Consider the following 55,569-nt stretch of genomic DNA (forward strand, 5'->3'; position numbering starts at 1 on the left):
CCCCATCACCCCCGTCGGCGGTCGCCCGGGGGTGATTTTGTCGTTTTATGGACGTCATCAATGACGAATATTATATGTCTCTGGCGCTCGATCTCGCTTCGCGGGCTCAAGGGCAAACCGGCATCAACCCGGTTGTCGGCTGCGTCATCGTCAAGGACGGACGGATCGTCGGCATCGGCACGCATTTGAAGCGCGGAACCGCTCATGCGGAAGTGCATGCGCTGGCGATGGCGGGCGATGAAGCGCGGGGCGCGACCGTCTATGTGACGCTCGAGCCGTGCAGCCATTACGGCAAGACGCCGCCGTGCTGCGACGCGCTCATCGCGGCCGGCGCGGCGCGCGTCGTCGTCGCCTGCGAGGACCCGAACCCGCGCGTTGCCGGCCGGGGGATTGCCAAGCTGCGGGAAGCCGGCATCCCGGTAGAGACGGGAACGCTTGGCGAGCGGGCGAAGCGGCTGAACGAAGCGTTCAACAAATATATCACGACCGGCCTTCCGTTCGTCACCTGCAAGGTTGCGAGCACGCTGGACGGACGAATCGCCGCCCGCACCGGGGACAGCCGCTGGGTAAGCGGCCCCGAGGCGCGCGAAGCGGTCCACACGCTCCGTCACCGGCATGACGGCATTATGGTCGGCGTCGGCACGCTGCTGGCCGACAACCCGTCGCTGACGACCCGCTTGTCGGTGCCGGCGCTTCATCCGGTGCGCATCGTCGTCGATTCCGCGCTGCGGACGCCTCCTGATGCGCGGGTGCTGCAGCAGGAAGCCGAAGCGGGAAGAACCGTTATCCTGACGACGGAAGGCGCCGACGCGAGCCGCCGCGCAGCGCTGGAGCGCACCGGGGCCGAAATCGTGCCGTGCGGAGCCGGCCCCAAGGTCGACTTGGCGGAAGCGATGCGCCGGCTCGGCGAACGGGAAATCGGCTCGGTGCTGCTCGAAGGCGGCGGCATCCTGAACGGCGCCATGCTTGAAGCCGGACTGATCGATAAAGTCATATTGTTCATAGCGCCGAAAATTATCGGCGGGCCGGAATCGCCGTCGGCTTTCGCCTTTGCGGGCTTCGAAAAATGAACGATGCGGTGCGGCTCGAGGAGATGACGGTCGAGAAGATCGGCGGCGATCTGTGTCTGACGGGTTATCCCCGCTACAGAGGACGGGAGGAGGAGAACGGATGTTTACCGGATTGATCGAAGAGATCGGCACGCTGTTGAGAGTCGGGCGGCACGGCGAGGCGATGACGCTGACGATCGGCGCCTCCCGCATATTGGAGGGCGCTGCTGTCGGGGACAGCATCGCGGTGAACGGCGTCTGTCTGACGGCAACCGCGATCGGCGGCTCGTCGTTCACCGTCGATGTGACGCCGCAGACGTACCGTCATACGAATCTCGGGCGTCTGCGGCCGGGCGGCAGGGTCAATTTGGAAAGGGCGATGCGGGCGGACGGACGATTCGGCGGACATATCGTCCAGGGCCATGCCGACGGCACCGCGACGATCGTCTCCCGGGAGAACGAGGCGAATGCGGTCAATTACGGCATCCGCCCGACGGACGCCGGACTGATGCGGTACATTATACCGCAAGGTTCCGTCGCCGTGGACGGCATCAGTCTGACGGTGGCCCGGGTCGAAGGCGGAACCTTCTATGTGTCCATCATTCCCCATACGCTTGCGGAGACCGCGCTTCAGGACAAGGGGCCGGGCGATACGGTCAATATCGAAACGGACATTCTGGGCAAATATGTCGATCATTTGCTTCGTTTCGGCGGCGCCGGACGCGAAACCGAAGGCCGGGCGGACCGAACGGGCGGCGTGACCGCCGCCTTTTTGGCCGAGCACGGCTTCATGTAAAATTCGTTGCCGAAACGATAAGACCGGCCATTACGGATCAAAGCAGGAGGTTGAATCAGCATGCCAGACAAGGAAGAACATGAGCCGGACATCCGGTTCGATTCGATTGAAGAGGCCATTTACGATTTGATGCTCGGCAAGGCGGTGATCGTCGTCGACGACGAGGACCGGGAGAATGAGGGCGATCTTGTCGCGCTGGCGGAAAAAGCGACGCCGGAGATGATCAACTTCATGATCACCGAAGCGCGGGGGCTTGTCTGCGTGCCGATCACCCAGGAGCGCGCCGAAGAGCTCGATCTTCAGCCGATGGTCGCGCACAATACCGATTATCACGGCACCGCTTTTACCGTTTCGGTCGACCATCTGTCGACGACGACCGGCATTTCGGCGCATGAGCGCTCGATGACGGTCCGTGCGCTGATCGACAGAAAGACCAGGGCGCACGATTTCCGCCGCCCCGGCCATATTTTTCCGCTGATCGCGAAGAAGGGCGGCGTGCTGCGCAGGGCGGGGCATACCGAAGCGGCGATCGATCTGGCCCGCTTGTGCGGCGCCGAGCCGGCCGCCGTCATCTGCGAAATTATTAACGAGGACGGCACGATGGCCCGTCTCCGCGATCTGGTCGCATTCAAGCGGAAGCACGGGCTGAAGCTGATTACGATCCGCGATTTGATCCATTACCGCAATGAAAAGGAGAAGCTGGTCGAGCGCATCGTCGAAGTGAAGATGCCGACCGATTTCGGCACGTTCCGCGCCGTCGCCTATACGAATGAAGTCGACGGCAAGGAGCATGTGGCGCTTGTGAAAGGCCAAATCGACGGACGGACGCCGGTGCTCGTCCGCGTACACTCGGAATGTCTGACGGGCGACGTGTTCCATTCGCATCGCTGCGACTGCGGACCGCAGCTGGAGGCGGCGCTGCGCCAGATCGACGAAGCGGGCGTCGGCGTGCTCCTCTATATGCGACAGGAAGGCCGGGGGATCGGGCTGATCAATAAACTGAAAGCTTACAAACTGCAGGAGCAGGGATTCGACACGGTCGACGCGAATATTAAATTGGGCTTTGCTCCCGATTTGCGGGATTACGGCATCGGCGCGCAAATCTTGAAAGATCTCGGCGTGCGCAAAATGCGGCTTTTGACCAACAACCCGCGCAAGATCAAAGGGCTGGAAGGCTACGGGCTGGAAGTGGTCGAGCGGGTGCCGATTCAGATGAAGGAAAGCAAGGACAATGCCCGCTATTTGCGGACCAAGCAGGCGAAGCTCGGACATTTGCTGCGGTTTGAAGACCAACAACAGGCGGAAGGATGAGAGAGGATATGGCAAAACATTATGAAGGCAAACTGGTATCCGAAGGACTGAAATACGGCATTGTCGTCGGCCGTTTCAACGAATTCATTACAAGCAAGCTGCTGAGCGGCGCGCTGGATGCGCTGAGCCGCCACGGCGCGGAAGAGAACGATATCGAGATCGCCTGGGTTCCCGGCGCCTTCGAAATTCCGCTTATCGCGCAGAAAATGGCCGAAAGCGGAAAGTACGACGCCGTCATTACGCTCGGCGCCGTCATCCGCGGGTCGACGCCGCACTTCGATTACGTATGCAACGAAGTGGCGAAAGGGGTGGCCGCGATTTCGCTGAAAACCGGCGTGCCGACGATATTCGGCGTGCTGACGACGGATTCGATCGAGCAGGCGATCGAGCGGGCCGGCACCAAAGCGGGCAATAAAGGATGGGAAGCGGCTTCCGCGGCAATTGAAATGGCCAACCTGACGAAGGCGCTGCAAGGCTAAAGCGGGGGCGGGAGGAAGACGCCATGGCGGTGCTGTACAAACTGGAATCGTTCGAAGGGCCGCTCGATCTGCTCCTTCATTTGATCGACAAGGCTGAAATCGATATCCATGACGTCTCCATCAGCGAAATCACCGATCAGTATCTGGAATATTTGAACGCGATGCAGGAGCTGGAGCTGGACGTGACGAGCGAGTTTCTCGTCATGGCCGCCACGCTGCTGTCGATCAAGAGCCATCAGCTTCTTCCCAAGCCGCCGGTTATTGAAGATTTCGCGGAATGGGAAGACGAAGAAGGTCCCGATCCGCGGGACGAATTGATCCGGAAACTGGTCGAATATCGCCGTTACAAGCAGATTGCGGAGCGATTGAGAGAGATGGAGCTGGAACGCAGTCGCGTTTATACCCGGGAGCCCGAAGATTTGACCCCTTACATGCGGGTCGTTCCCGTCAACCCGGTGGAGGGGCTGCACGTATCGGACCTGGCGAAGGCGTTTCAGAAGGCGCTCCGCAAGGCGGCGCGCCGCCAGCTGGTCACCACCGTTCACCGGGACGAAATATCGGTCAAAGACCGCATTCGCGATATCGTGGAAGTGCTGCGGCAGCATGAAACGGTCCGCTTCTCCCGGCTCATCCGCCGGCATATGGATCGCCAGGAGATCGTCGTCACGTTTCTTGCGCTGCTGGAGCTGATGAAAATGAAGCATATCCGCTGCTTCCAGCACGGGCTGTTCGATGATATCGTCATTCATTGGAGAGGGGAAGCTACGGAAAGTGGATTATCCGAAATTGAAGTCGATTATTGAAGGATTGCTGTTTATGGCCGGCGACGAAGGCCTGAATCCGAAGCAGCTTGCCGATATTTTGGAGCTGGACGCCGGCCTTGCCGCCGAGCTGGTCCGCGAGCTCAAGGAAGATCTGGACCGGGAAGGCAGAGGCGTCCAGGTTGCTGAAGTCGCCGGGGCGTTCCGGCTGACGACGCGTCCCGAGCATGCGCCTTATTTCGAACGGATGGCCTATACGCCGACCCGGTCGGCGTTGTCGCAGGCCGCCCTGGAGACGCTCTCGATCGTCGCCTACCGCCAGCCGATCACCCGCGTCGAAATCGAGGAAATACGGGGGGTCAAATCCGATCGGGCGATTCAGTCGCTCATTTCGAAAGATTTGATCGAGGAGACCGGGAGGGCGGAGCAGATCGGGCGCCGATCCTGTATGGAACGACCAAGGCATTCCTCGACTATTTCGGCTTGCCGGGACTGGATGCGCTTCCGGAGCCCGAATCGGTCGATCCCGAGGAGCTGCTGAACGAGCAGACGCAAATGCTGTTCGAGAAGCTGGACGGCCGACAGATGACAATCGACGAAGTGGAAGCGCTCCAAGAGCGGCTTGGCGCGCAGCATGAAGAATGAGATTTGACCGCCGGGTCATACTATAACCATCCAACAACAGGGAAGCGGGGGAAAGACATCCATGCTCGGATACCCCTACGGATGGCTCGCGGCGGCAGGTCTCTTTTTTTTATGCGCGATTGTCGTATTATTGTCGCCTGTCGTCATCAGCGGGCGGTTCATCCGGATACAGGAAAACGACGATTTGGAGCTGCGGGTGAAAGCTCTGTTCGGCCTTATTCGAATGCAGTGGAAATTGCCCGACATCAGGCTCGGCAGCAGTGAGATCGAATACGAGCGGATTCGGAAAAGCGAAGGGCTGGCGTCCAGCCAGGTTCGGGACGCCAGGATGGAGCTGGACCGGCAAAAAGTAAAGAAGTCGATCGAGCGGTATCAGCTGATGCTTCGGCAAATTCATAATCTGACCGGATGGACGCTGCGGCTGCTCTCCAAAGTTCGTCTTGTGGAATGGAAATGGCATACGGCGGTAGGCACGGGCGACGCCATGTGGACGGCGCTGGCAACCGGCTCGATCTGGACGATCCAATCCAGCGTTATCGGCTTTCTGTCGCACATCGTCCGTCTGCAAACGAAGCCCAGCATGGAAGTGCAGCCGGATTACAGCCGGGCTCATTTTTCCACGCAATGGTCCTGTATAGCCAAAATCAGCTTCGGATATGCTATTCTTGCCGGTCTTCAGCTGGTGTTTCGTTTGAAAAATGTGAAGGGAGGCGTTATCGTATGGCAGAACATCCGATCCAAGGCCTGATGCAAACCGCTATGGAGAATATTAAAGAGATGGTGGATGTCAATACGATTGTCGGCGACCCCGTCCAGACGCCAGACGGCAGTGTTATTATGCCCATTTCCAAAGTAGGCTTCGGTTTCGTCGCAGGCGGCAGCGACATTCGCTTCGACGACCGAAACGACGGAACGGCATCTGCCGGCGTTTCGAACGGGACCGGTCACCACAATGCGAGCGTGGCGCTTCCGTTCGGCGGCGGCAGCGGCGGCGGCGTTTCGATTACGCCGATCGCATTCCTCGTCGTCGGAGCGAACGGGACCGGGGTGCGCGTGGTGCCGCTCGACAATCAAACCCATCTGATGGAACGCGTCATCGACGCGGCGCCGCAAGTGTTCGAGAAAATTCAGCGGATGATTCGCAATCGCGAAACGGAAACCGACGTTCTGGAAAGCGCGACGATCGTCGATTAACGGCGGGCGACTGCGGCAAGGGCGATTGGCGCAAGGTCAACCAGCTATTGGTTGGCCGTTTTGCGTAATCATAACGGTACAGGCCAGGGCATATATTGGTACAAGTCTGCTTGGCAGGGTTGTCCGCCCGATGCCGCTTGAATCTTGATGGAGGGAAATACGGATGATCAAACGCAATTGGATGCGCAGCATCGCGGCCATCGCGGCGGCCGCCGCTTTGGCGGCCGGAACGCCGTTTCCCGCTGCGTCCGCTCCGGAACCGATCGATACGCATGCGAAGGCGGCGGCGCTGATCGACGTGGAATCCGGCCGTATCCTGTACAGCCAGCACGGGGACGAGCCGATGCGCATCGCCAGCCTGACGAAAATTATGACGGCGATCGTCGCGATCGAACACGGCAAGCTTGACAGCGTGGCGACGGTAAGCCGGCGGGCGGCCGGCAAAGAGGGATCGTCCATCTACTTGAAAGTCGGCGAAAAAATGACGCTCCATCATCTGCTCTACGGATTGATGCTCAGATCGGGCAACGATGCCGCGACCGCAATCGCCGAGCATGTGGGCGGGTCCGAGGAAGGCTTCGTCTATCTCATGAACGAGACGGCCGAACGTCTAGGACTGGCGAACAGCCGGTTCCGGAACCCGCACGGCCTTGATGAGGAAGGCCATTATTCGTCGGCCAACGATCTGGCCAGGCTGACCGCGTATGCGCTCAAAAACCCGGTCTTCTCGGAAATTGTCGGCACGAAGCGCAAGACGGCGCCGAACCCGTACGATCCTTGGGACTATGTCTGGACGAACAAAAACAAAATGCTGGCGATGTACGAAGGAGCAGACGGGGTGAAAACGGGATATACGAAAAAAGCGCTTCGCTGTCTCGTCAGTTCGGCCACGCGCAACGGTCAAAGGCTGGCGGCCGTCACACTCAATGACGGGAACGACTGGGAGGATCACCGGAAGCTGCTCGACTGGGGCTTCGCCCATTATCCGCTGCAAACGGTGGTCAAACAGGGAGAGCGGATTGCCGGATTTGCCGTCGTTCCGGGGCGGACGTTCCGCTATCCGCTTGCGGAAGGGGAACGGGAGCTGTTGCGCAGCAAGCTGACGCTGGCCGATCCGAACGGCGTAAGGTTCGCCTTGGGCGAACGGGGAACGCTGGAATGGTATTTGGGCGATGTCCGCATCGGTTCGGTGCCGGTATACGATCCGGGCAGCGTGCGCCTTCGGTCGGGGCGAACGGACCAAGCGACCGCCGCAGCAGGTGCGGGAGAAGCGCCGGCTTGGAGCGATGCGGTAAAGGCGGTCGCCGTTCAACTGTTCCGACATTAGCGGCCGAAAGGAGCGGATTGTCATCATGGTCAACTGGATTTGGCTGTTCTTGATCGTCGCGAGCTTCGTCGTCGCCGCCGCGAACGGCCGGATGGAAGCGGTGACCGCCGCGGCTTTCGACGGAGCGAAGACCGGCGTGACGGTCAGCTTCGGGCTGATCAGCGTTTTGGTGTTCTGGCTCGGCCTGATGCGCATCGCCGAGGATGCCGGCTTGCTCCGCAAGCTGGCGAAGCTGCTCGGCCCGGCGGTCAGGCTGCTCTTTCCCGATGTGCCGAAAGACCATCCCGCAATCGGCTACATTATGAGCAATATGAGCGCCAACATTTTCGGACTCGGCAATGCCGCGACGCCGATGGGCATCAAGGCGATGCAGGAATTGCAAAAGCTGAATCCCGACAAGGAAACGGCCACGCCGGCCATGTGCACGCTGCTCGCGCTCAATACGTCCAGCATTACGCTGGTGCCGACGACGCTCATCGCCATCCGGATGAATTACGGATCGGCCAATGCGGCGGATATCGTCGGCACAACGCTGGCGGCCACGATCGTCGCCACGGCGGCCGCAATCGCGGCGGACCGCTGGTATCGAAGGCGGTCGGCCGGCCCCCCGCAGCGGAACGCCGGCGCGAACCGGGCCGCTCCGCCGCCTGACGCCGGCAGCCGCGCCGGCTAGCGGCCCGGACCTGGGCTTTCGCTTCCGGCGGCTCGGATCGCATGCGAAAGCGGGAAGGATTGTGCGAAAGGAGAGCCGGATATGTATGAGGCTGTATCGCTGCTGTCCGTTTGGTTAATTCCCGCCATCATCGTTTTTATTCCGCTTTATGGAGCTTTTCGGAAAGTTCCGGTATATGAAACGTTTACCGAGGGAGCAAAGGACGGCTTCGGAACCGCTATCGGCATCATCCCCCATCTGGTCGGCATGATGGTGGCCATCAGCATGTTTCGCGCTTCCGGCGCGATGGACGCGATCGTCGATGCGCTGCGGCCGCTGCTTGGCTGGATCGGGATTCCCGGCGAGGTGCTGCCGCTCGGCCTGCTGCGGCCGCTGACCGGCGCCGGCTCGCTTGCCTTCACGACCGACCTGATTCAAACCTACGGCGCCGATTCCATGATCGGAAGAATCGCTTCCACGATTCAGGGCAGCACGGATACGACGCTCTATGTATTGACCGTATACTTCGGGGCAATCGGCATCCGGCGCACCCGGTACGCGTTGAAGGTCGGGCTGTTTTCCGACGCAGTCGGCTTTCTGGCCGCCGTTTTCATCTGTCTGCTCGTATTCGGTTAGGGCCGATCGTCCGTCCGACGGACGGCACTAAGGGTTGCCCTCTCAGCGTTCCGCTGAAAGAGGCAGCCCTTTTTGTGCTGCGGGAGCGGCCGGAGAGCGGCAAGCTTGTGCTTTCGCTTGCGAATCGGTATGATGGAGGATGAGGTGAAACGATTGGAACGACTTCAGAAAATATTGGCCCAGGCCGGTGTGGCCTCCCGGCGCAAATGCGAGGAATTGATTGTGGCCGGCCAGGTGGAAGTAAACGGCGAAAAGGTGACGGAGCTCGGCGCGAAAGCCGACCCGGCGACGGACGTCATTACGGTGAACGGAAAGCCGATTCGCGCGGAAAAGAAACTGTATCTGATGCTGAACAAGCCGAAAGGCGTCATTACGAGCGCCAACGATCCGCAAGGCCGCAAGGTCGTCACGGACTTTTTGCACGGAATCCAGGAGCGGGTCTATCCGGTGGGGCGGCTCGATTACGATACGGAAGGGCTGCTGCTGCTGACGAATGACGGCGAATTAGCGAACCTGCTGACCCATCCGCGCCATCATGTACCGCGCACGTATCTGGCGACCGTCAAAGGGATTCCCCACGGCACATCGCTCGAAAAGCTGCAGAAGGGCATCGAGCTCGAAGACGGCGTGACGGCGCCGGCCGAAGTGGAATATTACGACGTCGATACGGAGAAAAATGAGGCGACCATTACGATTACGATTACCGAAGGGCGGAACCGGCAAGTCAGGCGGATGTTCGAGGCGATCCGTCATCCGGTCCGGAAGCTGAAGCGGATCAAGTTCGGAGACTTGACGCTGCAGTCGCTGCCGAGAGGCAAATACCGCCATTTGACGCAGCAGGAAGTTCAGGACTTGCGGAATTTGGCCGCTCAGACACATAAAGTTCATAAATAGGCGGCTGCGGCATCCGGCCACGCCGCCCGAATTTCGTTATAATAGTAGTATTGCATTCCGTGCGACCGCGTGTTTCGAAGGTGGTGAAGGTGAAGTGGGGAAAGCCCGCAGACCGGTTCAAATCGTAATTTTGCTCGGCGTCTTGCTGCTCGGAGGCTATGCGATCGGCGAGGCGTTGTTTGCTTCGGACGATAAAATATTGAAAGCGGGGGAAAGGCCGCCCGATTTCAAACTTCTCGATTTAAACGGCGAAGCGAAGGAGCTTCAGGACTTTCAGAAGGACGGCAAAGCGCTGGTCATTAATTTTTGGGGCACCTTCTGTCCGCCTTGCGTGAATGAAATGCCGGAATTTCAACGCCAGTACGAAAATGGAAAGATTCGCTCGAGATCGTGGCGATCAATTTGAGCGAGGACGATTTGACGGTTCGTAACTTTGTCAGCCGATTCAAGCTCGACTTCCCGGTTCTTCGCGACAGCAATCGAATGGTCGAACGAAGATACGGGCTCCGGCAGTATCCGACGACGTTTTTCGTCAAACCTGACGGCAGAATTATGGAGATTTTTGTCGGGGGGATGACGGAAAAGGACATCAATGAGCGGATCGAGCGGCTGCTTGCGTCCTGAACGAAGGAGGATATCTGTTTTGTTTCAAAATACCAAATGTGAGTGCGGTCATCAAAACCCGGCGGCCACCGTACTGTGCGAATCGTGCGGAAAGCCGCTTGCGGAGGAGGCGGCCGGGAGCGACGCGCCGCTCGAGATGAGGTACGACGGCATGGCCCGCCGGTCGCAGAAGGCGAATCCGAACTTTATCGACCGCATTTGGAACTTTTTTCCTCGGTCAAGGTTGCCGTCTGGATGATTGTCCTTACGCTTGTCGGCGCGATGCTCGGCACGATCTATCCGCAGGAAAACTCGTTCATCAACATCGATCCGTCCGTCTATTACGAGCAAACCTACGGATTGCCGGGCAAAATCTATTATATGCTCGGCCTTTCCCGTACTTACGAGTCCTGGTGGTTTATCGGTCTGCTCGTGGCGATCGGCACATCGCTCGTCATTTGCAGTCTCGACCGCGTGCTGCCGCTTTACAGGGCGCTCAGCAAGCAGCAGGTCCGGAAGCATCTGCAATTTATACGCCGGCAAAAGACGGCGTTCGACACGACGATTGACGGCGATCCGGAAAATGGGTTGCCGATTTCGGCGCTCACCTGAAACGCAAGCGCTACCGGGTCGTAACGGACGGGACGGCGCTGCTTGCCGAGAAAAACCGTTTCAGCCGTTGGGGGCCGTACGTCAACCATATCGGTCTCATCGTATTTTTGCTAGCGGTGCTGGCCCGAAGCATTCCCGGCTGGCAGATGGATACGTACGTGACGATACCGGAAGGGCAAACGGTTCAAATCGAAGGCACGAATTATTATGTGAAAAACGAGAAGTTTACCGTCGAATATTATCGTGACGAGGAACTTCCGGAAAAGCTGAAAGGCTCGCTGCGGGCCAAGCTGTACGAAACGAAAGCCGTGCTCTATGTTTGCACGGAAGGATGCGGCGATCCGACGCGGGAGCCGGTTCTGAAGGAAGTGAAGCGCCACGATATTATCGTGAACGACCCGCTTGAATACGAAGGTCTGAAGCTGTACCAGTTCAATTACGACGACAGGCCGAGGCTGCAAGCCGTCCGGCCGGTGCTGGTGGACAAGCGGTCCGGCGAAACGTACGGACCATTCGACCTGCCGATGACCGATCCGGAGTTGAAATACGAGCTCGGGCCGTATACGCTGGAACTGAAAGCCAAATATATGGAATTCGCATTGGACAAAAACGGCGAACCGACGACGCTGTCGAGGGAACCGAACGCTCCGGCTTTCATCTTTATGATCAAAGGTCCCGGACTGCCGGAAGGCGGAGAACCGTATATGTATTTCCCCCTGCAGAAGGACAAGGTTGCGTTCGGCCAGGACAAGATCAACCGGGAAATGGCCGAACGTTTTGAAATTAAAGTCCGGAGCATGGAAGATGTTACGTTTTCCCAGTATACGACGCAACTGAATGTCCGGGTGGACAAGGCGATGCCCTATGTCTGGGTAGGCGCCGCCATCTCGATGATCGGTTTGTTGATGGGTTCCTACTGGCATCATCGGAGAATATGGCTGCGCATCGACGACGGCAGGCTGTCGCTCGGCGCCCATACGAACAAAAACTGGTACGGTATGCGCGCGGACGTCGCTTGGGCGCTCGGGAAAATGGGCATACAGGTAGAGCCGAAGTCGCTCGATAACGGGGGGAACAAAGCATGAATTGGGTGGAATTCAGCAGCGATGCTTTTATCGTCGCCTTCTTTCTATATTGTTTCGCGTTCTTGTTTTATGTCGTGGCCATCGCAGGGAAGAAATGGAGCAACCGCGATCCGGAGCGCCATCTGAAACGATGGGGCCGGATCGCCTTTACGGTGTCGACGCTGGGGCTTGCCGCCCACCTTCTGTTTTTCTTCAGCAGATGGTACGGCTCCGGACAAATTCCGACGAGCAACATGTATGAATTTATGACGTTTCTCGGCATGGCGATTATGCTGGCCTTTACCGTCATTTACGCGATTTACCGCAATCCGCTGCTCGGCATGTTTACGCTGCCGCTGACGATCATTATCGTTGCCTATGCGTCGGTATTCCCGCAAGAGGTGCAGCCGCTCATCCCGGCGCTCAATTCGATATGGCTGAAGATTCACGTTACGACCGCCGCCCTCGGCGAAGCGTTTTTCGCGGTAGGCTTCGCGGCCGGTCTCATGTATCTGCTTAGGGTCACCGACTTCGACAGCGAAACGAAAACGCCCGGCGGGCGCAGTGGTGGATTGAGTTTACGCTGTATGTGCTCGTGGTCGTGATCGCCTTTATCGTTACGGTTTTTGCGTTTCGCGGAATGGGATACCATGCCTCCTTTACCCAGCAGATCCCGACTGTCGACGAACGGGGCGCGGAGCAGACGATTACGGAAACGGTCGAGTATTCGCTGCCGCCGATTGTGAAACCCTACAACAGTGAAGCGGTGCTCGTGCAGCCGTTCCTCGGCATCGAGGAACCGATCGGCGAAGCGCCGTACTGGATGAACGGCGTGAATGCCGGACGCAAGCTGAACACGGTGATCTGGTCGGTCATCAACGGCACGCTGCTGTACGGACTGCTCCGTCTTCTGTTCCGAAAGCCGCTCGGAGCGGCCATTCATCCGCTGATGGAAGGGATCGATCCCGACGATCTGGACGAAATCAGCTATCGCGCGATCGCGATCGGGTTTCCCGTCTTTACGCTCGGGGCTCTCATCTTCGCCATGATCTGGGCGAATATCGCGTGGTCCCGGTTCTGGGGCTGGGATCCGAAAGAAGTGTGGGCGCTTATCACCTGGCTGTTTTACAGCGCGTATCTCCATTTGCGCCTTTCCCGGGGATGGCACGGCTTGCGATCGTCGTGGCTTTCGGTTATCGGTTTTCTGATCGTGATGTTTACGCTGATCGGCGTCAATCTGATTATTGCCGGACTCCATTCCTATGCGGGTGTTTAGCGTGCCGGCCGCAAACGAAGACGATGACAGGGAGGAGTATGTACGATGTCCATGGCAGAACAGAATCAGCTCATTCTCGTCGTTGACGATGAGGAAAGGATTCGCCGTTTGCTGAAGATGTATCTGGAGAAAGAAGGGTACCGTATCGAGGAGGCGGAAGACGGGGAGACGGCGCTTCGCATGGCGACGGCCAGCGATTACGATCTCATCCTGCTCGACGTCATGCTGCCCGGAATCGACGGCATCGAAGTATGCTCCAGACTCCGGCAGGTAAAGGCGACGCCGGTCATCATGCTGACCGCCAAAGGCGAAGAGATGAACCGGGTTCAAGGCTTCGAGGTGGGGGCGGACGATTATGTCGTCAAGCCGTTCAGCCCGCGCGAAGTCATTTACCGCGTAAAGGCGGTGCTGCGCCGCTCCTCCGCGACCGCTTTCCTGACGAAGGACGCGGGTACGAGCAACAATATCGTGTTTCCTCACCTTGTCATCGAGCATGACGCCCACCGGGTGACGGCCGGCGGCCACGAGGTCAGTCTGACGCCCAAGGAGTACGAGCTGCTTCATTATTTGGCCATATCGCCGGACAAGGTGTTTTCGCGCGAAGAACTGCTCAGGGACGTGTGGAACTATGAGTTTTTCGGCGACTTGCGGACCGTCGACACGCATGTCAAGCGACTCCGCGAGAAGCTGAACAAAGTTTCGCCGGAAGCGGCCGCGATGATTACGACCGTATGGGGCGTCGGGTACAAGCTCGAGGTGCCGAAGTAACCGATGAAGCTGTGGAGAAGCGTCGTCGGCAAGCTGTGGATGACGATCATACTGCTCGTGGCGGTCGTGCTGGTCATTCTCGGCATGTTTCTGCTGCAGTATGTCGATATCGCGTTTACCCAATCCAATTCGCATGACATAAAAGTATTGTTCGTCATTACGGCGATTATCGGTTTTTTGCTGTCCACGTTTTTCGCGTTTTTCCTGTCGACCAAAATTACGCAGCCGCTGCTTCAGATGATCAAGGCGGCGGAACAGATCGCGCGCGGGGATTACCGCACGCGGGTGCACAGCCGCTCTACCGACGAAATCGGGCAGCTCGCGCATACGCTCAACCATATGGCCCGCGAGCTGGAGAAGCTGATTCAGGATTTGCACCATGAACGGGACCATCTGGCCAGCGTGCTGCGCAGTATGGCGGATGCCGTCGTCACGTTCGATGCCGACGGCCGGGTTATGCTTGCCAATCCGCCTGGCCAGCAGGTCATTCACGAATGGAACGGAACGGTATGGTCCGAAGAAATGGGGGAGAACGTCCCTCCGGGCGAGGTGCCGGTTCCGCTTCAGGAGCTGTTTCGCAAGGTCGTGCGCGAAGGGCGGGATATGAACGACAAGCTTCACATCCGCAACTCGGTCTGGTCGGTCGTCATGGCCCCGTTAACATCGGATCATACGGTGCGGGGAGCGGTGGCGGTCATGCGCAACGTAACGAAAGAGCACAAGTCGGAGAAGCTGCGCCGCGATTTTGTCGCCAACGTATCGCATGAGCTGAGAACGCCGCTCTCCATGCTGCAGGGCTACAGCGAAGCGCTCCTGGACGATATCGTGTCGTCGCCTGAGGAGCGGAAGGAGCTCGTTCAGGTCATCCACGACGAATCGCTGCGCATGGGGCGTCTCGTCAAAGATTTGCTCGATTTGGCGAAGATGGAAGAAGGGCGTCTGGAGCTGAACCTGCGGCCGGTTGAAACCGGAACCATTATCAAGCGGGTGCTGCGCAAATTCCAGGTGATCGCCAAGGAGCAGGACATCCGTCTTGTCAGCCGGCTGCCCGACGAACCGCTCGAGCTGAAAGCGGCCGACGAGGACCGGCTGGAGCAGGTGCTGACCAATCTGCTCGACAACGCGCTGCGCCACACGCCCCGGGGCGAAATTGCGATTAGCGGCAGCCGCAAAACCGTCGACGGCGCGCCTTGCGTGCAAATTCAGGTAAAAGACCAGGGGCAAGGCATTCCCGCGGAGGACCTGCCTTATATTTTCGAACGGTTCTACAAGGCGGACAAAGCCCGCAAGCGGGCGGGCTCCGTAGGAACGGGACTCGGCCTTGCCATCGTCAGCAGCATTATCGAAGCGCATAAAGGCCGCATCGAGGCGGAAAGCGTCGTCGGACAAGGAACGACGTTTACGATCCTTCTTCCTGTCGAACTTCACCGCGGGTTATCCGGAAATGCGGCGGAATGAGCGCTTATTTGTAGAAAACGGAAGACTATTCTTGTTCATCGTGAAACAAAAACGGCCTGTCCTTCCGGACAGGCCGTTTTGCTGCAAATATCGACAGCAGGCTCAAGGCAACATAATTTCTTTCGCATTGTTAAGCTCCGGCAGCTCGGATATTTGCGCCAGCACGTCTTTGGGCACCGCTTTGTCCACGGTCAACACCATAATGGCGGCGCCGCCGACAAGCTTGCGGCCGACCTGCATCGTGGCGATGTTGACGTCGTTGTTGCCGAGAATGGTGCCGACGCGGCCGATAATGCCCGGCTTGTCGTTATGGGAGACGAGAATAAGATGGCCTTCCGGCGCGACATCGACCGTAAATTTGTCGATCTGCACGATGCGGGGGCCGTACCCGGTCAGCGTCGTTCCGGCGACGAGCCGCTCTTCGTTTTTCGTCCGCAGCGTAACGGTGACGAGATTGGTGAAGTCTTTCGCCGTATGGGATTTTTGCGTAACGATTTTGACGCCGCGCTCTTTGGCCAGATGCATCGAATTGACGATGTTGACCTGCTCCGATCCGAGATGATGCGACAGCACGCCGCGCACGATGTAGCGGGTTAGCGGCTGCGTGTCCACTTCGGCCAGATCGCCGGAATATCCGATGACGATTTCCTGGACGGGTCCTTCGGTCAACTGGGCGATAAAGCTGCCGAGCTTCTCGCCGACGCTGAAGTAAGGCTGCAAAATATTCAGCACGTTCGCCGGAATCGGCGGCATGTTGACGGCATTGTTGAACGGCTCGTTCCGCAAAATATGAAGCACCTGCTCCGATACGTCGATCGCCACGTTCTCTTGCGCTTCTATCGTCGAGGCGCCGAGATGGGGCGTAACGATAATTTTCGGATGCTTCAAAAACGGATGGTCCGGAGCGGGCGGCTCCGATTCGAATACGTCGAAGGCGGCGCCGGCCACGATGCCCTGGTCGATCGCTTCCACGAGCGCCTGCTCGTCGATGATGCCGCCGCGCGCGCAGTTGATGATGCGCATTCCTTTTTCATGATTTCAAATTGCGGGCGCGAAATCATGTGGCGCGTCTCCGGCGTAAGCGGCGTATGCACGGTTATAAAATCGGCGTTCCGGACGATATCTTCGACGCTGGACGGCTTAACGCCCAGTTTGTCGGCGCGCTCCTCGGTCAGGAAGGGATCGTAGGCAAGAATATCCATGCCGAAAGCTTTCGCCCGCTTGGCCACCTCGCTGCCGATGCGGCCCATGCCGAGCACGCCCAGCACTTTGTTGCGAAGCTCGACGCCGAGAAACGATTTGCGGTCCCATTCGCCGCTGACCGTTTTCATATAGGCTTGCGGAATATGCCGGGCGAGCGCCATCATCATCGCGAAGGTGTGCTCGCATGTCGTAATCGTATTGCCGTCCGGCGCGTTAATGACGATAATGCCGCGCTCGGTGGCGGCGTTCAAATCGATATTGTCCACGCCGACACCGGCCCGGCCGACGACTTTGAGCCGTTTGCCGGCTTCCATGACGCGCGCCGTAACGCGAGTCTGGCTGCGTACGAGCAGCGCGTCATATTCGCCGATAATCGCGACCAGCTCGTCTTCGCTCAATCCCGTCTTCTTGTCCACGGTGACGTCGGGCGAATCGGCAAGCTGCTGGATACCGTGATCGCTGATCGGGTCCGAAACCAAAACTTTGTACATTTCCTAGTGTGCCTCCCATTCAAAATATACGGTAAACGAATATGCGCGCCCCGCAAGGCGCGCCTGCTATTCGATATCCCTTGACTCTGTCGATCATAGGGCCGTACACCCCGTTAACGTTTATTATTGTAAGCAAGATATCGGCCAAATGCAATGCTCAAACTTGATCAATGTCTATTTTTTCGTTATATTCTAGCCATGCGGAAAGGAGAGAAGCGCCATGACAGGCTGGTGCAATGTGGAGCCCGGGACGTTCCTTGCCGAGCTGGATAACGGAACGGTCGGTTCCGACCAGATTATCGATGTGAGGGAGCCGTTCGAATACGAATACTATCATCTCGAGCCGTCCGTACTGATCCCGCTCGCCGAACTGCCGGCCCGGCTTGGCGAGCTGCCGGAAGACAAGCCGCTGTATATCATCTGCGCGCACGGCATCCGCAGCGTCGCCGCGTGCCGTTATTTGGCGCAGCAAGGCTTCCGCGACCTGCGCAACGTCAGCGGCGGAATGGCGGCCGTCGCCGCGTTAAGAGGATTCGCGTACGATTGACGAAAGCCGCCGCTACAGGTCGGAAATTCACCTCAAGGCAAAAATAAAGTATGATAGAAAGAGGACGGTTTAGCTGCCGTTATCGGACGCCGGTACGGAACGGACGGCGGCATTGGCGGGCGCGGGCTTTAGCCGCTCTTCCGTTTTATCCGCGCCGACCTTGACGCCGTACAGAAATGCGCCGACCAAAGCGATCAGCATCAGCAAGAAACCAAGGGCGTAGACCAATTCGGAGCGTTTCTGTCGTTTGTTCATACCGTTCTCCTTTATTTATGATTTATCGGATTTATCATGTTGGAATACTTCGAACAGGCGGGAAGCTATGAAAAATTCGACATCCGCAACATTCGGATTCGCAAAGTGTCTGTCGACGATCTTGACGACCGTCTGCTGCTCATCAACTTATATGCCACACAGGCCATTACTCTTATTATCGGCTTAATATGGATCTTTTTTCAGGGCCGGAATCCTCTGAACCTGTTGCAATTTTTTGATGATCCGATCGTGTTGTTGTGGGGCGCCGGCTTTGCGGCCGCCGTGATCGCGGCGGATTTGCTCATATCGCGGTGGGTGCCTGACGAGGCGTCGGACGATGGCGGGGTCAACGAGCGGTTGTTCCGGAATCGGCCGCTCTGGCACATTTTCCTGATGTCGTTCATCGTGGCTGTCTGCGAGGAAATGCTGTTCAGGGGCGCGATCCAGCATTCGTTCGGACCTTACTGGACGAGTATCATCTTTGCGGCCATTCATGTCCGCTATTTGCGCCACTGGATCCCGACGGGACTCGTGTTCTCGATCAGCTACGGTCTCGGCTGGATTTATATCCGGACCGGAACGCTCTGGGCGCCTATTATGGCGCATTTTCTGATCGATGCCGTAATGGGACTCATCATTCGCTACCGGAGGGAATCATGAGCAGGGTAGAAAAGTTCGGAACCCGCAAAAGGCGCGGGACGGAACGAATGCCTTCGGATGGCGCATGGCACGAAGGGGGACTTCCGCCGCGCCGGACGAAGCATCCTTCCAACAAGCAGCAAATGGCGAAATGGTTTTATAATACATTGTTCGTGTTGTTCTTGATTCTAGTAGCCGGATTGATCTGGTGGGGAGGCAGCTTGGCGGACTCCGAGCCGCTGCCGGCCCGTACGGAAGGGCGGTAACAGGGGATGATGACCGCATTGGGACTGTTGGCGGCGCTCGGCGCGCTCGGAGCCGGAGCGTGGATGCATGCGGAAGCGAAGCGCGTAACGGTGGAACGGGAAGAACTGGCGCTGGAACGGCTGCCCCGGTCGTTCGACGGTCTTCGCCTGTTCTTTATCTCCGACATCCATCGCCGTGTCGTGCCGAGTCGGCTGGTCGAAGCGTGCCGGCAAGCGGGCGGGGCCGATCTGGTGCTCGTCGGCGGAGACCTTAGGGAAAAACGGGTGCCGCTGTTGCGAACCCGTGACAATATCCGGACGCTGTTTCGCATCGCGCCGGTATATGCCGTGTACGGCAATCATGATTACGACGACGATGCGCGGGAGCTGGAAGTGATGCTGCGGGAAGAAGGGGTGCGGATGCTTGTCAACGAGCATGTCGTGCTGGAGCAGCCCGACGGCAGCGCCGTCCGGCTGGCCGGGGTCGACGATCCCCGGACCCGGAGGGACCGGCTGCACGAGGCGCTCGCTCCGTCGGCGGCAGGAACGGCGGATAACCGCGCAGAGCCGTTCACGCTGCTCGTCGCTCACGATCCTTCCATTGCGACGCGCCTTGACGGCGGGCGAATCGATCTCATTTTATCCGGCCATACGCATGGCGGACAAATCGTGCTGCCGCTGCTCGGGCCGCTGCTCCGTTCGGCCAGCGTCGTGCAATTCCGCCGCGGATGGTTCAGCCTCCCGGCTTGCCGGGCGGATGGCATACGTCCGCTGCTGTTTGTCAGCTGCGGCTTCGGCACCTCCAAAATGCCGCTGCGGCTGCTCGCTCCGGCGCAAACTCATCTGTTCGTGCTGCGTTCGGCCGCATCCGTCGCTCCGGTATCAATCCCGGACGGATCGATGAAGCCGTAGCCTGCCTCTTCCAGCCTCGTGAGCAGCGTATCGAGCGCCTCAACCGTCCAGGGAAGTTCATGCATCAAAATGTTCGCACCCGGATGCAGCTGGTCCATGACGTTTCGCACGACGCGTTCGGGCTTGTTCCGGTTTCGCTTCTCCCAATCGAGCGAACCGATCGACCACGTCATATAGAGCAATCCGCGCCGTTTCGCCAGCCGCTTGATCCGTTCTCCTCCGGCGCCGAACGGCGGCCGGAAAAATCTCGGCGCTTTGCCGGCCAATTCCCCGATGAGCCGCTGCACTTCGGCGATCTGCCTGTCCGCCTCCGCCTCGCTTGCTTTGCTTAGATCGAGATGGTCCCAGGCATGATTGCCGATCGTTTGCCCGCGCGCATGAAGGAGTCCGATCAATTCCGGATGCCGCTTGGCGCGGTAACCGTTGACGAAAAATATCGCTTTGGCGCCGTGCTTGTCCAGAATGCGCAGCAGCTCGCGAATCATGCTCTCGTCTTTCGGCCCGTCATCGAAGGTCAGCAGGACGGCTTTGCCGTCCGCGGAATTGCCGATCGGCTTCAGCCGGTACGAACCCGTCAGCCGGTATTGCGGTACCGGGCGCTTGCTGTCGATCGCCGAAGCGGGCTGTCCGCTTGCGGCCATCGCGCACGGATGACGGAAGTTTACGGTAACCGCCGCGAACGCCACGGCTGCCGCCAACAGGGCGATGGCGCTCTTCCGTATCAAGGAATATCCCTCTCTTTCCTTGCAAACTTTTCCTGTATGCCGTTCCTAGTGTTCGCATCGTCTGGCGCAACTATGAGTTCCGGTTTGTCCCAGCGGGCCGTTTCCTGTTTTTGTTGCTTGCCGGCGGAATGACCGGTGAGCCGGACGGTCACAATAACAGGGAAATGCTATACGAGGAGGGATTCGCATGAAATGGAGAACTTTCGCGCTCGGCGCATTGGCGGGCGCTTTCGCAGCCGGGTACATGTCCCGCAGGCAGCCGGGATTACTCAGGCGGGCGCTGCGCGCGGCAAGCGTAGCCGGAGCGGTTATCGGAGAAGGGGCCTTGCTTTCCCGGAGGTTGTCGGAGAAGAAAGGGAACGCATCGGCCGCAAAAGGTTCTGCCGCCGTATCCGCAGACAATGGCGCAGGCGCTTGGCGGCAAATCAGCTCGCTGCTCGAACGGGATCGGGACGCGATGGCGGAAGCGGAGAAGATCGTGGCGGATGCGGCGGTACACGGGGAAACGCGGCAAGAAGCGCCTCCGCACTGAATTTATTTTCATTTCGGAAATCAGTTGAAGACAGGTTCGCCGTTCATCCGCCGGGAGCGTCCCGGCTTACGGAACGGCGCTTCTTTTTTGTCCTATGATTTTGCCCGCAGGTCGTGCATTTGCGGGACATACATGGTAACATAGGATTATAGCACGAATTGATCACACATTATTTACTCTATCATACGCTGTTATAACTGATGCGGCAGAGGAGGGGATCCTGTCATGAAAATCGAACGGCTAAGTCAAGACCAAATCCGGATATTCCTGACGTTCGACGACCTGCTGGAACGAGGGATCCAGAAGGAAGATTTGTGGCGAGAAATTCCGAAGGTCCACGATTTGTTCAGCGAGATGATGGACCAGGCATACAGTGAACTCGGATTCGAAGCCAGCGGTCCGCTGGCGGTCGAAGTTTACGCCCTTCCCGCTCAAGGCATGGTCGTGATCGTTACCCGCGGCAAAATGAACGGGGCGCGCTCTGCCGACGACGAAGATACGGAAGATGACGTATATGAAATGGAAGTGACGCTCGAGCAGAGTGACGTCGCCACTTACGCGTTCCGGGATTTCGAGGACGTCATCTCGGTTTGCCGCGAGCTGAAGCGGGCAAAACTGACCGAAGACGGACGGCTATATGCGTACAAGGGAGCGTGGGTGCTGTCGATCGAGCCTTCGCTCACCGAATCCGACCGGTTCCCGGCAGTTATCGCGCTGCTTGCGGAGTACGGGGAAGCGACATCGATTACGTCCGCTATGCTGGAAGAATACGGAAAAGTCATCATTCCTTCCGGCGCGGTCGAACATATTTGCGAATATTTCGCTTCTTAATTGCGTGCCGATTCGTGAGCATCTGCAGGCGCCTCCCGCCTGCACGATGCTTTTATTTCGAGTGCCGCTATGCCTATTCGCGCATATGATGATTCTTATTCGATCATATTACCATTAACAAGGCGGTGGTCTTCGCAATGAACGGACAACCTGATGCGAACAATGTTCTTCGCTCGACCCAGATCGTCATCGAACAGGCGCTGCGCAAGCTCGGCTACGGGGATGAGATGATCGCGCTGCTGCAGGAGCCGATCCGGATGCTGACAGTCCGGATTCCCGTCCGCATGGACGACGGCACGACGAAAGTGTTTACCGGCTACCGGGCGCAGCATAACGATGCGGTCGGCCCGACCAAAGGCGGCGTCCGCTTCCATCCGGATGTCAACGAGGACGAAGTCAAGGCTCTCTCGATCTGGATGAGCCTGAAATGCGGCATCGCCGATCTGCCATATGGCGGAGGCAAAGGCGGGGTCATATGCGATCCGCGCAAAATGTCGTTCCGCGAGCTCGAACGGCTGAGCCGCGGCTACGTGCGCGCCATCAGCCAGATCGTCGGCCCGACGAAGGACATTCCGGCTCCCGACGTGATGACCAATTCCCAGATTATGGCCTGGATGCTGGACGAGTACAGCCGAATCCGGGAATTCGATTCGCCCGGGTTTATTACGGGGAAGCCGATCGTGCTTGGCGGCTCCCACGGAAGGGAAACGGCTACCGCGCGGGGCGTCGCCGTCATGATCGAAGAAGCTTTGCGTACGAAGGGCATTCCGCTGCAAGAGGCTCGCGTCGTGATCCAGGGATTCGGCAATGCGGGCAGCTACCTTGCCAAATTTATGAACGACGCCGGGGCGAAGGTGATCGGCATTTCCGACGTGAACGGCGCATTGTATAATAAAGAAGGTCTGGATATCGACTATTTGCTGGACCGCCGCGATTCATTCGGCTCCGTAACGAATCTGTTCGAAAATACGATAACGAATGAAGAGTTGCTGGAGCTGGAATGCGACGTTCTCGTACCGGCTGCGATCGAAACCAGATTACGAGCGTCAACGCCCCGAAGCTGAAAGCGAAAATCGTCGTCGAGGCGGCCAACGGCCCGACGACGCTTGAGGCGACCCGCATTTTGACCGACCGGGGCATTCTGCTCGTACCGGACGTGCTCGCGAGCGCGGGCGGCGTTATCGTCTCTTATTTTGAATGGGTTCAGAACAACCAGGGGTATTACTGGTCGGAAGAAGAAGTCGATACCAAGCTGAAGAAGATGCTGCTTCGCGGCTTTCAGCAAGTATACGAAGTTCATCAGACGCGGGGCGTCGATATGCGTCTTGCTGCCTATATGGTAGGCGTACGGAAGATGGCCGAGGCCGTCCGTTTCCGCGGCTGGGTCTAGCGTAAGGCGATCAAGGAGGGGAGATAGACCATAATGCTATTGTTTTCTGTACTGGCAGCGGCGATCGCGCCGGGTCTTTCTCTGCTCACTTACCTTTATTTGAAAGACCGGTACGATGCCGAGCCGATTCATATGGTCGCGCGCATGTTTCTGGTCGGCATGCTGCTGGTGCTGCCGATTATGGTCATACAGCGGGGCTTGCTGCTGTGGCTCGGGGACAACCCGCTCTTCTTCTCCTTCGCCGTTTCGGCCGGAGTCGAGGAATTGTTCAAGTGGTTCGTCCTGTATCACATTATTTACAATCATACCGAATTTGACGAACCGTACGACGGCATCGTCTATGCCGCCTCCATATCGCTCGGGTTCGCCACGCTCGAAAATGTGCTGTTCGTCATTTTCCAGCCGGTCACGTTCGGTTCGATCGTCATGCGCGCCCTGCTCCCCGTTTCCGGACACGCGCTGTTCGGCATCGCCATGGGCTATTATTTGGGGAAAGCCAAATTCGCGCCCGTTTCGCGAAGCCGTATTTATTTGCTCATGTCGCTCGCCGTCCCGCTGTCGTGGCATGGCCTTTACGACTATATTATGATGGTCGTCAAGACGTACTGGATCGTGCTCATCGCTCCGCTGATGGCCGTGCTCTGGATGGTCGGATTGGCCAAAATGAAAAAGGCCAACGCCAATTCCCCTTTCCGGCTCCTCATCCGGGAAGAAGAGATTAAACAGTAAACGTTCCGTCCATACTTTTCATAAAGATGCAAAGAATCGAGCATTCGAACTGGAAAGGAAGGATCGCGTTAATGGATGGCGCAAGAGTGAAGGTTAGAATACGCTGCAACGTATGCGGCGAAAAATTTACGCTGAGAGGCCGGCGCGAAAAGGGGCGGATCGATACCGGCTTCAAGCAGTGTCTGTGCAACAATACGAGCGATTTCGAAATCGAAGAGGAGCGGTGACGACGGCGCCGCGCCGCATGACAAAAGCATATCGTTTTATGCATAAAGCTCCCTTGCGCAAACCAAACTAACACCAGGTATTGCACAAGAAAGGAGCTTTTGCAATGTATAAGCGACTAAGCGCCGTGCTGTTTCCGGTTATGACCCTGCTGTTCATCGGATCGATATATTGGGGATACCAGGAGCACCAGGAGAAAAACTCGATTCTCATTCGAGCGGAAAACCAGTACCAGCGGGCATTCCACGATTTGAGCTACCATGTCGAAGCGCTCCACAAGCAGCTTGGCAATACGTTGGCCGTCAGCGCCAATTCGCAAGGCTTCCACCGGAAAGGTCTGATCAATGTGTGGCGGCTGACGAGCGAAGCGCAGAACGAGGTCAATCAGCTGCCGCTCAATTTGCTTCCGTTTAACAAAACGGAAGAGTTCCTTTCCCGGATCGCCAATTTTTCATATAAAACGGCTGTGCGCGATTTGACGAAGCAACCGTTGACGGACGATGAATTCAAGACGCTGAAAGCTTTGTACGATTCGTCCAAGGAGATCTCGAAGGATTTGCGAGCCATGCAGCAAAAAGTCATCTCGAACAGCTTGCGCTGGATGGATGTCGAGTCCGCGCTGGCGCAGGAACGCACCGCCACGGACAATACGCTGATCGACGGCTTCCGCAGCGTGGACAAGAAGGTCGGCGATTATCCGGAGATCAATTGGGGACCTTCCGTCAGCATGATGTACCAGCGCCGAACGGTCAACATGTTGAGCGGCGGCAATGCGACTCCCGAAGAGATCCGGCAGAAGGCGGCCAAATTTCTCGGCGTTCCGGCAGACGTCGTGCGCGTCGTCGAAAATGCCAAAGGAACCGAATACGAGTCGTACACCGCCATGGCCGGCGAATCCGCCGCGGGCAACCTGGTGCAGTTGGAATACACCCGCAGGGGAGGCCAGCTGATCAGCTACTTCAATCCTCGCGAAATCGGCAAAAAGCAGATCGATTTGAAGGAAGCGAGAGCCAATGCCGACGAGTTTCTCGAAAAGCATGACTATCCCGACATGGTTGCCGTCAATTACGACGACTACGGAGATTCGGGGACGTTCACCTATGTCGCAACCCAGAACGGGGTGCTCCTCTATCCCGAGAAGCTGACCGTCAAGGTGGCGCTCGACAACGGCGAGCCGGTATCGCTGCAGGCGGCGGATTTCGTGTACGAGCATCACAAGCGAAAGCTGCCCAAGCCGAAAATGAGCGAAGCCGAAGCGCGCAAGGCGCTCAACCCCGGTTTCAAGGTCGCAATCAACCGGAAATCGCTCATTACGAACGAAATGGGCGACGAAGTGCTCTGCTACGAGTACGAAGGCCGCATCAACGGAGGCTACTACCGCGTGTTCATCAATGCCGATTCCGGCATCGAGGAAGCGGTCGAACAATTGCCCGAAGGCGGCGGGACAGCGGCGTCCGCGCGATAAACGATATGGCTCCCCCATATTCCGACATGCTATAATGAATGGCATGTGGAAGGGGGAGCCATTTTGTTGCCGAAAGTTAATCAGATCGTATACTTCCGGATCATTTCTCCCGACGGGGAAGAAGCGCTTGAGGAATATAAAACCCGCGTCGCCGACGAGAGCGCGGATGCGCTGTTTATTGAATTGCCGCTGCAAGGGGGAAGCGAACGATTCAGACCGCTTCGTCCGGGCGACGAATTGTCCGTCTCCTACGTGACGAAGGAAGGCGTGAAATATGATTTCGCTACGACCGTGCTCGGATTTCGGGACGATGCGGTCAGGCTTGTCCGGATTCGCAAGCCGTCTCCCGACGCGATAACGCGAATCCAGCGCAGGAACTATTTGCGCGTGCCGGCCGAATTGGAGCTTGCGGTCAGGCGCGGAAACGAGCGCTTCCTCGCGATGACGAGAGATGTGAGCGGCGGCGGAATTTCTTTCGTTTGCGAATCGGGCCGTTCCGTCGCGGAAGGGGATGCGCTGGATTGCTGGCTGCTCGTTCCTTTCCGCAGCGGCGCGATTGAGCATGTCCGCTTTCGCGCGGAAGTCGCTCGCGTCGAAGAAGGAGATGCGCGCAAACGGGTCATGTTGAAGTATGCGGAAATAACCGACAGCGAAAGGCAGATCGTCATCCGGTTCTGCTTGGAGCGGCAAGTCGAGCTGCACCGAAAGGAGAAGGGGCTGTCCGGCTGATCGGCCGTTTCGGCAAAATCGGAAAATAAAGGAATAAATCGGAGGCGGTGAGGGGAAACTACCCCAAAATGATTGCAGAAGGTGGTTTCCGATGAAAATCAAGTTGCCGTCAAACCGCAAACCGAAACGCGGCCGGCGGCCGGGCGAGCTGTCGGACGAGGTGAGCCGCTGGCTGCGCAATATCGTCATCGTGCTGCTGCTGCTCATGGTTCTGTCCCAGCTTGCGCTGCAATCGGCCGGCTTCAGATTTTGGGCGACAGGCGTCGACCGGATGGAAGGGATATCCTCCCGTTAACCATCCTTCTTTCTTTGCATCTCTGTCCTATCTGTGGTATAATTTTCACGTTCGCAGGCAGTGCCTGCTTTTTTCTTGAAAGGTTTGCGCCGCGCTATTCGCGGCTTCCAAGTCGGAGGGGGTTAAGCGGTTCATGATGCAACAAGACGGCGGCCGCGAACGGATCAATATTGCTATCGACGGTCCGGCAGGGGCCGGCAAAAGCACCGTTGCGCGCAAGGTCGCCGAACAGCTCGGCTATGTTTACATCGATACCGGCGCCATGTACCGCGCCGTCACGCTGAGCGCTTTGAGATCGGGGATCGATCCGCTCGACGGCCCGGAAATCGCCTCCCACGCCGCCTCGCTCGACATCCGGCTGCTGCCCGGGGAACAGGGCCAGAGGGTGCTATTGAACGGCGAAGACGTGACCGAGGAGATTCGCTCCCGCGAAGTTACGCAAAATGTCTCGCAGGTGGCGGCAAACGGAGCGGTGCGCCGATTGCTGGCGGAGAAGCAGCGGAGGCTGGCGGATCGCAAAGGCGTCGTCATGGACGGACGGGATATCGGTTCGCATGTGCTCCCCGATGCGGAGCTGAAAGTGTTTCTGACCGCAAGCGCTTCGGAACGCGCGCTGCGTCGGTACCGTGAAATCGGCGACGCTCAAGGGGTGTCGCTCGAGCAGCTGGAACGGGAGATCGAGGAACGGGACCGGATGGACCGGGAACGGGACGTATCGCCGCTCGTCTGCGCCTCCGATGCCGTCGTGATGGACAGTACCGCCATGACGATCGAAGAAGTATGCTCGGCTATCGTCAGCCTGAGCCGAACCAAATTGGCGGAGGCGAAATAAGCTATGTTGTATCGGGTAAGCCGCTTGCTGCTTCGCGCGCTGTACGGCGCGCTGTTCAGGCTTGAAGCGCGCGGTCTCGAAAATATTCCGGCGCACGGTCCGGTCATTCTGGCTTCCAACCATATCAGCAACTTCGATCCGCCGACGATCGGCATTTGGGTGCCGCGCAAAGTCAGCTTTATGGCGAAGGCGGAATTGTTCGAGATTCCTTTTGTCGGAGGGCTGCTGAAGAAGCTCGGGGCATTCCCCGTCAAGCGCGGAGGGGTCAGCAAGGAAGCGATCCGTTCGGCCATCTCGCTGCTCCAGAATGGCGGCACGCTGGGCATCTTTCCGGAAGGAACGCGCAACAACGAGTCGGGCTCCGCGAAGAAAGGCACGGCCATGATCGCTTTGCGCAGCGGGGCGCAGGTCGTTCCCGTCGCGATCGCCGGCCGCTACAAGCTGTTCCGGAAAATGTACGTCATTTACGGAAAGCCGATCGATTTGACGCCGTTTTTACATGACGATTCCCCCGACGTGCTCGAACGCGTAACGGAAGCGATCATGTCGCAAATTCGGCAATTGCGCAACAGCGTCTAGCCATCATATTATGGATTTGACTGCCGTTTTAAATGCTGCCGCCGTGTTAATACCACGCTGCTGCAGGATTAAATAAAGTTGGGTGTATGAACTGAGGAGGTTATTTCAATGTCAGAAGAAATCAAAACCCAGGACTCCGCGGCCGAAATGAGCCAGGAAGCGATGGACAATTTCGTTTCTTTGAAGAAAGGCGACACCGTGAAAGGAACGGTCGTCAAAGTTGAAGACAACCAAGTGACAGTGAGCCTTGGATATAAATATGACGGCATCGTTCCGCTGCGGGAACTGTCCGCTGTACATCTGGATTCCGCCGTCGGTGTCGTCGAAGTCGGCCAGGAGCTGGAGCTGAAAGTCGTCAGCATCGACGACGACAAGGAGCGCCTCGTCCTGTCGAAGCGCCAGATCGACAGCGAGAAGGCATGGGATAAGCTGCAAAGCCTTTATGAAAAGGGCGAAGCGCTGGAAGTTACCGTCGCGGACGTTGTCAAAGGCGGTCTTGTCGTTGACGTAGGCGTGCGCGGATTTATCCCGGCTTCGATGGTCGAGCGCCATTTTGTAGAAGACTTCAGCGACTACAAAGGCCGCAGTTTCCTGGTGAAAATCAAGGAAATCGACCGGGAGAACAACAAGGTGATTCTTTCCCGCAAAGAAGTGCTCGACGAAGAGTTCGAGGCAAACAAGCAGCGGATTATGGAATCGCTGGAAGTCGGTCAAGAAATCGAAGGTACAGTTCAACGCCTGACTCCGTTCGGAGCGTTCGTCGATATCGGCGGCATCGACGGACTCGTGCACGTATCGGAAATTTCCTGGCAGCATGTCGCGCATCCGAAAGATGTCGTTTCGGAAGGACAAACGGTTAAAGTGAAAGTGCTGAAAGTCGATCCTGCGGCAGGCAAGATCAGCCTGAGCATGAAAGCCGCTCAGCCGGGACCGTGGGAAACGGCAGCCGACAAATTCAAAACCGGCGACATCGTAACGGGTACGGTACGCCGCATCGTAAGCTTCGGCGCATTTGTCGAAATTGCGCCCGGCGTCGAAGGTCTCGTTCACATATCCCAAATCGCGCATCGCCATATTGCGACACCGTTTGAAGTGTTGAAGGAAGGACAGGAAGTTACCGCCAAAATTCTTGACTTCAACCCGTCCGACAAGCGCGTCAGCCTGAGCATCAAAGAAACGGAAGAAGCGCCGGAGCAGCCCGCGCGGCAAGAAAAATCGCGCGCACCGAAAGAAGATTTGAGCAATCCGAACGTAAGCCTCAGCAATCAAAGCATGAGCTTCACGCTCGGCGAGAAATTCGGGGACAAATTGAGCAAGCTGAAATAATCGGCCTGCCCCCGACGGATACGAAAAACAGACGATCCTTTGCCGGATCGTCTGTTTTTTTGCGGATAGCCGCGTTCCTGCCGGATATAATAGGGGCATCAGGGGTGATGCAGAATGAATGCCGGTTTTCTTTCCCTTTGGCTCCTATCCATATTTGCCATTCTGATGACGACAGGCTGGAAAGAGATTGTGGCGGAAGGACGGCTCCGGGTTATCGGGGGATGGGCGGTCCTCTGTCTGCTTGCGCAACCGGTCGCCTTCTCCGTCTTCGGCGTGCCGGTCAGCGCCAGCGCATGCTGTCTTCTGGCGGCCGCGATCGCCGGCATGCGGCAGGCCGATGACCGGCTGCAGACCGGCTTGCTGCTGACGGAATCGGGACTGATCGCGCTCATCTGGTACGGCATTCGGGCATGCTATGCGTCCGATCCGGTATTTGTCTTTCTCGATCCGCGCTGGGATGCTCCCATTGCCGCCGGCGTGCTCGCCGCCGCCTTTACGTTTCGCCCGGCGAGCCAGTTTGGGCTCGTTGCGTTCAGCGCACTGACGGCGGAATCGTTGCCTTTCATTCTGCATGAACGGGCCGCCGGCGCCGCGCCCGGCTCGTGGGCTTGGTGGGACGCGTTCTGGATAAGCTTCGCCTCGGCAAGAGGCTGCAGCGTCTTATACATGCTGATCCGCTCCGCCGCCGCTAATCCGCTTGCGCATGTTTTTCGCAGAAAAAAGCAGAGTTAATCCCCCGATGACGGAGCCCTGGTTCGACAAAATGAAATGTTAGCCAAGAACGTTCTTTTTTGCTATGATGGATAGCGTGAGTATTTTGAAGGAGTGAAACTATGGCAAGACCCGTTATTGCCATCGTCGGACGTCCGAACGTAGGCAAATCCACGATTTTTAACCGGATTATCGGCGACCGGCTTGCAATTGTGGAAGACAAGCCCGGCGTGACAAGAGACCGGATTTACGGTTCCGGGGAGTGGAGCGGCAAAACGTTCAGCATCATCGACACCGGCGGAATCGAGATCGACGGGGAAGACGAGATCATGAAGTCGGTCCGCATGCAGGCCGAGCTGGCCATTGAAGAAGCGGATGTCATTATCTTCATGGTCGATGCCAAGTCGGGACTAACGAATGCCGACGACGAAGTGGCGCAAATGCTGTACCGTTCCCGGAAGCCAGTCGTTGTCGCAGTTAACAAAGTAGATAATATCGGTCGAATGGACGATATTTATGAATTTTACAGCCTCGGGTTCGGCCAGCCGATAGCCATTTCCGGCTCTCACGGAACCGGCATCGGCGATTTGCTCGATGCCGTGATTGAGAAATTGCCGGAAATGAAAGAGGACGAATACGACGAGGATGTCATACGGGTTGCGCTGATCGGGCGGCCGAACGTCGGCAAGTCGTCGCTCGTCAATGCTTTGCTCGGCGAGGAACGGGTCATCGTCAGCGATGTGGCGGGTACGACTCGCGATGCGATCGACACGCCGTTCGAGCGCGACGGCCAGCGCTACGTGCTGATCGATACGGCCGGCATGCGCAAGCGCGGCAAAGTTTACGAGACGACGGAGAAATACAGCGTCATGCGCGCGATGAAAGCGATTGAGCGGGCCGACGTCGTCCTCATTCTGATTAACGGCGAGGAAGGCATCATCGAGCAGGACAAACATATCGCCGGTTATGCGCATGAAGCGGGCAAGGCATCCGTCTTTGTCGTCAACAAATGGGACGTCGTCGAGAAGGACGACAAGACGATGCAAAACTTCGTGCAGAGCATCCGCGACAACTTCCAGTTCATGACTTACGCGCCGATCGTCTTTCTGTCGGCCAAAACGAAAAGTCGGCTGCACAAGCTGCTGCCGGTCGTCAACCATGTATCCGAGCAGCATGCGATGCGCATCCAGACGCATCTGCTGAACGACGTCGTAGCCGACGCGGTGGCGATGAATCAGCCGCCGTACGACAAAGGCAAGCGATTGCGCATCAACTATGTCACCCAGGTGGCCGTTCGCCCCCCGACGATCGTCATTTTGTCAATGATCCGGAATTGATGCATTTTTCTTATGAACGCTATCTGGAAAACAAAATTCGGGCTGCGTTTGATTTTGAAGGAACGCCGATCAGGCTGTTCACCCGGCGCAAGTCGGACGAGGATTAGGAGAGGGAGCATTTGTTGTATACGATCATAGCGATAGTTATCAGTTATTTGCTCGGTTCCGTCTCATTCAGCATCGTGATCGCCAAGGCGGTGAAAGGGATCGACATCCGCCAGCACGGGAGCGGCAACGCCGGCGCGACGAATACGTTGCGCGTGCTCGGCAAAGGACCGTCGATCGCCGTTCTCGCTCTGGATATCGGCAAAGGAATACTGGCCGTTTGGCTGGGCCGCTGGCTCGGCGACGGTAACGACTGGGCTCCGGTGCTCGCCGGACTTGCCGCGATCGTCGGCCATAACTGGCCTGTCTGGTTCCGGTTCAAGGGTGGGAAAGGGATCGCGACCACGATCGGGGTGATGGCATCCATTGCCTTTTTGCCCGCGCTGATTGCCGGCATCATTGCCATTCTGTCCATCGTCTTTACCCGTTTCGTTTCGCTCGGCTCGCTGCTGTTCGTCTGCCTGACACCCGTTTTCGTCGTCATTCTCGATCGCCCGGCTCCGCTTTTATGGGCGAGCCTGATCATTTGCGCCTTCGCGATCGTTCGTCACCGCAGCAACATCGTCAAGCTGGTCAAAGGAACCGAAAACAAGCTCGGAGCAAAGAAAGGGATGTAAAGGATGACCGATTCGACTGCCATCTTGCCGCGCAAGGCGGCGGTACTCGTAGCCGGCAGCTGGGGCACTGCGCTCGCCGCCGTTCTGGCGGACAACGGCTGGGAGACGGCGTTGTGGACGCGCAATGCCGAGCATGCCGGCGCCATGAACCGGGAGCGGCGCAACCATCGCTATTTGAGCGGGATCGAACTGCCGGAAGGACTGCGGGCGACATCGGATATGGCGGAGGCGCTGCGCGGCGCCTCCCTTGCGCTGTTCGCAGCGCCTTCTGCCGCGATGCGCGAGGTGGCGCGGGCCGCGGCTCCCCATCTCGACGAGAAGGCGCTTGTCGTCCATGCGACGAAAGGGTTCGAAGCCGACTCGTTGAAGCGGATGTCGGAGGTGCTGGCCGAGGAGCTCGGGAGGCCGCGGAGCGGCATCGTCGTGCTCTCCGGACCGAGTCATGCCGAAGAGGTGGCGCTTCGCCAGCCGACTACCGTAGTCGTCGCTTCCGAGGATGCGCGCGCGGCCGAGCAGGCGCAGGACGCCTTTATGAACGGATACTTTCGCGTCTATACGAATCCGGACGTCGTCGGCACGGAAGTGTCGGGCGCGATCAAAAATATTATCGCGCTCGGCGCCGGACTTTCCGACGGACTCGGCTTCGGCGACAATGCCAAAGCGGCGCTCATTACCCGTGGCTTGGCGGAAATTTCGCGGCTCGGCACAGCCATGGGAGCCAATCCGCTTACGTTTGCCGGTCTCGCCGGCGTCGGCGACCTCGTCGTAACTTGTACGAGCAAGCACAGCCGAAACTGGCGGGCCGGCGCCATGCTTGCCGAAGGCATCGGTCTCGAAGAGGTATTGAAACGGATGGGAATGGTCGTGGAAGGCGTAAGAACGACGAAGGCGGCCCATGTCCTGTCCGGACAATACGGGGTGGAAATGCCGATTACGGAGCAGTTGTACCGTGTGCTGTTCCAGGGCAAAGATCCGAGATCGGCGGTCGAAGCGCTCATGGGACGCGACCGCACATGGGAGCTCGAACGCCTATAAGTACAGGTGCCTACACCAATCCCGTCCTCTCCTCATAAAATGCTAACAGTGGAAGGCGGCTTCTCGGCCGGCCTGATGCTGAAGCGGCTTTCCGGTTCGGAAAGCGGGGAGGAGGAACCGATTTGAACAAAAATCTCTCGAAAGAGATCCTGAACACGGTCAAGAAAAAGACCGGTAAAGTAATATCGGAGAACGCCGTCAAGAAGCTTGCCAGCGGCGTAACGAGCGAAACGATGAAGGACGAGGCCGAGCTGCGCAAGCTGATCAAGCAAGTATCGGCAATGGCCAATGTGCCGGTGTCGGAAAATACGGTCAAGGAAATCATCAAAGCGGTCAAAGCGAGCGGCATGAACATGAACAATATCGAATCGCTCATGAAAACGATGCTTTCCAAATAACGGGGGAAGGACGACAGCGGAAACCCGCGGCGGCGCGAAAACCGCCGGGGCAACCGCTTTTGTCCTTCTTTTTCGTTCATGCTATAATTATAGGATGCAATTTCATTACATAGTGGGCAGGGGTCGATTCAACTGTGGATTCCATGACAAAATGTGGATTTCGTTTTTGGGGATCGGTTTAATGGCTTTATCCGCTTTGGTCATTACGTTCGCCCGGAGCAAAACGAAAGGCGTCGTTCGCATCGTGCTGTCGCTGGTGGCGTTTGTTATGCTCGTGCTCGGATTTATATACGGGGTCTTTACGATTATTACCTAGGCAAAACCGCAGAAAGGATGCAGACTTCTTGCTGGAACTGAAAGGAAGAACAAAAACGGCTGTCGTCGAGGCGGAACAGGGACAATCGATTCTGAAGCTGGCGGTAAAGCACGGCGTCGACTGGGGATTTTCGTGTACCCGCGGCACTTGCGCCAGATGCCGCTGTCTCGTCGTGGAAGGCGCGGAGTGGCTTACGCCGATTACCGATGCGGAGTGGGACCGGCTGGAGCCGGAAGAATTCGAACAGGGCTACCGCCTCGGATGCCAGGCCATCGTCAAGGCGGGCGCAGGACGCATTGTCGCGCACAACAAGCCGTATTTTTGAACGCAAAGGACGTGTCGACATGGACGAGAGGCGGCGTATCGAACAGGCGCTGGAAATGGTCTGCGAAACGGCCGGCACAGGCGGACCGGCATGGCTTGTCGGCGGCAGCGCCGGGCTGATGCTGCGCGGCATCCGTCTGCCGTCGCCGCCGCGGGATCTGGATTTGTATGCGGATGACCGGGATGCGGAGGAGCTCCACATCGCGATGCGCGATCTGGCGACCGACGTGCCGGCGGTCAGCGAAACCGGATTGTACCGTTCGCTGCTCAGCCATTACGAGGCGGCTGGCGTCCCAATTGAGCTGGTGGGCGGCTTCGAGGTTCGTGCCGGCGCAAACCGGTACCGAACGGAAGTCCGGTCGTTTCTGTACCGCCATGCCGAACCGGTCGCCGTCGGCAAACGGTTCGTGAAGGTGGTGCCGCTCGCCCATGAGTTGTGGTTCAACATGCTGCGGGGCAGAGAGGACCGCGTGCGTCTCATCGCGGCGGAAATACGCCGGAAGCCGGCGCTGCACGTGCCGATTCTGGACGAACTTGAGGCGCGCAACGATCTGGCCGAGGAAGCGATCCGGCAGGTCCGAAGCCGGCTGGAGCATGCGGGAGTGGGGGATGGGCGGTGAAGTGCGAAGTGACGTTTCAGCCTTCCGGCAAAAAATCGTCGTGCGGCCGGGCACTTCCGTCCTGGAAGCGTCCCGCAAAGCCGGCGTTGCGATCCGCACGCGCTGCGGCGGCAAGGCCGCCTGTCTGATGTGCAAAGTATACGCGAAGGCCGGGGACGGGCTATCCCCTGTGCAGGATAACGAGCGCAGAAAGCTGGCCGGTCTGGCCGACGAAGGGATGCGTCTTGCCTGCCAGGCCCGGGTTGTCGGCCAGGCCGAAATCGGACTGCCGGAGGACCCGCTGCGCGCCGCCGTACGCCGCCAGCTCGCCCGGCAGGCTGAAGACGATTTATGGTAACGCGGCAAGTTACAGGAGGAGATCGAGCTTATGTCAAGAACGCGACTTCGCATCGGCGGTCGCGCCGTCCGTTCGGCCGCTGCCGCTTTGGCGGCGCTGCTGCTTCTGACGGGCTGCCTGTATCCGGGCGACGAACAGGCGACCCGTCCGGCCGGCATCAAGGAGGCGGTGCGCAATGTGCAATCGGCGATCGACCAGTATATGGAAGACACCCGGATGCTCCCGATCAAAAACGCGACGCGGGACACGCCGTTGTACGAAAAGTTCGTAATCGATTTCGCCAAGCTGAAACGAACGGGTTATATGAGCGCGCTGCCGGCCGTATCGTACGAGGAAGGCGGCCACTACTATTTCCTCGTCATCGATGAAGAAACGGACCCGCTCGTCAAGCTGATGGACTTGCGGATCGCCCAGCAAATCAACGACATCCAGTCGTGGGTCGACGGATATATGGCCGCCCATAACGGCGAAGTGCCGAAAGGAGACCAAGCATATCCCGATTTTTACTACATCGATTACGAGCGAATGAACAAAAAATCACCGACGATCGTCAGTCCTTACTCGAATGCGCCGATACAGGCGATCGTTCACGACAACGGAACCGTGTTTGCCGACTACGGCATCGACATCATGCAGACGCTGCAGCGGGAAAGCAACGGTTCGGCCGAGGCGCTGCCGGACGACTTGCGGCGGCTGCTCGTCGACCGATACGATTTCGTGCCGGTCAAAGGGCCGGCGTACCGGCTCGCAGGCGGGGAGCCGCAAGCCGTATTGCCGTAAGCGGCGCAGCATCATACCGGCATTCAACCCTATCGCTTTCGAATTATCGGAGCGGTAGGGTTCTTTTTGGCCAAAACTAGCATATATCTCAATTCTGGAAGGAACGGCTGCGGAACCTCGTTCGATCGCTCGATTCTTTTACAAGATTTCATGCAAGGAAGCGTCATAATCGCCCGGCTGAAACATAAGATATTACTAGTCCAAAAAGTATGTACGAGTTGCGTCGCTGGCTGCCCTCTTGCCTGCGTGGATGGCGGCGGACCGGAAAACCTATCGGGAGGGGATTATCAGTGGAGAAAGTGGACATTTTCAAGGACATCGCCGAACGGACCGGCGGGGACATCTATCTCGGCGTCGTCGGCGCGGTCCGTACGGGCAAATCAACATTTATCAAACGATTCATGGAGACGGTCGTTCTGCCGAATATTACGAGCGACGCCGACCGGGTCCGTGCGATCGACGAACTTCCGCAAAGCGCCGCAGGCAAGACGATCATGACGACCGAACCGAAATTCGTTCCGAACCAGGCCGTGCAGTTGAAAGTGGCGGAAGGATTGGAAGTGAATGTCCGGATTGTAGACTGTGTCGGCTATGCGGTCGAAGGCGCCAAAGGATACGAGGACGAGAACGGACCGCGGATGATTACGACGCCCTGGTTCGAGGAGCCGATCCCGTTCCAGGAAGCGGCCGAAATCGGCACGCGCAAAGTCATTCAAGAGCACTCGACGCTGGGCGTCGTCGTAACGACAGACGGAACGATCGCCGAAATTCCCCGCAGCTCCTATGTGGAGGCGGAAGAACGAGTCGTGCAGGAATTGAAAGAGGTCGGCAAACCGTTCGTCCTGATCGTCAACTCGACCCGTCCGCGAAGCGAGGAAACGATACATTTGCGTAATGAGCTGCAAGCCAAATACGACATCCCGGTTATGGCGATGAGTGTCGCCACGATGAGCGAGGACGATGTCATGTCGGTGCTGCGCGAAGTGCTGTACGAGTTCCCCGTTCACGAAGTCAACGTCAATCTGCCGAGCTGGGTCATGGTGCTGAACGAGAATCACTGGCTGCGCAGCAATTACGAAAACTCGGTTCGCGATACGGTGAAAGATATTCGCCGCTTGCGCGATGTGGACCGGGTCGTCACCCAGTTTATGGAGTACGATTTCATTGCCCGCGCCGGATTGAGCGGCATGAACATGGGGCAAGGCGTGGCCGAAATCGATCTGTACGCGCCCGACGAGCTGTACGATCAAATTTTGATGGAAGTCGTCGGCGTCGAAATTCGCGGCAAAGACCATCTGCTGCAGCTGATGCAGGAGTTTGCGCACGCCAAACGGGAATATGACCGGTTCTCCGAAGCGCTTGAAATGGTCAAGACGACCGGTTACGGCATCGCCGCTCCGACGCTGGCCGAGATGGCGCTCGACGAACCCGAGCTGATCCGCCAAGGCTCACGCTTCGGCGTCCGTCTGAAAGCGACGGCGCCGTCCATTCATATGATCCGGGTCGATGTGGAATCCGAATTCGCGCCGATTATCGGCACCGAGAAGCAGAGCGAAGAGCTGGTCCGGTACCTGATGCAGGATTTCGAAAACGATCCGATCAAAATTTGGGATTCGGACATTTTCGGACGGTCGCTCCATTCCATCGTCCGCGAAGGCATCCAGGGCAAAATCGCGATGATGCCGGACAACGCCCGCTACAAGCTGCAGGAAACGCTCGGACGGATTATTAACGAAGGCTCCGGCGGTCTGATCGCCATCATCCTGTAAAACCGGCCCGAAGTTTCTGCGCCCGAAAACGGAAAGGCTCGCCGCTCCCCTGTCAAGCCACGGTCAGGGGGGCGGATTTTGTGTTGAAACGGCCGCGGGACGTTTCGTCCGTTAAAAACGGGGCTTTCTACTTGAAATTAACAAACGGCTGTATTACTATAGGTTTGTTCAGTAATAAAGGTATATTTTTAAAACAAACGGTTAAACAGTAGGATAGGATGCGACATCGCTGCTTGAAGGGGAGGTGAAGAGTAATGAACAAAACGGATTTGATCACGAAAGTTGCGGAATTGACCGACTTGTCGAAGAAGGACGCGACGAAAGCGGTTGAAGCGGTATTCGACGCGATCGCTGACGCGCTGCAGTCCGGAGACAAGGTGCAACTCGTAGGTTTTGGGAATTTCGAGGTTCGCGAACGCCAAGCGCGTAAAGGCCGGAACCCGCAAACCGGCGAGGAAATTGACATTCCCGCAAGCAAAATTCCCGCTTTCAAACCGGGCAAGTCGCTGAAGGAGCTTTGCTCCAAATAACGCTCACCATACTTACTTACGTCCGAATGGCAACATTCGGACGTTCTTCATCAGTCGGCCGCGAACGGCGGTTTTTGTGAAAAACTTATTGACAAGCGAGCGACAATTCGCTAGAATAATTTTTGTCGCTGTCGGGGTATAGCGCAGCCTGGTAGCGCGCACCCTTGGGGTGGGTGAGGTCGCAGGTTCAAATCCTGTTACTCCGACCAGTACATAAGGATGTAAAGCTGCTTTCCTGCAACCGACGCGGGAAGGCAGTTTTTGCTAATAGGCGAAGGAGGATTCGGATGGACGATGTGCAGAGCGAGTATGTCGTTGTTAAGGCGAATGACAACGGCGTCCAGGTCATCGGCTTGACGCGCGGGCAGAGCACCAAATTCCACCATACCGAAAAGCTCGATAAAGGGGAAGTGTTAATCGCGCAATTTACCGATCATACTTCGGCGATCAAAATTAGAGGCAAAGCGACGATCTATACGAAGTTCGGCACCGTAGAGGCGGATTCATAACGAGCGCGAAGCAAAGCAGGCATCCGTGCCTGCTTTTGTTTTGCGCGCATCAGGACTTCGCCGGACAATCCCGTCATAAGATAAAGAGAGCTTGTTTAGAACGGGAGGTGCTCCGATGTTGAAGATCGGCAAAGGGTTGGTGGCGGCCTGCGCGGCAACGCTGGCGGCGGCTGTCTTGATTTCGTGGCTGCCGCAGCTGGGACGCGAGTCGCCGTCGCGGCGCGAGGTAGCGGTATTTCGCCCCGATACGGCGAAGCGGCTGACCGGCGGCAATATTGTCGACGCGCTGATCGGTCTGCGATTGTCGGACAAGATCGGCCGGGTCGGCTGGCGCAACGCCGTTCTGGCCGTCGACATCAAGGTGCCGGCAGGCGAAGGAGATCCCGGCGTCTGGTTTCGCGATGTGAAAAAGCTGCTGCGCATGTCGTTCGCGCAGATGGAGAACGTGAACCGGCTGCTCGTCCGATATATGGAGGAAGCTCCGCCGGGGGCTCCTCCGCATTCGTCCGGCGCCATGCTGTTCGCCATCGATGCGAGACGAACCGACGACTGGGTGGCGGGCCGCATGGATGAGCTCGATGCCGCCGATCCGGTAACGGATGACATGTGGCGCAAACGTCTGCGGCTGACGTTCGCCAAAAGGTGGGAAGAACGCTTCGGCCCCATTCAGCCCGCAGCGATCCCGCCGTCGTCATGATTCGCTTGCCGGCAGCGACAGAACGTATGCGCCGGCGCTCAAGTTATGCTATAATAACTTAGATTAAAGAACGGCAGGGACTTGTCCTGCCGTTTACGTTCGGAGGCTTACCCGATGAATGAATACCGCATACCGGAAATGGCCAGAAAATATGTGGAGCACGACATGATCCGGACCTATACCGAGCTGCCGGCTTTCCCGGACTCCCGCATCCGGCTGCTCTTCGCTTTTTTGAATCAGAATACGAGCGTTTCCATGTTCAGCGAGCTCTATTCGCTTGTCGTTTCCCTTGTGCAGCTCGGCCTGGACACGCACGATACGATCGATACGGAGGCCGGCGTCCGGCCGGAGAAATCGATGAGGGCGAGACAGCTGAAAGTTCTGGCCGGCGATTACTTCAGCAGCCGCTTTTACCAGCTGCTGTCGCAAGCCGGGCAGGTCGATATGATCCGCCGGCTGAGCGGCGCGATCTGCCAAATCAACCGGCTGAAGATGAATTTGTATGTTCGGATGAAGCAAGTGCGCGTCACGGCGGAGGAATATTTGGCCTGCAGCGCGGAGCTCAAGGCCGAGCTGTTTCGCGTCTTCGCGGGGCTGATCGAAGAAAGATATTCGAAGTATTGGCTGGAGCTGCTCGCCGGACTCAGCCGCTGCGAAGTCGTGCTCGACGAATGGCTGAGAAGCGATCAGCCCGCAGGCTTTAAAGGCAGCTGGGCGTATTGGCATGTCATGCAGGAGGGGACGGAGGAAGAGAAGCGGCTTTTGGCCGCCCAGCCGGTCGAGCCGGGATTTGCGGCTTCGCTGATCCGGAAATACGATATCCGCAATCAGCTCGCCGCCCTGCTGCGCCATTCGGTCGAACAGCTGCGGGAAATTGCCGCAAAGCTCGAATCGGACCGGCTCGTCCGCGAGCTGTGCCTGATATGCGAATCGTTTCTGCGGCGGTTGTCGGCGTCCGTGCCGGCGTTCAACGAGATGAGGTGACCCGAAGAAGATGGATGGCAAGACGAAGGAACGGCATGTACATGCCGTATTCGAAAGCATTGCGCCGCAATATGACAAAATGAACGATCTGCTCAGCTTCCGCCGGCACAAAGCGTGGCGGAAGTTTACGATGAAGAAGATGAACGTGCAGCCGGGCCAATCGGCGCTCGATCTGTGCTGCGGCACATGCGACTGGACGCTTGCTTTATGCCGGGCCAGCGGCGACGGACGCATCGTCGGCCTCGATTTCAGCCAGAACATGCTGGACATCGGGGCGGACAAGATCCGCAAGGCGGGTCTGGCGGACCGGATCGAGCTGGTCCGGGGCAATGCGATGGACTTGCCGTTCGCAGACGATTCGTTCGATTATGCGACGATCGGCTTCGGATTGCGCAACGTGCCCGATCTTGTAAAGGTTTTGCGCGAAATGAAGCGCGTCGTGAAGCCGGGGGGACAGGTCGTCTGCCTCGAATTGTCCAAGCCCGAATGGCAGCCGTTCAAGTCGGTCTATTATTTTTATTTCGAACGGCTGCTGCCGCTGATCGGCAAGCTGGTGGCCAAGCGGTACGAGCAGTACAAATGGCTGCCGGATTCGCTCAAGGAATTCCCCGACATGAACCGGCTCGCCGATATATTTCGGGAGATCGGCCTCGAGCGGGTGCAGGCGTATCCGCTGACGGGCGGCATTGCCGCACTGCATATCGGGATAAAGGGGACAAAAGGATGATTCGCAAAGTTCGCATTTTTTGGAAATGATAAAGTTCGAACATACGATATTCGCGCTGCCTTTCGCTTTCATCGGCGCTCTGCTCGGCGCTGTCGAAACGGAAGGCCGCTTGCCGTCGTGGGCGGAAATCGGCTGGATTTTGCTGGCGATGTTCGGCGCGCGGACGGCCGCGATGGGGCTGAACCGCCTTATCGACCGCGCGATTGACAAACGGAACCCGCGGACGGAAAACCGTGCGCTGCCCGCAGGCCTGATCCGTTCGGGCGAAGTGCTGCTCTTCATCGTCATCTCTTTCGTGCTGTTGTTTTACGCCTCTTACCGGCTCGATCCGATCTGTGTGCAACTGATGCCGATCGCGGTCTTTATGCTGGTGATCTATTCGTACACGAAACGGTTTACGTGGCTTTGCCATGTCGTTCTCGGCTTGACGATCGGGCTCGCTCCGCTCGGCGGCTGGGTCGCCGTAACGGGATCTTTCAGTTTGACGGCATGGTTGCTATACTTGTCAGTGGTTATGTGGATTGCCGGATTCGATATCATTTACGCTTGTCAGGATTACGAATTCGACCGCAAGGAAGGGCTGCACTCGATTCCCGCCCGTTTCGGCGTCGAGGGCGCGCTGCGCATCGCGCGGGCTTTCCATATCGTGACGGCGGCCGGCTTTCTGGCTCTGTTCTGGATGACGGATTTGAGCTGGGGCTATCTTGTCGGAACGGTGGCGGCCGCGTGCATTTTGATGTACGAGCATTGGCTCGTGAAGCCAAGCGACATGAGCAGGGTGCAGACGGCGTTCTTCACAATGAACGGAACGCTCAGCATCGTGCTGTTTGCCTTTACGCTGTTCGATCTGGTGGTGCTGAGCCGATGGGCATGACGAATCAGGCGGCCGCCGCCCGCAGCGCTGGGTCGTCGGCATAACCGGCGCGAGCGGCTCGATCTATGCGGTTCGGCTTATCGAGGAATTGCTGCGCGCCGAAGCGGAAGTCCATCTCGTCGTCACCGAGGCCGGCTGGCGCGTGCTGAAGGAGGAGCTGGACTGGCAGACGGTTCGCCGTCAGGAGGCGCTCGAGGAGCGATTTGCGCTGCCGATGAAGGAGAAGCGGCTCATCCTTCATCCGAACGCCGATATCGGCGCGAGTATCGCCAGCGGTTCTTACTTGACGGACGGGATGGTCATCATCCCTTGTTCGATGGGCACGCTCGCTTCGATCGCGCACGGCATATCCGACGATCTGATGAGCCGGGCCGCCGATGTCATGATGAAGGAAGGCCGGAAGCTGCTGCTTGTGCCGCGGGAGACGCCGCTTCATGCGGTGCATCTGGAAAATATGCTGAAGCTGGCCAGACTCGGCGTCCGTATCGTACCCGCGATGCCCGCATTCTATTACCGGCCGGAGACGATCGGGGATATGGTCGATTTTCTCGTCGGCAAAGTGCTGGACGGAATGGGGATCGGGCATGAATTGTACAGAAGATGGGGAGATGAGCCGAATGGGGCGTGAAAGTCCGCTGACGCTTGGACGAATCGATTATGCCAATGCCTGGCCGCTCTTTCACCACCTGGACGGATATGCGGGCGAAGCCGGCGTCCGTATCGTCTCGCGTGTGCCGGCCGAGCTGAACCGGGCGCTGCGGGAGGGAGAGACCGATATTTCGGCCATATCCTCGTTCGCCTATGCGCAAAACAGCGAAGATTATTTGCTGCTCCCCGATTTGTCGGTCAGTTCCGTAGGCCGCGTCAATTCCATTCTGCTGTTCATGAAGCGGCCGCTTGAGCAGGTGAAGAACGGCCGGATCGCCTTGACGACAGCCTCGGCGACTTCCGTCAATCTGTTAAAAATCATTATGGCGAAATATGCCGAAGGTCAGCCGCAGTACGAACGGGCGGAGCCGGATCTCGATTCGATGCTGGAAAACGCCGACGCGGCGCTTCTGATCGGCGACCCGGCGATCAGGGCGTCCTGGTCCGCAGGCAAGCTGCACGTGCTCGATCTGGGGGAATTATGGCATCGCTGGACGGGACTCGGGATGACTTATGCGGTCGTCGCCGTCCGCAAGGAAGCGGCCGCCCGCTGGCCGCAGGCGATCGCCAGCCTGCTGCAGGCGATGCGCGAGAGCAAAAGGCTTAGCCTCGGCAATCCGCAGGCGCTGATCGATCACGCGTGCCGCACGATCGGCGGCGAACCGGGCTATTGGGCGCGATATTTCACCGAGCTTCGTTACGATTTCGGCCCGATGCAGCAGCAAGGCCTTGCGCTGTATTTCCGGCTGGCGAGACAGCTCGGCTTGCTGGAGCGCGACGTGCATATGGAGTTCTTTTCAGAACAATCTGCTCTACAGGTGAACGAATGAAACTATTGGATTTGTACGCAAAGATGAAGGGCGATCTGAATCGGATCGAACAGCAGCTGGAGAAGAGCGTCACCTCCGACCACGCCCTGATGAGCGAAACGTCGCTGCATCTGTTGAAGGCGGGAGGCAAGCGCATCCGCCCTGTATTCGTATTGCTGTCGGGCAAGTTCGGCGATTACCGGCTCGACGTGCTGGAGCGGGTGGCGGTGCCGCTGGAGCTGATCCACATGGCGTCGCTCGTGCACGACGATGTCATTGACGACGCCGAAACGCGGCGCGGGCAGATGACGGTGAAGTCCAAGTGGGACAATCGGATCGCCATGTATACCGGCGACTATATTTACGCCAAGGCGCTGACGATCGTCACCGAATTGCCCAATCCGCATATCCACCAGATCTTGTCCAAAGCTATGGTCGAGATGTGCATCGGCGAAATGGAGCAGATTCGGGATTTCTTCAATACGGAGCAGTCCGTGCGCCAATACTTGCTGCGCATCCGGCGCAAGACGGCGCTTCTCATTGCGACGAGCTGCCAGCTTGGCGCTGTGGCCGCGAACGCGGACCGCGTTACCGCGAACCGGTTGTACCGTTTCGGCTACAATGTCGGCATGGCGTTTCAAATACGCGACGACGTGCTGGATTTGTGCGGCACGGAGAAGCAGCTCGGGAAACCGCCCGGTTCCGATATCCGTCAGGGCAATATGACGCTTCCCGTGCTGTTGGCGCTGCGGGAAGAGGCTGTCCGGGACAAGCTGCTGCAGGCGATCGCGCGCATCCGCGAAAGCGACGGCACCGACGGGACGGACGAGGCGATCAGGCTGATCCGGGCAAGCCGGGGAATTGCGGCGGCCGAGGAGATGGCCGACCGCTATATCGCCAAATCGCTGGCCGCCCTCGAGCGGTTGCCCGACATTCCCGCCAAGCGGGACCTGATCGAAATCGCGCATTTCATCGGCAAGCGAAATTACTAAAATATTAGGGTTCAGGCAGGTGTTCAAACGTATGGAGAAAACGTTTCTGATGATCAAACCGGACGGCGTGCAGCGCGGACTGATCGGTGAAATCGTGTCCCGTTTCGAGAAGAAAGGGCTGAAGCTCGTTGCCGCAAAATTTTGCAAGTGACACGGGAAATGGCGGTTCGTCACTATGCCGAGCATAAAGGCAAGCCGTTCTACGAGCCGCTGCTCGACTTCATTACGTCGGGCCCGTCGTTCGCCATGGTATGGGAAGGCGATCAGGCGATCGCCCTCTGCCGCGCGATCATCGGCAAGACCGACGCGCTGGAGGCGCTGCCGGGCACGATACGCTCCGACTATGCCGTACATACGAATTTCAATCTGATACACGGCTCCGACTCTCCCGAAAACGCGGAACGCGAAATTGCGATTTTCTTCCGCGAAGACGAGCTGGTAAGCTACGAGCATACGATTCAGCGCTGGATCTGAGGCCGGCGGGGAGCGGGGAAACGGGGGATCGGATTGGAAGACCGGGATTTCGCATGGTTTGTGCAGCGGGTCAAGGAACGGACGGCTATCGATCTGTCGCTGTACAAGGAAACGCAGATGAAGCGCAGGCTGACGACGCTTCGCATGAAGCACGGCTACGGCAGCTTTGAGGCTTTCTGGGAAGCGATGCAGAAAGACAAGGCGCTGATGGGCGAGTTTCTGGACCGGATGACGATCAACGTATCGGAATTTTGGCGCAATCCGGGCCGTTGGGAGACGCTGCGGCAGCGGTTTTTGCCGGAAATGCTGGCGCAGCGCGGAAACGTAAGCATATGGAGCGCCGCCTGCTCGACCGGCGAAGAGCCGTATACGCTCGCGATGCTGTTGTCCGAGCTCGGGGCGCTCGGCCGGGCGACGATTCTGGCCACCGATCTGGATGCCGGAGCGCTGGAGAAGGCGGAGCGCGGCGTCTATCACGAGCGGTCGGTGCGGGAAGTGCCGCAGGACTGCCTGCAGCGCTATTTCCGGAAGGAGTCCGGATGTTATGTTGTTGACGACGCGCTAAAGCGGGCGGTAACGTTCCGGCGTCACAATTTGCTGGAGGACCGGTTCGGAGGGCCCTACGATCTGATCGTCTGCCGCAATGTCATGATCTACTTTACCGATGAAGCGAAAAATCTACTATACCGCAAATTTGCCGAAGCGCTCCGTCCGGGAGGGTTGCTGTTCGTCGGCAGCACGGAGCAGATTTTCGGCCCCGGCCAATACGGGCTGGAGACGGCCGACACGTTCTTTTACCGGCGTCTGCGCGCCTGATGTATATCGTTTTCCAACTTCTCCTATACTAGGTACTAGCCGAAACCTGTGGAGGTTGGATGATGGACAAACGAAAAGTTATTTCGGCATATCGGAGAGGCATCATCAGCGTCCAGGAATGCGCGCAGATTCTTGGGCTCGACAGCGGAACGATCGCCAGGCTGGTCGACGATCCGCAGCTTGCGGAGCCGCCTGCCCGCCGTCTGCGCCGTCCCGCCGGCGGCTGAAGCCCCGGAATTTCAAAATGGCCGTCCGCCGAAACCGTCGTTTCCGGACGGCTTTTTTGCCGTCTTTCGGCCGATTGTTTCCCGTCATGCCGCGGATGCGGCGGAAGCGCTCGCCAGACGCCGGCCGGGCCTTGCAGGGCCCGGCTTTTCTTGTCAAAAGATGCGGGCTATACTATAATGAGCAAAGATGTTTTGGGGCGGAATCGCCAACGAATGGGACGGTTGATTGGCGAAACGACAGCTTCGTCAGGCGACCGGACCGGCGAAGCTGTTTACGCTTGCCGGAATTGAAGGAGGAACCGAATTTGAGTTTGCGATATTTGACTGCGGGAGAAACGCACGGTCCCCAATTGACCGCGATTATCGAAGGGCTGCCGAGCAATTTGCAGCTTGATTTCGAGGAGTTGAATTTTCAGCTGCAGCGGCGGCAGAAAGGACATGGCCGCGGCCGCCGGATGCAGATCGAGAAGGATACGGCGAAAATTGTCGGCGGCGTGCGCCACGGACGGACGACCGGCGCGCCGGTGGCGATCGTCGTGGAGAACAACGACTGGAAGCATTGGACATCGGTCATGAATATCGAGCCGATCGAGGGCGGCGAAGAGGCGAAGCGGCGCGTGCACCGGCCCCGTCCGGGCCATGCCGACCTGAACGGCGGGCTGAAATACAATTTGAAAGATTTGCGCAACGTTCTGGAGCGCTCCAGTGCAAGGGAGACGGCGGCGCGCGTCGCGGTAGGCGCCGTTGCCCGGCAGCTGCTCGCGGCATTCGGCATCAAGGTGGCCGGGCAGGTCATTCGCATCGGCAGCGTCGTAGCTCCCCCGAACAATCTGTCGGCTGACGAGCTGGCCCGGCTGACGGAGGAATCGCCGGTTCGCGTCGTGGACAAGGAGACGGAGCGGCAGATGATGGAGCTGATCGACCAGACGAAGGCGGACGGCGATTCGATCGGCGGCGTCGTGGAATGCATTGTCGAAGGCGTACCGGTCGGACTCGGCAGCCATGTGCAATGGGACCGCAAGCTGGACGGCCGAATCGCGCAGGCGGTCGTGTCGATCAATGCGTTCAAAGGCTGCGAGATCGGCATCGGCTTCGAAGCGGGCGCGCTTCGCGGCTCGCAAGTGCATGACGAGATCATGTACGATCAGGGGCGCGGGTTTTACCGCGCGACGAACCGGCTCGGCGGCTTCGAGGGCGGGATGACCAATGGCATGCCGATCGTGGTGCGCGGCGTCATGAAGCCGATTCCGACGCTCTACAAGCCGCTGCGCAGCGTCGACATCGATACGAAAGAGCCGTTCACGGCACAGGTCGAGCGTTCGGATGCATGCGCGGTGCCGGCAGCCAGCGTCGTCATGGAGCATGTCGTGGCCTGGGAAGTGGCCAAGGCGTTTATGGAAAAATTCGGCGGCGATTCGATGGAGGAAATTCGCGCCAATTACGATAATTATTTGGCTCAAGTGGAGAGATATTAGTATGCGCGAACTGACGGTTGAACTCGGCGAACGCTCTTATCCTATTTATATCGGAGAAGGTCTCCTGAAAGAGGCCTCCTCATTTTTGAAAAACGCGGCATCGGCACGAAATCCCCGCTTATGATCGTCACCGACGACCGGGTCGCCCCGCTTTATCTGGCGCCGCTCGAGCGGCAGCTGGCGGACGCAGGGTACGCGACGACAAGCGTCGTCGTCCCCGGCGGGGAGAGCTCGAAGTCGCTGGCGATGTTCGAGAAGCTGCTGACGGCCGCGCTTGAAGCGGGCCTGGACCGCAAGTCGGCGATCGTGGCGCTCGGAGGGGGCGTTGTCGGGGATTTGGCCGGATTCGCGGCGGCGGCCTATATGCGCGGCATCAAGTTCGTCCAGATGCCGACGACGATTTTGGCGCACGACAGCAGCGTGGGCGGCAAAGTGGCGGTCAACCATCCGCTGGCCAAAAACGTCATCGGCGCTTTCCATCAGCCGGAGCTGGTACTGTACGATCTGGATACGCTGAAAACGCTCCCGCCGCGCGAGGTGCGCGCAGGCCTGGCCGAAGTCATCAAGGAAGGTCTGATCTGGGACGCGGAATTCGTCTCCTGGTGCGAGGAGCATATCCGCGAGCTGCTTTCCCTCGATCGCGATGCGCTCGGCTACGCCCTGTACAAAGGCTGCGGCATTAAAGCCGAAGTCGTGTCGCGCGACGAGCGGGAGAACGATCTGCGCGCCATTCTGAATCTCGGCCATACGATCGGGCATGCGCTCGAGGCCGTCGCGGGGTACGGGGAGCTGCTGCACGGCGAAGCGATCGCCATCGGCATGGTCGGCGCGGCCAGGCTTGGCGTGCGCCTGGGCGCCCCGCAAGAGGTGTACGAGGTCACGAAACGGCTGCTTGTTGCCGCCGGCTTGCCGACCGCCATTCCGTCCCATTACGATACGGACGCGATCATGAAAGCGATGATGCATGACAAGAAATTCACCGAAGGAACGATGCTGTTCGTCGTCCCGACGGCTGTCGGCAAAGTCGAGCTGAACCCGAACGTGTCAGCCGCCATGGTCCGGGAAATCGTGGACGAATTGAAACGGGAGGCCGATCGTCTATGAATGTAAGAGGGATTCGCGGCGCGATAACGGTGGAAGCGAACGAGGAACGCCCGATTTTGGACGCGACAGCCGAACTGGTCGAACGAATCGTGGCCGAAAACGGCATATCGCCCGAAGATATAGGATGCGTCTTCATTACGGTGACCGACGACCTCGATTCCGCGTTTCCGGCCCGGGCGATTCGCCAGATGGCCGGCTGGGAGCTTGTGCCGCTTATGTGCGCGCTGGAAGTGCCGGTCAAAGGCAGCCTTGAGAAGTGCATCCGGCTCATGGTGCTGGTCAATACCGACAAAAGACAGGATCAGATTCGTCATGTATATTTGGGCGGCGCCCGGGCGCTTCGTCCCGATTTGTCGAAAGCATAGGAACGGAAGGGAGAACCCGGTGCGGATTGGATGCCGTCGGGAGAACGGCGCCGTGAAAATGCCGGATTCAAGGGTTGACGGTTATGGCGGCGTTGCGGTATAGTGGTGTTTGTAAGCATTATGCATGAATGAGACGCGCGATTTCAGATGCGCGTTAGAGCAGAGCTGAGCGAAGCAAGCCGCAATGAGACGAGATGAGACGAGTGGAGACAAGACGATACGAACGGACATGGATGAGGGCGCGAGAGATAAGCGCGGGACGATGCCGGCCAGAGCCGGCGGTGCAGCTTGCGCATGCGGACCTTGTTGCGATGGCCTGTTCGTTTTATCCTCTCTGAATATGATTTCATCATCGTAATCAAAGCGTTTCTGCTTCGGCAGGAGCGCTTTTTTATTTTCGATCGAGGAGTGGGTTCCGATGCGCAACGAATTGCAGAACGTCATCCGGATGGCGGACCGATACAATTTGATACCGGTGTCGCGGACGCTGATGGCGGATACGGAAACGCCGATTCGGCTGTTTCTGCACGCCTACCGGGAGGAGTACGCTTTTCTTCTGGAAAGTGTGGAAGGCGGGGCAAAATGGGCACGTTATTCGTTTATCGGCACGGACCCGTTTCTGATGATCAGCGGGAAAAACGGCATCATGAAGCTAAGGGCCAAAGACGGAACGGAAGAAATCGTAAAAGAACGGCCCATCGAGCTGCTCAAAGCGCGATTGCGCGCTTACCGGAGCCCCGCGCTTCCGGAGCTGCCGCCGTTTACCGGCGGCGCGATCGGCTTCTTCGGCTACGATCTGCTGCGATATTACGAGAAGCTGCCGGCGCATCGCCTCGACGACCTGCAGATGGACGATTTGCTGTTTATGTTCTGCGATCAGGTAATCGCCTTCGACCATTTCAAGCAGCAAATCCATGTGATCGGGAACGTTCATATTGCCGAGGGAGCGTCGGATTCGCAAATCGCCGACGCCTACGGCGAGACGTTGCGGCGCATTGAGGCGACGATCGAGCGGCTGCGGCAGCCGGCCGAGCAGCCCGTGCCGGCGGGCAAAATGCCCGAGGACCCCGAGCTTGGCGATGTGCAGTCCAACGTCACGCGCGAGCAGTTTATCGCCAATGTGGAACAAGCGAAGGCGTACATCCGCGCCGGCGACATCTTTCAGGTGGTGCTCTCGCAGCGTTTCAGCGTGGAAACCGAGGCCGATCCTCTTGACGTCTACCGCGTGCTGCGGACGATGAATCCGTCGCCTTATATGTACGTGCTCAAGCTTGGCGGGGAGACGATCGTCGGCACGTCTCCGGAAGCGCTCGTCAAGGTGAACGGTGACCGGGTCGAGACGAGGCCGATCGCCGGAACGCGGCCGCGCGGCGCCACGCCGGAGGAGGATGCGGCGCTGGAGCGGGAGCTTCTGGCGGACGAGAAGGAACGGGCGGAGCATCTGATGCTCGTCGATCTCGCACGCAACGATATCGGGCGGGTAGCGGAGTTCGGAACGGTCCGCTGCGACGCCTATATGGAAATCGAGCGGTATTCGCATGTTATGCACATCGTCTCGAACGTGTCCGGCAAGCTGCGGGAAGACCGCGATTTTTTCGACGCGTTCATCTCGTGCTTGCCGGCCGGCACCGTATCGGGCGCGCCGAAATTGCGGGCGATGGAAATTATTGCGGAGCTGGAGAACGAAGCGCGGGGCGCCTATGCCGGCGCGATCGGCTATCTCGGCTTCGGCGGCACGCTCGATACCTGCATCACGATCCGGACGATCATTTTCAAGAACGGAAAAGCCTACGTGCAGGCCGGAGCCGGCATCGTATGGGATTCCGTTCCGGAAAACGAATATACGGAAACGGTCAACAAGGCGAAAGGCATGCTGAAAGCGATCCGCGCGGCGGAAGCGATGTTCGGAGGCGCGGCGCGGTCGCGGACGGAAGCCGTATCGGACATTAATTCGGATTACGATATTTATGTGCGGGAAGGGAGAGGCTGAACGATATGGAGAAGATGACGATGCAGCGGGCGCTGGCGACGATGATGAGCGGAACCGACCTAACACGCGAAGAAGCCCGCGAAGTGATGGAAATTATAATGAGCGGCAAAGCGACTTCCGCGCAGATTGCCGGTATTGTGACGGCGCTCAGAATGAAAGGCGAAACGGTAGATGAAATCGCCGGCTTCGCCGAAGTGATGCGCAGCAAGTCGAACCGGGTGGCGACCGAGCGCGAAGGGTTGCTCGACACATGCGGGACGGGCGGCTCCGGCATTCACAAGTTCAATATTTCGACGGCTTCGGCGATTATCGCCGCGGCGGCCGGCGTGCGGGTGGCGAAGCACGGCAACCGCGCGATGAGCGGCAAAGCGGGCAGCGCCGACGTGCTGGAGGCGCTCGGCGTCAACATCGCGCTCAGCGCCGAACAGGCTGCCCGCTGCCTGGACGAAATCGGCATCTGCTTCATGTTCGCGCAGCTCTATCATCCGGCGCTCAAGCATGCCGCCGGGCCGCGGAAAGAACTCGGCGTACGGACGATCTTCAACATGCTCGGTCCGCTGACCAACCCGGCCGGCGCCGACCGTCAGCTGCTCGGCCTGTACGACCGCTCGCGCACGGAGACGGTGGCCGGCGTGCTGCGGGAGCTTGGGCTGAAGCGGGCGATGGTCGTCAGCAGCCATGACGGTCTGGACGAAATCAGCATTTCCGCGCCGACCCAAATTTCCGAGCTGCGGGACGGGCAGTTGCGGACGTACGATCTGACGCCGGAACAATTGGGGCTTCGAACCTATCCGCTCGGCGAAGTGCTGGGCGGGGATGCGGCGGTCAACGCCGCCATCATCCGCTCGGTATTTGCCGGCGAGCAGAAAGGCGCCTACCGCGACATCGTGCTGGCCAATGCGGGAGCCTGCATCTATGTGGGCGATGCCGCAGACACGCTGCGGGAAGGCGTGGAACGGGCGAAGGAAGTGATCGATTCGGGGCTGGCGTCCGCCAAGCTTCAGCAACTGATTGAAACGACGGGAGAGGTCGCGCATGTTTCTTGATCGCATTGTAGCCACGAAGAAGAAGGAAGTCGAAGCGCTGGCAAGCCGGTATGACGCTGCGGAATGGGAGCGGAGGATCGCAAGCCTGCCGCCCTGCCGCGGATTCGAGCGGGCTTTGACGTCGGGCCGGAAACGTCCGGTAGGACTTATCGCCGAGGTGAAGAAGGCGTCTCCTTCGAAAGGATTGATCCGCGAAGATTTTGATCCCGTCAAGCTGGCGAAAGCGTATGAGGCGGCGGGCGCGGACTGCATATCCGTATTGACGGACCGCGAATATTTCCAGGGGTCGGACGATTATTTGAGCGCGGTCAGGCAATCGGTCGGGTTGCCCCTTTGCGCAAAGATTTTACAATTGATGAGCGGCAGATTGACGAGGCTCGCCTCATCGGAGCCGATGCTATCCTGCTCATCGCCGCCATTCTGAGCAAGTCGGAGCTGTCCGCACTGCGACCGGGCCCGGGCGCTCGGCATGGACGTCCTCGTCGAGGTGCACGACCGGCGCGAGCTCGAGACCGTGCTGGAGCTCGGCAAGGCGACGCTGATCGGGATCAACAATCGCGATTTGCGCACGTTTGCAACCGATCTGCGCACGACGGAGCGGTTAATATCGCTCGTGCCGGAAGGGATTGCCGTCATTAGCGAAAGCGGAATTTCCTCGCGGGATGATATAAGCTACTTGCGCGGGCTTGGCGCGCAGGGCGTGCTGATCGGAGAGCATTTTATGCGGCAGCCGGATGTCGGAGAGGCGGTTGCGGAACTGATGGGTCCGGTGGATGCGGCATGAACGGGCCGGCCGCGATCAAAATATGCGGGCTGAAAGACGCCGCAACCGTCCGCGGATTGGACGGCATGCCGGTCACCCATATCGGACTCGTGTTCGCCCCGAGCAAAAGGCGGGTTGACGCGGAGACGGCGGCGGAGCTGATCGCGGCCGCGCGGATGATCGGGGCGCGCGGCGGGTTGCCGCCGAAAACGGTCGGCGTGTTCGTCGACCCGTCGATGGACGAGCTGCGGGCGGTGCTGCGGCATGCGCCGCTCGATATTGTGCAGCTGCACGGCGGGGAACGCCGGCGTTCTGCCGCGCCGTGAAGGAAGAGCTGGCCGTCGGCGTATGGAAGGCATTCGCCGCCGCCGGGGACGAGACGGAAAGATCGGCGGCGACCCGCCTGCAGCCGTACGAAGGGACGGTGGACGCGCTGCTTGCCGATACGGCGGGCGGCGGTACCGGCCGCCCGTTCGATTGGCGGCTGCTCCGCTTGTATCATAAGGCCGCGAAGGCGATCGGCGTTCCGCTGTTCGCCGCCGGAGGCCTCCATCCGGACAATGTCGGCGAGCTGATGCGGGATTATGCGCCGGACGGCGTCGACGTTTCCAGCGGCGTCGAGACCGACGGCCGCAAGGACCTTGCAAAAATCAGACAATTTGTGGAAAGGGTGACGGGTCGATGAACCGTGTGCCGGACGAAAACGGCCGATTCGGCCGATTCGGCGGGCGTTTCGTGCCGGAAACGCTGATGAACGCACTGCTTGAATTGGAAGAAGCGTATCACCATTATGCGAATGATCCTGCATTTAAAGAAGAGGTCCGGTACCTGCTGCAAAAATATTCCGGACGGCCGACATCGCTCTATTATGCGGAAAGGCTGACCCGGCATCTGGGCGGAGCCAAAATTTATTTGAAGCGGGAAGATTTGAACCATACCGGCGCGCATAAAATCAACAACACGATCGGGCAGGCCGTTCTGGCCAAGCGTATGGGCAAGACGAAGGTCATTGCCGAAACCGGGGCCGGGCAGCACGGGGTAGCCTCCGCCACCGTGGCCGCCCTGCTCGGTCTGGAGTGCAAAGTGTTTATGGGCGAAGAGGATATGAAACGCCAGCAGCTCAACGTGTTCCGGATGCGGCTGCTCGGAGCCGAGGTCGTCCCGGTATTGTCGGGAACGCGGACGCTGAAGGACGCCTGCAACGAAACGCTGCGCTACTGGGTCAGCCATGTCGACGATACGTACTATATTCTCGGCTCGGCGACCGGTCCGCATCCGTATCCGATGATCGTGCGCGATTTTCAGCGCATTATCGGCGATGAAGCGCGCGAGCAGATACTCGCCGAAGCAGGACGGCTGCCCGACTTCGTCGTGGCGGCTGTCGGCGGCGGAAGCAATGCGATCGGCATTTTTTATCCGTTCATCGGCGACGAGAGCGTGCGGCTGATCGGTGTCGAAGCCGCCGGCAAAGGCGTCGATACGCAGGAGCATGCGGCGACGATGACCAAAGGCCGCCCCGGCGTCTTTCAGGGCTCGCTCAGCTACGTCCTGCAGGATGAATTCGGCCAGGTGCTGCCGGCCCATTCGATTTCCGCCGGGCTCGACTATCCGGGCATCGGACCGGAGCACGCGTACCTGAAAGATTCGGGCCGGGCCGAGTACGTGCCGGCAACCGATGCGGAAGCGCTTGAGGCGCTGCAGCTGCTGTCGCGTACGGAAGGCATCATACCGGCGCTCGAATCGGCCCATGCCATAGCGCATACGATGAAGCTGGCCCCGACGCTCGGCGCCGACCGCATTATCGTCGTCAACTTGTCCGGACGCGGCGATAAAGATGTGGAATCCATTATGGGGTATTTGGGAGGGAACGGCCATGAATCGCATTGACGCCGCATTCGCGCGCTTGAAAGAAAAAGGCGGAACGGCGCTCATCCCGTTTCTGACCGTCGGCGATCCGGACCTTCGCACCACGATCGAAATTATTAAAACGCTGGAGAAAGCGGGGGCCGACATCGTGGAGCTCGGCGTTCCGTATTCCGATCCGCTGGCCGACGGTCCGGTCATCCAGCGCGCTTCGGAACGGGCGCTCAAGCATCGCATCACGCTCGCCCACTGCATGCAGGCTGCGGCGGACGCCCGCAGCGCCGGAGTGGAACTGCCCTTTATTTTATTCTCCTATTACAATCCGGTATTGCAATTCGGACTCGACCGGTTTTTCGAAGAAGTGAAGGCGAAGGACATCAGCGGGCTGATCATCCCGGATTTGCCGATCGAAGAGGACGGGGAAGTCAGAAGCCGGGCGGAAGCGGCCGGCGTCCATCTGATCCCGCTCGTCGCGCCGACTTCCAACGAACGGATCGCCCGCATCGCGGGGAATGCCCGCGGCTTCGTCTACTGCGTCTCGTCGCTTGGCGTAACCGGCGTCCGTTCGGACTTTCATCGCGATATCGATCAATTTCTGGCAAGCGTCAAGCAAGCCGCCAATGTTCCGATCGCCATCGGCTTCGGCATCTCGACCCGGGAGCAGGTGGAGCGCTTCAGCGCATGGTGCGACGGCGTTGTCATCGGCAGCGCTCTCGTTCGGCAGATCGAGGAGGCGATTCCGCAGCTTACGAGCGAAGCGGAACGCGAGCAGGGACTCGCCCGCATCGGCGAATTTATCAGGGAGTTGAAAGGTTGATCGCTTGCGGCTAACCGGCGCATCGGCAGCGGGCC

59 protein-coding genes, 1 tRNA gene and 11 pseudogenes are annotated in these 55,569 nt (G+C 58.6%); 68 read left to right on the top strand and 3 right to left on the bottom strand.

Going from position 1 to position 55,569, the window contains the following annotated elements; translation table 11 throughout:
* Positions 1-47 precede the first annotated feature (47 nt).
* From ribD to PACILC2_RS01220, 18 genes and pseudogenes are all read left to right on the top strand, one after another.
* Positions 48-1,186 (top strand): annotated as a pseudogene (ribD, locus tag PACILC2_RS01140) (bifunctional diaminohydroxyphosphoribosylaminopyrimidine deaminase/5-amino-6-(5-phosphoribosylamino)uracil reductase RibD).
* A complete protein-coding gene (ribE, locus tag PACILC2_RS01145; protein ID WP_062492709.1) occupies positions 1,171-1,845 on the top strand; it encodes a riboflavin synthase in 675 nt (224 codons plus the stop codon). The pseudogene ribD and the gene ribE overlap by 16 nt, the downstream one beginning before the upstream one ends.
* Before the next feature lie 60 nt (positions 1,846-1,905).
* Entirely contained in the window at positions 1,906-3,156 is a 1,251-nt protein-coding gene (locus PACILC2_RS01150) for a bifunctional 3,4-dihydroxy-2-butanone-4-phosphate synthase/GTP cyclohydrolase II (protein WP_062492710.1), read from the top strand.
* 8 nt (positions 3,157-3,164) lie between these two features.
* Positions 3,165-3,635 carry a 6,7-dimethyl-8-ribityllumazine synthase gene (gene ribH, locus PACILC2_RS01155; RefSeq protein ID WP_062492711.1) on the top strand — a complete coding sequence of 157 codons (471 nt, stop codon included), beginning with the start codon at positions 3,165-3,167 and terminating at the stop codon, positions 3,633-3,635.
* A 23-nt stretch (positions 3,636-3,658) separates the two neighbouring features.
* Positions 3,659-4,438 carry a segregation and condensation protein A gene (locus PACILC2_RS01160; RefSeq protein WP_062492712.1) on the top strand — a complete coding sequence of 260 codons (780 nt, stop codon included), beginning with the start codon at positions 3,659-3,661 and terminating at the stop codon, positions 4,436-4,438.
* Positions 4,407-5,041 (top strand): annotated as a pseudogene (scpB, locus tag PACILC2_RS01165) (SMC-Scp complex subunit ScpB). Before PACILC2_RS01160 ends, scpB begins: the two are co-directional and overlap by 32 nt.
* A gap of 61 nt (positions 5,042-5,102) precedes the next feature.
* A complete protein-coding gene (locus tag PACILC2_RS01170; RefSeq protein WP_062492714.1) occupies positions 5,103-5,789 on the top strand; it encodes a DUF2953 domain-containing protein in 687 nt (228 codons plus the stop codon).
* The gene (ytfJ, locus tag PACILC2_RS01175; protein ID WP_062492715.1) at positions 5,762-6,235 is read left to right on the top strand and encodes a GerW family sporulation protein; all 474 of its coding nucleotides are present in this window, start codon (positions 5,762-5,764) and stop codon (positions 6,233-6,235) included. The genes PACILC2_RS01170 and ytfJ overlap by 28 nt, the downstream gene beginning before the upstream one ends.
* A gap of 163 nt (positions 6,236-6,398) precedes the next feature.
* On the top strand, positions 6,399-7,562 hold the full coding sequence (locus tag PACILC2_RS01180) for a D-alanyl-D-alanine carboxypeptidase family protein (RefSeq protein ID WP_213526939.1): 1,164 nt from the start codon (positions 6,399-6,401) through the stop codon (positions 7,560-7,562).
* A 25-nt stretch (positions 7,563-7,587) separates the two neighbouring features.
* The gene (locus PACILC2_RS01185; RefSeq protein ID WP_062492717.1) at positions 7,588-8,235 is read left to right on the top strand and encodes a nucleoside recognition domain-containing protein; all 648 of its coding nucleotides are present in this window, start codon (positions 7,588-7,590) and stop codon (positions 8,233-8,235) included.
* Positions 8,236-8,316: 81 nt separating this feature from the next.
* Positions 8,317-8,850: a spore maturation protein gene (locus PACILC2_RS01190; protein ID WP_062492718.1), complete on the top strand. Its 534-nt coding sequence runs from the start codon at positions 8,317-8,319 to the stop codon at positions 8,848-8,850.
* 153 nt (positions 8,851-9,003) lie between these two features.
* Positions 9,004-9,744, top strand: coding sequence for a pseudouridine synthase (locus PACILC2_RS01195; protein WP_062492719.1), 741 nt, complete (start codon positions 9,004-9,006; stop codon positions 9,742-9,744).
* A 94-nt stretch (positions 9,745-9,838) separates the two neighbouring features.
* On the top strand, positions 9,839-10,150 hold the full coding sequence (locus PACILC2_RS27750; protein ID WP_280515248.1) for a redoxin domain-containing protein: 312 nt from the start codon (positions 9,839-9,841) through the stop codon (positions 10,148-10,150).
* Positions 10,135-10,368: a redoxin family protein gene (locus PACILC2_RS27755; RefSeq protein WP_280515249.1), complete on the top strand. Its 234-nt coding sequence runs from the start codon at positions 10,135-10,137 to the stop codon at positions 10,366-10,368. The genes PACILC2_RS27750 and PACILC2_RS27755 overlap by 16 nt, the downstream gene beginning before the upstream one ends.
* A 19-nt stretch (positions 10,369-10,387) precedes the next feature.
* Positions 10,388-12,044, top strand: a pseudogene (gene resB / locus PACILC2_RS01205) (cytochrome c biogenesis protein ResB).
* A pseudogene (ccsA, locus tag PACILC2_RS01210) lies at positions 12,041-13,299 on the top strand (cytochrome c biogenesis protein CcsA). The pseudogenes resB and ccsA overlap by 4 nt, the downstream one beginning before the upstream one ends.
* 51 nt (positions 13,300-13,350) lie before the next feature.
* Positions 13,351-14,067 (top strand): response regulator transcription factor, encoded by a 717-nt coding sequence (locus PACILC2_RS01215; RefSeq protein WP_062496777.1) that lies wholly within the window; start codon positions 13,351-13,353, stop codon positions 14,065-14,067.
* A 3-nt stretch (positions 14,068-14,070) separates the two neighbouring features.
* Positions 14,071-15,525: a HAMP domain-containing sensor histidine kinase gene (locus PACILC2_RS01220; protein WP_213526941.1), complete on the top strand. Its 1,455-nt coding sequence runs from the start codon at positions 14,071-14,073 to the stop codon at positions 15,523-15,525.
* A 102-nt stretch (positions 15,526-15,627) separates the two neighbouring features.
* On the opposite strand, the pseudogene serA reads toward PACILC2_RS01220, so the two are convergent.
* Positions 15,628-17,219: pseudogene (gene serA / locus PACILC2_RS01225) on the bottom strand (phosphoglycerate dehydrogenase).
* 220 nt (positions 17,220-17,439) lie between these two features.
* On the opposite strand from serA, the gene PACILC2_RS01230 reads away from it, so the two are divergent.
* On the top strand, positions 17,440-17,766 hold the full coding sequence (locus PACILC2_RS01230) for a rhodanese-like domain-containing protein (protein ID WP_062492725.1): 327 nt from the start codon (positions 17,440-17,442) through the stop codon (positions 17,764-17,766).
* A gap of 69 nt (positions 17,767-17,835) precedes the next feature.
* Here PACILC2_RS01230 and PACILC2_RS01235 read toward each other — a convergent pair whose 3' ends face one another.
* Entirely contained in the window at positions 17,836-18,021 is a 186-nt protein-coding gene (locus PACILC2_RS01235; protein ID WP_213526943.1) for a hypothetical protein, read from the bottom strand.
* A gap of 36 nt (positions 18,022-18,057) precedes the next feature.
* On the opposite strand from PACILC2_RS01235, the gene PACILC2_RS01240 reads away from it, so the two are divergent.
* From PACILC2_RS01240 to PACILC2_RS01250, 3 genes are read left to right on the top strand one after another with little or no spacing between them, the layout of a single operon-like run.
* Positions 18,058-18,681: a CPBP family intramembrane glutamic endopeptidase gene (locus PACILC2_RS01240; RefSeq protein WP_213526945.1), complete on the top strand. Its 624-nt coding sequence runs from the start codon at positions 18,058-18,060 to the stop codon at positions 18,679-18,681.
* Complete coding sequence (locus PACILC2_RS01245) at positions 18,678-18,926, top strand: hypothetical protein (protein ID WP_062492728.1); 249 nt, start codon at positions 18,678-18,680, stop codon at positions 18,924-18,926. Before PACILC2_RS01240 ends, PACILC2_RS01245 begins: the two co-directional genes overlap by 4 nt.
* 6 nt (positions 18,927-18,932) lie before the next feature.
* Positions 18,933-19,817: a metallophosphoesterase gene (locus tag PACILC2_RS01250; protein WP_213526947.1), complete on the top strand. Its 885-nt coding sequence runs from the start codon at positions 18,933-18,935 to the stop codon at positions 19,815-19,817.
* Here PACILC2_RS01250 and PACILC2_RS01255 read toward each other — a convergent pair.
* Positions 19,745-20,542 (bottom strand): polysaccharide deacetylase family protein, encoded by a 798-nt coding sequence (locus PACILC2_RS01255; RefSeq protein ID WP_244863147.1) that lies wholly within the window; start codon positions 20,540-20,542, stop codon positions 19,745-19,747. The two genes, PACILC2_RS01250 and PACILC2_RS01255, sit on opposite strands and share 73 nt — an antisense overlap.
* Before the next feature lie 187 nt (positions 20,543-20,729).
* On the opposite strand from PACILC2_RS01255, the gene PACILC2_RS01260 reads away from it, so the two are divergent.
* The 46 genes and pseudogenes from PACILC2_RS01260 (at position 20,730) to trpA (ending at position 55,534) form a co-directional block, all read left to right on the top strand.
* A complete protein-coding gene (locus PACILC2_RS01260) occupies positions 20,730-21,074 on the top strand; it encodes a hypothetical protein (RefSeq protein WP_213526949.1) in 345 nt (114 codons plus the stop codon).
* A gap of 225 nt (positions 21,075-21,299) precedes the next feature.
* Complete coding sequence (locus PACILC2_RS01265) at positions 21,300-21,905, top strand: genetic competence negative regulator (RefSeq protein ID WP_062492731.1); 606 nt, start codon at positions 21,300-21,302, stop codon at positions 21,903-21,905.
* A gap of 137 nt (positions 21,906-22,042) precedes the next feature.
* Positions 22,043-23,295: pseudogene (locus PACILC2_RS01270) on the top strand (Glu/Leu/Phe/Val family dehydrogenase).
* A 33-nt stretch (positions 23,296-23,328) separates the two neighbouring features.
* Positions 23,329-24,024: a glutamic-type intramembrane protease PrsW gene (prsW, locus tag PACILC2_RS01275; protein ID WP_213526951.1), complete on the top strand. Its 696-nt coding sequence runs from the start codon at positions 23,329-23,331 to the stop codon at positions 24,022-24,024.
* An 86-nt stretch (positions 24,025-24,110) separates the two neighbouring features.
* Positions 24,111-24,251, top strand: coding sequence for a hypothetical protein (locus PACILC2_RS01280; RefSeq protein ID WP_162492429.1), 141 nt, complete (start codon positions 24,111-24,113; stop codon positions 24,249-24,251).
* A 104-nt stretch (positions 24,252-24,355) separates the two neighbouring features.
* Positions 24,356-25,714 (top strand): germination protein YpeB, encoded by a 1,359-nt coding sequence (gene ypeB, locus PACILC2_RS01285; RefSeq protein WP_213526953.1) that lies wholly within the window; start codon positions 24,356-24,358, stop codon positions 25,712-25,714.
* Between the two features lie 63 nt (positions 25,715-25,777).
* Positions 25,778-26,443: a flagellar brake protein gene (locus PACILC2_RS01290; protein ID WP_213526955.1), complete on the top strand. Its 666-nt coding sequence runs from the start codon at positions 25,778-25,780 to the stop codon at positions 26,441-26,443.
* 91 nt (positions 26,444-26,534) lie between these two features.
* Positions 26,535-26,738 carry a hypothetical protein gene (locus PACILC2_RS01295; RefSeq protein ID WP_213526957.1) on the top strand — a complete coding sequence of 68 codons (204 nt, stop codon included), beginning with the start codon at positions 26,535-26,537 and terminating at the stop codon, positions 26,736-26,738.
* A 133-nt stretch (positions 26,739-26,871) separates the two neighbouring features.
* Positions 26,872-27,570: a (d)CMP kinase gene (cmk, locus tag PACILC2_RS01300; RefSeq protein WP_213526960.1), complete on the top strand. Its 699-nt coding sequence runs from the start codon at positions 26,872-26,874 to the stop codon at positions 27,568-27,570.
* A gap of 3 nt (positions 27,571-27,573) precedes the next feature.
* Positions 27,574-28,149, top strand: a complete 576-nt coding sequence (locus PACILC2_RS01305) for a lysophospholipid acyltransferase family protein (protein ID WP_213526962.1) — start codon at positions 27,574-27,576, stop codon at positions 28,147-28,149.
* A gap of 108 nt (positions 28,150-28,257) precedes the next feature.
* Entirely contained in the window at positions 28,258-29,475 is a 1,218-nt protein-coding gene (gene rpsA, locus PACILC2_RS01310) for a 30S ribosomal protein S1 (protein ID WP_213526964.1), read from the top strand.
* A 114-nt stretch (positions 29,476-29,589) separates the two neighbouring features.
* Complete coding sequence (locus PACILC2_RS01315; RefSeq protein WP_213526966.1) at positions 29,590-30,207, top strand: YphA family membrane protein; 618 nt, start codon at positions 29,590-29,592, stop codon at positions 30,205-30,207.
* A gap of 101 nt (positions 30,208-30,308) precedes the next feature.
* A pseudogene (der, locus tag PACILC2_RS01320) lies at positions 30,309-31,549 on the top strand (ribosome biogenesis GTPase Der); the annotation flags it as partial.
* A 93-nt stretch (positions 31,550-31,642) separates the two neighbouring features.
* Positions 31,643-32,245 (top strand): glycerol-3-phosphate 1-O-acyltransferase PlsY, encoded by a 603-nt coding sequence (plsY, locus tag PACILC2_RS01325; RefSeq protein WP_062492742.1) that lies wholly within the window; start codon positions 31,643-31,645, stop codon positions 32,243-32,245.
* Positions 32,246-32,248: 3 nt separating this feature from the next.
* Positions 32,249-33,280, top strand: coding sequence for an NAD(P)H-dependent glycerol-3-phosphate dehydrogenase (locus PACILC2_RS01330; protein ID WP_213526968.1), 1,032 nt, complete (start codon positions 32,249-32,251; stop codon positions 33,278-33,280).
* Between the two features lie 122 nt (positions 33,281-33,402).
* On the top strand, positions 33,403-33,678 hold the full coding sequence (locus PACILC2_RS01335) for a stage VI sporulation protein F (RefSeq protein WP_062492744.1): 276 nt from the start codon (positions 33,403-33,405) through the stop codon (positions 33,676-33,678).
* A gap of 151 nt (positions 33,679-33,829) precedes the next feature.
* Positions 33,830-33,994 carry a DUF2768 family protein gene (locus PACILC2_RS01340; RefSeq protein ID WP_244863148.1) on the top strand — a complete coding sequence of 55 codons (165 nt, stop codon included), beginning with the start codon at positions 33,830-33,832 and terminating at the stop codon, positions 33,992-33,994.
* A 28-nt stretch (positions 33,995-34,022) separates the two neighbouring features.
* Positions 34,023-34,319: a 2Fe-2S iron-sulfur cluster-binding protein gene (locus tag PACILC2_RS01345; RefSeq protein ID WP_062492746.1), complete on the top strand. Its 297-nt coding sequence runs from the start codon at positions 34,023-34,025 to the stop codon at positions 34,317-34,319.
* A gap of 19 nt (positions 34,320-34,338) precedes the next feature.
* On the top strand, positions 34,339-34,938 hold the full coding sequence (locus PACILC2_RS01350; RefSeq protein ID WP_062492747.1) for a nucleotidyltransferase family protein: 600 nt from the start codon (positions 34,339-34,341) through the stop codon (positions 34,936-34,938).
* Between the two features lies 1 nt (position 34,939).
* Positions 34,940-35,275 (top strand): 2Fe-2S iron-sulfur cluster-binding protein, encoded by a 336-nt coding sequence (locus PACILC2_RS01355; protein WP_307860278.1) that lies wholly within the window; start codon positions 34,940-34,942, stop codon positions 35,273-35,275.
* A 30-nt stretch (positions 35,276-35,305) separates the two neighbouring features.
* Positions 35,306-36,055 carry a YphF family lipoprotein gene (locus PACILC2_RS01360; protein ID WP_213526972.1) on the top strand — a complete coding sequence of 250 codons (750 nt, stop codon included), beginning with the start codon at positions 35,306-35,308 and terminating at the stop codon, positions 36,053-36,055.
* A gap of 290 nt (positions 36,056-36,345) precedes the next feature.
* A complete protein-coding gene (gene spoIVA, locus PACILC2_RS01365) occupies positions 36,346-37,824 on the top strand; it encodes a stage IV sporulation protein A (RefSeq protein ID WP_062492750.1) in 1,479 nt (492 codons plus the stop codon).
* Between the two features lie 254 nt (positions 37,825-38,078).
* Positions 38,079-38,354 carry a non-specific DNA-binding protein Hbs gene (gene hbs, locus PACILC2_RS01370; protein ID WP_062492751.1) on the top strand — a complete coding sequence of 92 codons (276 nt, stop codon included), beginning with the start codon at positions 38,079-38,081 and terminating at the stop codon, positions 38,352-38,354.
* Positions 38,355-38,486: 132 nt separating this feature from the next.
* Positions 38,487-38,563 (top strand) — tRNA-Pro (locus tag PACILC2_RS01375).
* Positions 38,564-38,641: 78 nt separating this feature from the next.
* Positions 38,642-38,863 (top strand): trp RNA-binding attenuation protein MtrB, encoded by a 222-nt coding sequence (gene mtrB / locus PACILC2_RS01380; RefSeq protein ID WP_062492752.1) that lies wholly within the window; start codon positions 38,642-38,644, stop codon positions 38,861-38,863.
* Positions 38,864-38,978: 115 nt separating this feature from the next.
* The gene (locus PACILC2_RS01385; protein ID WP_213526974.1) at positions 38,979-39,560 is read left to right on the top strand and encodes a hypothetical protein; all 582 of its coding nucleotides are present in this window, start codon (positions 38,979-38,981) and stop codon (positions 39,558-39,560) included.
* Positions 39,561-39,674: 114 nt separating this feature from the next.
* The gene (locus tag PACILC2_RS01390; RefSeq protein WP_062492754.1) at positions 39,675-40,544 is read left to right on the top strand and encodes a heptaprenyl diphosphate synthase component 1; all 870 of its coding nucleotides are present in this window, start codon (positions 39,675-39,677) and stop codon (positions 40,542-40,544) included.
* Between the two features lie 10 nt (positions 40,545-40,554).
* Complete coding sequence (locus PACILC2_RS01395) at positions 40,555-41,271, top strand: demethylmenaquinone methyltransferase (protein WP_062492755.1); 717 nt, start codon at positions 40,555-40,557, stop codon at positions 41,269-41,271.
* A 25-nt stretch (positions 41,272-41,296) separates the two neighbouring features.
* Positions 41,297-42,145 carry a UbiA-like polyprenyltransferase gene (locus PACILC2_RS01400; RefSeq protein WP_213526976.1) on the top strand — a complete coding sequence of 283 codons (849 nt, stop codon included), beginning with the start codon at positions 41,297-41,299 and terminating at the stop codon, positions 42,143-42,145.
* Positions 42,146-42,167: 22 nt separating this feature from the next.
* Positions 42,168-42,773: pseudogene (locus tag PACILC2_RS01405) on the top strand (UbiX family flavin prenyltransferase); the annotation flags it as partial.
* The gene (locus tag PACILC2_RS01410; protein ID WP_213526978.1) at positions 42,763-43,623 is read left to right on the top strand and encodes a menaquinone biosynthesis protein; all 861 of its coding nucleotides are present in this window, start codon (positions 42,763-42,765) and stop codon (positions 43,621-43,623) included. The pseudogene PACILC2_RS01405 and the gene PACILC2_RS01410, both read left to right, overlap by 11 nt.
* Positions 43,620-44,594: a heptaprenyl diphosphate synthase component II gene (gene hepT, locus PACILC2_RS01415; protein ID WP_213526980.1), complete on the top strand. Its 975-nt coding sequence runs from the start codon at positions 43,620-43,622 to the stop codon at positions 44,592-44,594. Before PACILC2_RS01410 ends, hepT begins: the two co-directional genes overlap by 4 nt.
* A 31-nt stretch (positions 44,595-44,625) precedes the next feature.
* Positions 44,626-45,068 (top strand): annotated as a pseudogene (gene ndk / locus PACILC2_RS01420) (nucleoside-diphosphate kinase).
* 33 nt (positions 45,069-45,101) lie between these two features.
* Entirely contained in the window at positions 45,102-45,884 is a 783-nt protein-coding gene (locus PACILC2_RS01425) for a CheR family methyltransferase (RefSeq protein ID WP_213526982.1), read from the top strand.
* Between the two features lie 59 nt (positions 45,885-45,943).
* On the top strand, positions 45,944-46,111 hold the full coding sequence (locus PACILC2_RS01430) for a hypothetical protein (RefSeq protein ID WP_160327793.1): 168 nt from the start codon (positions 45,944-45,946) through the stop codon (positions 46,109-46,111).
* A 305-nt stretch (positions 46,112-46,416) separates the two neighbouring features.
* Positions 46,417-47,586: a chorismate synthase gene (aroC, locus tag PACILC2_RS01435; protein WP_280515250.1), complete on the top strand. Its 1,170-nt coding sequence runs from the start codon at positions 46,417-46,419 to the stop codon at positions 47,584-47,586.
* Position 47,587: 1 nt separating this feature from the next.
* A pseudogene (gene aroB, locus PACILC2_RS01440) lies at positions 47,588-48,690 on the top strand (3-dehydroquinate synthase).
* The gene (aroH, locus tag PACILC2_RS01445; protein ID WP_213526984.1) at positions 48,687-49,055 is read left to right on the top strand and encodes a chorismate mutase; all 369 of its coding nucleotides are present in this window, start codon (positions 48,687-48,689) and stop codon (positions 49,053-49,055) included. Before aroB ends, aroH begins: the two are co-directional and overlap by 4 nt.
* Positions 49,056-49,473: 418 nt before the next feature.
* Positions 49,474-51,045 (top strand): anthranilate synthase component I, encoded by a 1,572-nt coding sequence (gene trpE / locus PACILC2_RS01450; RefSeq protein ID WP_213526986.1) that lies wholly within the window; start codon positions 49,474-49,476, stop codon positions 51,043-51,045.
* A gap of 5 nt (positions 51,046-51,050) precedes the next feature.
* Positions 51,051-52,091, top strand: a complete 1,041-nt coding sequence (trpD, locus tag PACILC2_RS01455; RefSeq protein WP_213526988.1) for an anthranilate phosphoribosyltransferase — start codon at positions 51,051-51,053, stop codon at positions 52,089-52,091.
* Positions 52,081-52,478, top strand: a pseudogene (locus tag PACILC2_RS29095) (indole-3-glycerol phosphate synthase TrpC); the annotation flags it as partial. The gene trpD and the pseudogene PACILC2_RS29095, both read left to right, overlap by 11 nt.
* Positions 52,479-52,560: 82 nt before the next feature.
* Positions 52,561-52,875 carry an indole-3-glycerol phosphate synthase TrpC gene (locus tag PACILC2_RS29100; protein WP_372447014.1) on the top strand — a complete coding sequence of 105 codons (315 nt, stop codon included), beginning with the start codon at positions 52,561-52,563 and terminating at the stop codon, positions 52,873-52,875.
* Positions 52,872-53,180, top strand: coding sequence for a phosphoribosylanthranilate isomerase (gene trpF / locus PACILC2_RS28310; protein WP_307860280.1), 309 nt, complete (start codon positions 52,872-52,874; stop codon positions 53,178-53,180). The genes PACILC2_RS29100 and trpF overlap by 4 nt, the downstream gene beginning before the upstream one ends.
* On the top strand, positions 53,177-53,539 hold the full coding sequence (locus PACILC2_RS28315) for a phosphoribosylanthranilate isomerase (protein ID WP_307860281.1): 363 nt from the start codon (positions 53,177-53,179) through the stop codon (positions 53,537-53,539). Before trpF ends, PACILC2_RS28315 begins: the two co-directional genes overlap by 4 nt.
* The gene (gene trpB / locus PACILC2_RS01470; RefSeq protein WP_062492767.1) at positions 53,536-54,741 is read left to right on the top strand and encodes a tryptophan synthase subunit beta; all 1,206 of its coding nucleotides are present in this window, start codon (positions 53,536-53,538) and stop codon (positions 54,739-54,741) included. The genes PACILC2_RS28315 and trpB overlap by 4 nt, the downstream gene beginning before the upstream one ends.
* Complete coding sequence (gene trpA, locus PACILC2_RS01475; RefSeq protein ID WP_213526990.1) at positions 54,728-55,534, top strand: tryptophan synthase subunit alpha; 807 nt, start codon at positions 54,728-54,730, stop codon at positions 55,532-55,534. Before trpB ends, trpA begins: the two co-directional genes overlap by 14 nt.
* Positions 55,535-55,569: the final 35 nt, after the last annotated feature.

It is taken from the genome of Paenibacillus cisolokensis (genome assembly GCF_018403665.1).
Classification (GTDB): Bacteria; Bacillota; Bacilli; order Paenibacillales; family Paenibacillaceae; genus Paenibacillus_AH; species Paenibacillus_AH cisolokensis.

What these genes read in the sequence shown, in the direction of transcription:
- ribE (WP_062492709.1), top strand. Translation starts at nt 1,171, where the DNA reads ATGTTTACCGGATTGATCGAAGAGATCGGCACGCTGTTGAGAGTCGGG.
- PACILC2_RS01150 (WP_062492710.1), top strand. Translation starts at nt 1,906, where the DNA reads ATGCCAGACAAGGAAGAACATGAGCCGGACATCCGGTTCGATTCGATT.
- ribH (WP_062492711.1), top strand. Translation starts at nt 3,165, where the DNA reads ATGGCAAAACATTATGAAGGCAAACTGGTATCCGAAGGACTGAAATAC.
- PACILC2_RS01160 (WP_062492712.1), top strand. Translation starts at nt 3,659, where the DNA reads ATGGCGGTGCTGTACAAACTGGAATCGTTCGAAGGGCCGCTCGATCTG.
- PACILC2_RS01170 (WP_062492714.1), top strand. Translation starts at nt 5,103, where the DNA reads ATGCTCGGATACCCCTACGGATGGCTCGCGGCGGCAGGTCTCTTTTTT.
- ytfJ (WP_062492715.1), top strand. Translation starts at nt 5,762, where the DNA reads ATGGCAGAACATCCGATCCAAGGCCTGATGCAAACCGCTATGGAGAAT.
- PACILC2_RS01180 (WP_213526939.1), top strand. Translation starts at nt 6,399, where the DNA reads ATGATCAAACGCAATTGGATGCGCAGCATCGCGGCCATCGCGGCGGCC.
- PACILC2_RS01185 (WP_062492717.1), top strand. Translation starts at nt 7,588, where the DNA reads ATGGTCAACTGGATTTGGCTGTTCTTGATCGTCGCGAGCTTCGTCGTC.
- PACILC2_RS01190 (WP_062492718.1), top strand. Translation starts at nt 8,317, where the DNA reads ATGTATGAGGCTGTATCGCTGCTGTCCGTTTGGTTAATTCCCGCCATC.
- PACILC2_RS01215 (WP_062496777.1), top strand. Translation starts at nt 13,351, where the DNA reads ATGGCAGAACAGAATCAGCTCATTCTCGTCGTTGACGATGAGGAAAGG.
- PACILC2_RS01220 (WP_213526941.1), top strand. Translation starts at nt 14,071, where the DNA reads ATGAAGCTGTGGAGAAGCGTCGTCGGCAAGCTGTGGATGACGATCATA.
- PACILC2_RS01230 (WP_062492725.1), top strand. Translation starts at nt 17,440, where the DNA reads ATGACAGGCTGGTGCAATGTGGAGCCCGGGACGTTCCTTGCCGAGCTG.
- PACILC2_RS01235 (WP_213526943.1), bottom strand. Translation starts at nt 18,021, where the DNA reads ATGAACAAACGACAGAAACGCTCCGAATTGGTCTACGCCCTTGGTTTC.
- PACILC2_RS01240 (WP_213526945.1), top strand. Translation starts at nt 18,058, where the DNA reads ATGTTGGAATACTTCGAACAGGCGGGAAGCTATGAAAAATTCGACATC.
- PACILC2_RS01245 (WP_062492728.1), top strand. Translation starts at nt 18,678, where the DNA reads ATGAGCAGGGTAGAAAAGTTCGGAACCCGCAAAAGGCGCGGGACGGAA.
- PACILC2_RS01250 (WP_213526947.1), top strand. Translation starts at nt 18,933, where the DNA reads ATGATGACCGCATTGGGACTGTTGGCGGCGCTCGGCGCGCTCGGAGCC.
- PACILC2_RS01260 (WP_213526949.1), top strand. Translation starts at nt 20,730, where the DNA reads ATGAAATGGAGAACTTTCGCGCTCGGCGCATTGGCGGGCGCTTTCGCA.
- PACILC2_RS01265 (WP_062492731.1), top strand. Translation starts at nt 21,300, where the DNA reads ATGAAAATCGAACGGCTAAGTCAAGACCAAATCCGGATATTCCTGACG.
- prsW (WP_213526951.1), top strand. Translation starts at nt 23,329, where the DNA reads ATGCTATTGTTTTCTGTACTGGCAGCGGCGATCGCGCCGGGTCTTTCT.
- ypeB (WP_213526953.1), top strand. Translation starts at nt 24,356, where the DNA reads ATGTATAAGCGACTAAGCGCCGTGCTGTTTCCGGTTATGACCCTGCTG.
- PACILC2_RS01295 (WP_213526957.1), top strand. Translation starts at nt 26,535, where the DNA reads ATGAAAATCAAGTTGCCGTCAAACCGCAAACCGAAACGCGGCCGGCGG.
- cmk (WP_213526960.1), top strand. Translation starts at nt 26,872, where the DNA reads ATGATGCAACAAGACGGCGGCCGCGAACGGATCAATATTGCTATCGAC.
- PACILC2_RS01305 (WP_213526962.1), top strand. Translation starts at nt 27,574, where the DNA reads ATGTTGTATCGGGTAAGCCGCTTGCTGCTTCGCGCGCTGTACGGCGCG.
- rpsA (WP_213526964.1), top strand. Translation starts at nt 28,258, where the DNA reads ATGTCAGAAGAAATCAAAACCCAGGACTCCGCGGCCGAAATGAGCCAG.
- PACILC2_RS01315 (WP_213526966.1), top strand. Translation starts at nt 29,590, where the DNA reads ATGAATGCCGGTTTTCTTTCCCTTTGGCTCCTATCCATATTTGCCATT.
- PACILC2_RS01330 (WP_213526968.1), top strand. Translation starts at nt 32,249, where the DNA reads ATGACCGATTCGACTGCCATCTTGCCGCGCAAGGCGGCGGTACTCGTA.
- PACILC2_RS01340 (WP_244863148.1), top strand. Translation starts at nt 33,830, where the DNA reads ATGTGGATTTCGTTTTTGGGGATCGGTTTAATGGCTTTATCCGCTTTG.
- PACILC2_RS01350 (WP_062492747.1), top strand. Translation starts at nt 34,339, where the DNA reads ATGGACGAGAGGCGGCGTATCGAACAGGCGCTGGAAATGGTCTGCGAA.
- PACILC2_RS01360 (WP_213526972.1), top strand. Translation starts at nt 35,306, where the DNA reads ATGTCAAGAACGCGACTTCGCATCGGCGGTCGCGCCGTCCGTTCGGCC.
- hbs (WP_062492751.1), top strand. Translation starts at nt 38,079, where the DNA reads ATGAACAAAACGGATTTGATCACGAAAGTTGCGGAATTGACCGACTTG.
- mtrB (WP_062492752.1), top strand. Translation starts at nt 38,642, where the DNA reads ATGGACGATGTGCAGAGCGAGTATGTCGTTGTTAAGGCGAATGACAAC.
- PACILC2_RS01385 (WP_213526974.1), top strand. Translation starts at nt 38,979, where the DNA reads ATGTTGAAGATCGGCAAAGGGTTGGTGGCGGCCTGCGCGGCAACGCTG.
- PACILC2_RS01390 (WP_062492754.1), top strand. Translation starts at nt 39,675, where the DNA reads ATGAATGAATACCGCATACCGGAAATGGCCAGAAAATATGTGGAGCAC.
- PACILC2_RS01395 (WP_062492755.1), top strand. Translation starts at nt 40,555, where the DNA reads ATGGATGGCAAGACGAAGGAACGGCATGTACATGCCGTATTCGAAAGC.
- PACILC2_RS01400 (WP_213526976.1), top strand. Translation starts at nt 41,297, where the DNA reads ATGATAAAGTTCGAACATACGATATTCGCGCTGCCTTTCGCTTTCATC.
- PACILC2_RS01410 (WP_213526978.1), top strand. Translation starts at nt 42,763, where the DNA reads ATGGGGCGTGAAAGTCCGCTGACGCTTGGACGAATCGATTATGCCAAT.
- hepT (WP_213526980.1), top strand. Translation starts at nt 43,620, where the DNA reads ATGAAACTATTGGATTTGTACGCAAAGATGAAGGGCGATCTGAATCGG.
- PACILC2_RS01430 (WP_160327793.1), top strand. Translation starts at nt 45,944, where the DNA reads ATGATGGACAAACGAAAAGTTATTTCGGCATATCGGAGAGGCATCATC.
- aroH (WP_213526984.1), top strand. Translation starts at nt 48,687, where the DNA reads ATGAATGTAAGAGGGATTCGCGGCGCGATAACGGTGGAAGCGAACGAG.
- trpE (WP_213526986.1), top strand. Translation starts at nt 49,474, where the DNA reads ATGCGCAACGAATTGCAGAACGTCATCCGGATGGCGGACCGATACAAT.
- trpD (WP_213526988.1), top strand. Translation starts at nt 51,051, where the DNA reads ATGGAGAAGATGACGATGCAGCGGGCGCTGGCGACGATGATGAGCGGA.
- PACILC2_RS29100 (WP_372447014.1), top strand. Translation starts at nt 52,561, where the DNA reads ATGGACGTCCTCGTCGAGGTGCACGACCGGCGCGAGCTCGAGACCGTG.
- trpF (WP_307860280.1), top strand. Translation starts at nt 52,872, where the DNA reads ATGAACGGGCCGGCCGCGATCAAAATATGCGGGCTGAAAGACGCCGCA.
- trpB (WP_062492767.1), top strand. Translation starts at nt 53,536, where the DNA reads ATGAACCGTGTGCCGGACGAAAACGGCCGATTCGGCCGATTCGGCGGG.
- trpA (WP_213526990.1), top strand. Translation starts at nt 54,728, where the DNA reads ATGAATCGCATTGACGCCGCATTCGCGCGCTTGAAAGAAAAAGGCGGA.